This window comes from Micromonospora sp. WMMD975, from assembly GCF_029581215.1.
In the GTDB taxonomy this organism is placed as follows: Bacteria; Actinomycetota; Actinomycetes; order Mycobacteriales; family Micromonosporaceae; genus Micromonospora.
On the sequence record NZ_CP120739.1, the window covers coordinates 4,991,894 to 5,048,590 of the forward strand.

Sequence of the window (56,697 nt, forward strand, 5' to 3'; positions counted from 1 at the left end):
GCGGTGACGTACGGGATGACCGGCCTCACCGGCGCCCGCCCTCGTCGGCGGCCACGGTGGCCGGTGCGGGCCGGGCCGGGCCTTCCCCGGCCGGGCCACGCGCGCCGGGCGGGCCGGCCGGGCCGGGTCCTGCGGCTGACGGCGCGGCGGCGTCGGCGGGCGGGGTCGGGCGGCCGATGTCCGGTCGGGAGAGCACGATCGCGCCGACAAGCGCGGCGAGCAGCAGCACCGACAACACCTCGAACGGCAGCACCCAGGAGCGGAACACCTGCTCGCCGAGGCGCTCGGCGGTGCCCGCCGCCGGCAGGTCCACCCGCGACCAGCGGAACGCGTCGACGAGCAACACCGCCAGGCCGAGCCCGCTGCCGGCGCCGACGAGCGCGGCCGGCCAGCCGGGCCGGTCGAGATCGTCCGAGGGGCCGATCGGGGCACGGGTCAGCATCACCGCGAACAGCAGCAGCACCACCACCGCGCCCACGTAGATCAGCACCTGCACCCAGGCCACCAGCTCGGCGGTGAGCACCAGATAGTCGCCGGCCAGCGCGCCCAGGCACACCACGAGCCACAGGCCCGCCCGGACCAGGTGGCGGGTGGCCACCACGAGCGCGCCCGCGCCCACCGCCACCGCGCCCAGCGCGAGCAGCAGCACGTCCGCACCGGACATCAGGCCGCGCCTCCGTCCGGCCCGGGCGCGGCGTCGGGGCGTACCCGGGTCGGGGTGGGCCGGGCGGCGGGCGTGGCCGGCGCGGCGGCCTTGCGGGCGGCGGTGGTCTCCTCCTTCGACGGGTCGCCGAGCGGGTCGTGCGCCGGCGGCGGCGGTACGGTGCCCATCCACTCGCCCAGGTGGTCCTTGTCGTGCAGCAGGTTCTTGATGTCGTACTCGGCGTACTCGAACTCGGGCGACCAGTAGAGCGCGTCGAACGGGCAGACCTCGATGCAGATGCCGCAGTACATGCAGAGCGAGAAGTCGATGTCGAACTTGTCGAGCACGTTGCGCTGGCGGGGGCGGGCGGCGCCGGGCACCGCCACCTCCTCCTTGTGCGAGTCGATGTAGATGCACCAGTCCGGGCACTCGCGGGCGCACAGCATGCAGACCGTGCAGTTCTCCTCCAGCAGCGCGATCACGCCACGGGAGCGCGGCGGCAGCTCGGGGGCCACGTCCGGGTACTGCTGGGTGGTCGAGCGGCGGGTCATCGTCTTCAACGTGACCGCCAGGCCCTTCACCAGCCCGCCGCCGGGCACTCCACCGTGCTCGCTCATGCCGCCCATCCTGCCCTGTGCCCCCGGCGCGCGCGACCACCACCCGACTTATGGCGGCGGTATCGTGAGCGCGGGGAGAACGACACACCGGGAAGGACCTGTCGATGACCGCCGCACCGGAGAGTTTCCGCTCGCCCGAGGGCGGGTGGACGACCGACGACCTCGACGGGTTGCCCGACGAAGGCCGTCGCCGCTTCGAACTCCTGGACGGAAACCTGATCATGTCGCCCTCCCCCACGCGACTGCACCAGTCCATCGCCCTCATGCTTGGCGCTGCGCTGAACGAGACCTGTCCCCCCGACCTCGACGTAACCCAAGGCGTCGAAGTGCGCATGTCCCGTCGACGGTCCTTCATTCCAGACCTGCTGGTCACCGAACTCGACGCGTCCCTCCGCAACCCGGCCAAGTATCAGCCGAACGAGGTGCTGCTGGTGGTGGAGATCGTCTCCGAGGGGTCGCGAAGCATCGATCGTGTGCTCAAGCCCACCGTGTATGCCGAGGCAGACATTCCTTACTTCTGGCGGATCGAGACCGAAGCCGGCATCGAGGTCCACGCCTACAAGCTGGATCCGGTCAAGCAGGTCTACGTCGAGCAGGCCCGGATGACCGACGGCATCCTGCTGCCCGAGCCGTGGGAGATCGACATTCCGCTGGCTCGGATCACGCCCCGGGGCCGGTGAGTGGGGGCAGCATCTCCACGCCGAGCTGCTGGAGCACCTGGAACAGCTCGTTGACGCTCCACACGTCGACGATCCGCCCCGCGTCGTCGAAGCGCAGGAACGACGCCCCGGAATAGCTGACCACCCGGCCGGTCGGTGGCACCGGGCCGAACTGCCCGGCCTGGGTGCCGGCCGCCCGCCAGTGCACCGCGACCCGCCCACCGCCGGCCACCACCTCGACGATCTTGTAGCGCAGGTCGGGGAACGACGCCCGCCGGTCCCGGTGCCACGCAAGCGTCGCCTCCGGCCCGGTGCCGCCCAGCCCCGGGCAGTCCGGGGCCACCAGCTCGTACGCGCTCTCCTCGCGGCCGGCGTTCCACACGTCGGCGATGAAGCGTCGGGCCGCCGCCTCCACATCGGTCACGGCCGGCAGCCTATGCCCCCGGGTGAGCCGCTCGACCTGCCGGGACCGGCCGGAGCGACCATGATGGGAACGGAACTCAACTCGGAGGTGGGCGTGGGCGGCAGCGACGACGAGGTCCTCGACCGGACCGGCGGCAAGTACGTGGAACCGGGCGGCGAGTTCACCCGGGACCAGCGATACATCGCCACCCGGATCACCGCGGACGGGCGGGACGGCTGGCCGGTGGAGCCGGGCCGCTACCGGCTGGCGGTCAGCCGCGCCTGCCCGTGGGCGAACCGGCTGATCATCGTACGCCGGCTGCTCGGGCTGGAGGACGCCATCTCGCAGGCCGTGGCCGGACCCACCCACGACAGGCGGAGCTGGACGTTCGACCTGGACCCGGGCGGCAAGGACCCGGTGCTCGGCATCGAACGGCTCGCCGACGCCTACTTCGCCCGGTTCCCCGGCTACGAGCGGGGCATCACCGTGCCGGCGCTTGTCGACGTGCCCACCGGGCAGGTGGTGACGAACGACTACGCGCAGATGAGCCTGGACCTGTCCACCGAGTGGACCGCATACCACCGGCCGGGCGCGCCGGAGCTGTACCCGGAGCGGCTGCGCGCCGAGATCGACGAGGTCAACGCCGTCGTCTTCGCGGACGTCAACAACGGCGTCTACAGGTGCGGCTTCGCCGGCAGCCAGGAGGCGTACGACAAGGCGTACCACCGGCTCTTCGACCGGCTGGACTGGTTGGGCGAACGGCTGGCCGGGCAGCGCTACCTGGTCGGCGACACGATCACCGAGGCGGACGTGCGGCTGTTCACCACGCTTGTGCGCTTCGACCCGGTCTATCACGGGCACTTCAAGTGCAACAGGCAGAAGCTGAGCGAGATGCCGGTGCTGTGGGCGTACGCGCGGGACCTGTTCCAGACGCCCGGCTTCGGCGACACGATCGACTTCGACCACATCAAGCGGCACTACTACGAGGTCCACCGGGACATCAACCCGACCGGCATCGTGCCGCTCGGCCCCGACCTGGCGAACTGGCTCACCCCGCACGGCCGCGAGGAGTTGGGCGGTCGCCCGTTCGGCGACGGCACCCCGCCCCCGCCGCCACCCGCCGAGGAGCGCGTCGAGCCCACCCACACCCCGCTGCGCTGACGTGTTAAGCGGGGCCCCTTCCTCTACCGGAAACGTTAAAAGGGGGCCCCGCCTTACATCGCCAGGCGGATGCCTACGGTGAGCACCAACTGGGCGAGGGCGAGCGGCACCAGGACCAGCCAGCAGAGGCGCTGGAGCTGGTCCTCGCGCAGGCGGGGGTAGCTCACCCGGAGCCAGATGATCACGAACGCCACGGCGAACACCTTGAGCAGCGTCCACAGCCAGCCGAGCTGCGCGTCGGCGAACGGGCCCTGCCAGCCGCCCAGGAACAACACCGTGGTCAGCGCCGCGATCACCACGATGCCGACGTACTCGGCGAGCAGGAAGAACGCGAAGCGCAGCCCGGTGTACTCGGTCATGTAGCCGAAGACCAGCTCGGAGTCGGCCACCGGCATGTCGAACGGCGGGCGGCGGATCTCGGCCAGCCCGGCCACGAAGAAGATCACCATGGCGGGCGCCTGCCAGAGGAGCCACCACGGGCGCCACGCCTCGACGATGCCGCTCAGGCTGAGCGTGCCCGCCGCCATCGCCACCGACGCGGCGGCCAGCACCAGCGGCAGCTCGTACCCGAGTAGCTGGGCCGCGCCGCGCAGCCCGCCGAGCAGGCTGTACTTGTTGGCCGACGCCCAGGCCGACATGAGCACCGCCAGCACCCCGATGCCCACCACCGCCAGCACGAAGAACAGGCCGATGTCGAGCGGCTGGGCCACCAGGTCACCCGGGCCGAGCGGGATGACCAGCAGCACCAGCAGGTAGGGCACCAGCGCCACCGCCGGCGCCAGCCGGAACACCTGCCGGTCCGCCTCGCGCGGGGTGACGTCCTCCTTCTGCACGAACTTGATCCCGTCGGCGACGAGTTGCGCCCAGCCGTGGAAGCCGCCCGCGTACATCGGCCCGAGCCGGCCCTGCATGTGGGCCATCACCTTGTGTTCGGCCTGCCCGACGATCAGCGGCAGGGTGAGGAACGCGACGAGCACGCCGACGACGCGCAGGACCAACTCCAACCAGTCCGGCATCAGCTCTCCCCCGCCTCGGGCTCCGGGCGCGAGCCCGCCTCCGGCTCCGGGCGCGAGCCCGCCTCCGGCTCCGGGCGCGAGCCCGCCTCCGGCTCCGGCCCCGGGCGCGCCGGACGCCCGGACGGGGCCGGGCGGGCCGGGCGTTCGCGGGCCGGGCGGGCCGGCGTACCGCCGCGTGGGCCCTCGCCCGCCCCGGCCGCGCCGGCCGGCGTGGGCGTCGTCCCCCACTCCCCCGGCGCGGGCACGCCCGGCGGCCGGATCGGCCGCCGCCCGCCGCCGGCCTCGGACTCGCCCGGCTCCTTCGCGCCGGGCCACGGCTTGGCCACCCGCGAGGCGAGGACGAACTCCTTGCGCAGCGGGTGCCCCTCGAACTCCGGCGGCAGCAGCAGCGGGCGCAGCTCGCCGTGCCCGGCGAAGTCGATCCCGAACATCTCGTGGGTCTCCCGCTCGTGCCAGGCGGCGCCCGGAAAGACGTCGACCACGGACACGACGACCGGTGTGTCGCGGGGCACCCGGGTCCGCAGCAGCAGCCCGTGCCGGTGCCGGACCGACCAGAGGTGCGCGACCACGTCGAAGCCGTCGGCCAGCTCGTCCACCGCCGACAGCCAGTCCAGGAAGTCACACCCCAGCTCGGCGTCGTCGCGCGCCGCGCGCACCGCGTCCGCCCAGCTCGCCGGGGGTACGTCGACGGTGGCGCGGGCGTACCCCTGACCGCCGGAGACCGACGCGGTGGCCTCGACGGGCGCGAGCAGCGCGACCAACCGACGGCCCACCTCTTCCGGAGTCATGCGCTGATCCTATGGCCGACGGCTCCGGCCCGGGTCGGGCCGTCCGGGCCCGGATCCCCGCGTTGCCGAGCGGGTGGGCGGCCGGCGGGGAAAGATGAGGCTCGTGCGCGCTGTGACTGTGACCCCTGGTGTCCCTGACTCGCTACGCCTCACCGAGGACTGGCCCGAGCCGGCCCCCGAGGAGGGCGCGATCCTGGTCGAAGCGATGGCGGTGGGCGTCTGCGGCACCGACCAGGAGATCATCTCCGGGGAGTACGGGGAGGCGCCGCCGGGTCAGGAGCGGCTGGTGCTCGGGCACGAGTCGCTGGGTCGGGTGCTGGAGGACCCGACCGGCACGTTGCATCCCGGCGACCTGGTGGCCGGCGTGGTCCGTCGCCCCGACCCGGTCCCCTGCGCCAACTGCGCGGTGGACGAGTGGGACATGTGCCGCAACGGGCAGTACACCGAGCACGGCATCAAGGGGCTGCCCGGTTTCGCCCGGGACCGCTGGCGGCTGCAACCCAAGTTCGCCGTCGGGCTGAACCCGGCGCTGGAGTCGGTGGGCATGCTGCTGGAGCCGACGAGCGTGGTGGCGAAGGCGTGGGACCACATCGAGCGGATCGGCCGCCGGGCCGAGTGGAAGCCGAAGACCGCGCTGATCACCGGCGCCGGGCCGATCGGCCTGCTGGCCGCGTTGCTGGCCAGCCAGCGTGAGTTGTCCGTGCACGTGCTGGACCGCGCCACGACCGGCCCGAAGCCGGACCTGGTCCGTGCGCTCGGCGCGACCTACCACACCTCGACGGTCGCCGAGCTTGACCTGCAACCGGACGTGGTGGTCGAGTGCACCGGCGCGCCGCCCGTGGTGCTGGACGCGATGTGCAAGGCCGCCCCGAACGGCATCGTCTGCCTGACCGGTGTCTCCAGCGGCGGCCGGACGATCAACTTCGACGCGGGCGCGCTCAACCGGGAGCTGGTGCTGGAGAACAACGTGGTGTTCGGCTCGGTGAACGCCGGCCGCCGGCACTGGGAGCTGGCCGCCGAGGCGCTCGCCCGGGCCGACCAGTCGTGGCTGACGTCGCTCGTCACCCGCCGGGTGCCGGTCTCGGCGTACCGCGAGGCGTACGCCTCGACCGGCGACGACATCAAGGTGGTGCTGGACTTCACGCACTGAGCCGGGCGCTCAGATCCCTGGTAGCCGGCCGTTGCGGAACAGGTCCACGAAGAGCTGGTGGTCCTCGCGCGCCCGGACGCCGTAGCGGTGCGCGAAGTCGACCAGGTAGCCGACGAAACCGTCGGCGTCGGCATCCACCGCCGCCACGATCGACTCCTCGGTGGAGTAGTCGACCAGGTCGTGGCTGGACTCGTCGTCGGCCACCGAGTGCATCCGGGCCACCGCCCGGCCCAGGTCGGTGAGCACCCCGGCCAGGTCCTCGGGCTCGTTGACGTCGGCCCAGTCGAGGTCCGCCGCGTACGGGGAGACCTCGGCGACGAGCTGGCCGACGCCGTCCAGCTCGGTGAAGCCCAGCCACGGGTCGGCGTGCGCCTGCAACGCCCGCTGCGACTCGGCGGTGCGGTGCCCCTGGTGCCGGAAGTACGACCGGACCCGCTCGTCGTCGATGTGCCGGGCCACCGCCGGCACCTGGGCCTGCTTCATGTAGATGACGACGTCGTTCTCCAGCGCCTCGGTGTGCCCCTCCAGCAGGAGGTTGTACGACGGCAGCCCGGCCGAGCCGATGCCGACGCCCTTGCGCAGCACCACGTCCTTGATGCCGGCCGCCACCGGGCGGTGCCGGGTGGTCGACTCGGGCAGCGTGTCGAGGTAGTCGGCGAACGCGGCGCAGACCTGCTCGCGGGTCGCCGGGTCGATCTCGTGCACGCCGTCGCCGAGGGAGAAGCGGCGCTCGTAGTTGTCGACAGTGGTCTGCGCGGCGAGCAGGTCCACCCGGGTGCTCAGCCGGGCCTGCTGGAGCACCCGGCGTAGCACCCCGTCGGCGTTCTCCAGCGTGATCGAGCCGATCGCGTCGTCCCCGCCGGCCGCGATGGCCCGCAACTCGGCCAGGTACGACCGGGCGAAGCCGGTTACCAACTCGCCGATCACCCGGTCGGAGAGCGCCTTGGCGTAGCCGAGCAGGGCGACGCTGGCGGCGAAGCGCTTCAAGTCCCAGGTGAACGGCCCGACGTACGCCTCGTCGAAGTCGTTGACGTTGAACACGAGCCGGCCGGAGGCGTTCATGTAGGTGCCGAAGTTCTCCGCGTGCAGGTCGCCGTGCATCCACACCCGGCTGGTCCGGCCGTCGAGGAACCGGTCGCTGGCGAAGTCACCCCGCTGGTCGGCGTAGAACAGCGACGCGCTGCCCCGGTAGAACGCGAACGGCGAGGCGGCCATCTTGCGGAACTTCCGGCGGAACGCCAACGGGTCGATCGCCATCGACGCGCCGAACTCCTCGGTCAGCACGTCGACGATGAAGGCGGAACGCTTCTCCGGGGAGTCGGTCATGGTCCGCAGGCTAGCGTCGCCCCGCCACCGGGTCAGTCGGCCGGCGGGCGCACCGGGGGCGCGGTGAGCGCCTCGACCGGCCGGGGGGCCACGTCCGCCGGGGAGGCGAGCCGGTCCGGGCGGGGCACGCCGCCGACACCCGACTCCTCGGCGGCGATCTTCTCCTGGAGGCGGAGGATGCCGTGCAGCAGCGCCTCCGGGCGCGGTGGGCAGCCGGGCACGTAGACGTCGACCGGGATGAGCTGGTCGACGCCCTTGGTGACCGAGTAGGAGTCCCAGTAGGGACCGCCGCAGTTGGAGCAGGCGCCGAACGAGATCACGTATTTCGGTTCGGGCATCTGGTCGTAGAGCCGCTTGATCGCCGGGGCCATCTTGTCGGTGACCGTGCCGCTCACCACCATGAGGTCGGCCTGCCGGGGGCCGTGGGCGAACGGGATCACGCCGAGCCGCATGAAGTCGTGCCGGCCCATGCTCGTCGCGATGAACTCGATGGCGCAGCAGGCCAGGCCGAAGTTGAACACCCAGAGCGAGTAGCGGCGGCCCCAGTTGAGCACGAACCGGATCGGCTCGCCGAGCACGGCCGGCAACTGCACCTCGGGCCTCCCCCTGCTGTTGTCCCCGAACCGACAGTCAACCACAGCACCCCCGCGTCAACCCGCGCAACCGACGTGGGCGTCCGTACGTGTGACAGGTGTGACCGCGCCGGCGGGCACGTTTCACGGGGAGGACCAGATGACGGTGACGAGGGAGCCACGGCTCGACGATCCGCCACCGGAGGGAACGACAGGCGCACCAGACGGGTACCCGGCGGTCGACTTCGACGGCCTCTACCACGCCCACTTCCGGTCCCTGACCATCCAGCTCACCGCCTACTGCGGCGACCTGTCGCAGGCGCAGGACCTGGTGCAGGAGGCGTTCTGCCGGGCGTTCGCCCGTTGGTCCCGGGTGTCGCGCTACGACGACCCGGTGGCCTGGGTACGCCGGGTCGCCTGGAATCTGGCCACCAGCCGCTGGCGGCGGTTGCGGACGGCGCAGACCTGGCTGCACCGGCAGCGCGAGGAGCACGTGCCGGGGCCGGAGCCGGACCGCGTCGCGTTGACCGCCGCGCTGGGCCGGCTGCCCGCGAACCAGCGCCGCGCCGTGGTGCTGCACCACCTGGCCGACCTGAGCGTCTCGCAGATCGCGGCGCAGGAAGGCGTGCCGGAGGGCACCGTCAAGTCCTGGCTGCACCGGGGCCGGGCCGCGTTGGCCGCCCAGCTCTCTCCCACGAACGAGGTGAACCCGTCATGACTGACCCCGACGACGTGCTTGTGGGTGGCGAGTTCGCCGCCTTCCGTGCGGCGTACGCCCCGGTGGTCCAGCCGGCCGGGACGGCGGCGGTCCGGCGGACCGTCCGCCGGCGGCGTCGGCGTGCCGTGGTGCTCACCGCCGGGGCGGTGGTGCTCGCGGTGGCGATCCCGGTGGGCGCGAGCGGGGCCCTGCACCGGCGCGGCGGGCCGCCGCCGGAGCCCGCGCTGACCGCCGAGCCGACCCCGTCGGCGAGCGACCCCTCGCCGTCCCCGCCGGCCGTCTCCGCCAGCCCGAGCGCGACGAGCCCCACCCCGGCCGCGCCGGACGGCCGGATCAGCCGGGCCCAACTGCTGGCGGGCGACGTCGACCTGGTGGCCTGGGTCGGCGCGTGGATGCCGAAGACCTGCACCAGCCGGGACGTGCGTCTCGACCCGGGCCCGAATCCCATCACGAAGTCCGTGCCGGTGCTGCTCGGCGACCCGGCGTACGGCGACGTCGACGGCGACGGCGCCACCGAGACGGTCGCCCTGGTCGGCTGCCGCTACGGGGAGGCGTCGGCGAAACAGTTGCTCGCCTTCGACCGGGACCGGGCCGGGCAGGTGGTCACACTGGGTCGGGTGGTCGGCACGCACGAGGGCATGGACGACATCACCGACTTCTCGGTGCGGGCCGACGGCACGGTCCGGGCGTACGTGGCCGACATCCAGCCCTGCTGCGACACCCCGATGTGGAAGCCACGACACCAGTGGCGGACGTTCACCTGGGCCGGCGCGAAGTTCACCCAGACGGCCGGGCCGACGGCGTTCGGCCCGGACACCCGGTCGACGGACCTCACGTTGCGCCTCGGCGAGGTGGTCCTCACGACGCCGGACGCCAGCGGCGACCGGATCGCCACGGTGACCGCCACGGTGACGAACCGGGGCCCGGTGGACGTACCCCGGCTCGGCTTCTCCGGGTTCCGGCTCTACGACGTCGGCGGACCGGCCGGCGGCGTGCTGGAACGGTGCCGCGAGGTGCCCTCGGACAGCTCGGGCGCATGCGTCCTGGACGGCCTCGCGGCCGGCGCCCGGCGGACCTACACGTTCTCGTTCCACTACACGCCGGCTCCCGACGGCGACGCCGCCCTGCGGGTCATCCACTACGACGCGCAGGACCACTGGTGGGACGACCTGAAACCGAAGGACAACTCGGCCAGACTGCGCCCGGCGCAGTGACGGCGGTCGGGGACGGGCCGCCACCCGTCCCCACCGGTCACCAGGCCGGGCGCTGGAGCAGCCCGACGAACTCCGCCAGCAGCCGTTCCCGCAGCGCCGCCGGGGCGGCGTCGAGCAGCGTGTTGACCACCGCCATCCGCTCCGGCACACCGGTGCCGTCGCCCAGGCCGAGCCCGTCGGCCAGGCCGGCCACCAGGTCCGGGGTGAGCGCCTCCGGGGTGAGGCCGCCGGCCAGCGCCAGCAGGTCCGGCGGCAGCGCCACCGGGCCGGTGGCCCGGGCCGCGGCGACCGCGTCGGCGAGCACCGGCCCGAACTCGGGCACCCGGGGCGCCACCGCGGCGGTCACCGTGAGATGCACGCTTGCCGGCAGGTCGGCGTACCGGAGTTGGGGCTGGGTGTGCCAGCCGCGCGCGGTCAGCTCGTCGACGAGCACGAACAGGTCCAGCTTCGGATCGTCCGCGGTGAAACAGACCACTGTGGACTCCGGCTCGGCCATCAGCCGCAGGCCCTCGGTCGCCCGCACCGCGCCGGCCAGCCCGGCGACCGCGTCGCGGGTCGACGCGGCCAACCGCAGGTAGCCGTCCGCGCCGAGGTGGCGCAGGGTGGCGTAGGCCGCGGCGATCGGGCCGCCGGACCGGGTGGAGGCGATCACCGGGTTGACCATCGTGTAGCCGGGCCAGTCGGCGTACGCGAAGAACTGCGGGGCGCGCAGCGAGGGGTCCCGGTGCAGCAGCACCGACACCCCCTTCGGCGCGTACGCGTACTTGTGCAGGTCGACCGAGATCGAGGTGACCCCGGGCACGGCGAAGTCGAACGGCGGCACCGGCGCGCCGAGCCGGCGCAGCCAGGGCAGCGCCCAGCCGCCGAAGCAGGCGTCCACGTGACACCGCGTCCCGGCCGCCGCCGCACCGGCGGCGATCTCCGCCACCGGGTCGACGACCCCGTGCGCGTACGACGGGGCGGACGCGACCACGAGCACCGTCTCCGGACGGATCGCGGCGGTCATCGCGGCCACCTCCGGGCGCAGCGTCACCGGGTCGACGGGCACCGCGTCCAGTTTCACCCGCAGGTAGTGGGCCGCCTTGGCGAACGCGGCGTGCGCGCTGGCCGGCGCCACGATCCGTGGCTCGGCCAGGTCGGGGCGGGCGTCCCGGGCCGCCTTGACCGCCAGCAGCAGCGACTCGGTGCCGCCGCCGGTGACGCTGCCGACCACGTCCGGCGCGCCGGTGCCGGGGCCGCCGCCGAGCAGCCGGGCGGCGGCGGCGACGAGCGTGTTCTCCATCGCCAGCAGCGACGGGAAGGCGGTCGGGTCGAGGCCGTTGACGTGCGCGCTCTCCGCGTACGCGGCCTGGGCCAGCTCGTCCAGCCCGGCCACGCCGGGGTCGTAGACGTAGGCGAACAGCCGGCCGCCGTGCGTCGGGCGGTCGGTCGCCCGCAGTGCCCGGATCTCGTCCAGCACCTGCGCGGCGGGCAGCCCTTCGGCGGGCAGCGCGCCCGTCCCGGCCGTGTCGGTCATCTGGTGTTCCTCTCGGGACGGATCACGCCCGCGCCGACTGCGCGGCGGTGGCGGTCAGGTGGGCCGGGGTGAGCGTGTAGCCGCGCAGCAGCGCCACCGGGGCGGCCACCAGCAGGGCCGGCAGGACGGTGAAGCCGAGCAGCACACCGAGCCGGGCGGCGGCCGGTTGGGCGGCGGCGGACCCGGTCGACGAGGAGACGTAGCCGGAGAGCTGGAGCACCAGGCCGTAGATGCCCGGGCCCAGGGCCAGGCCGAACGTCTCCCCGGCGGTCCACAGCCCGGTGAACACGCCGGCCTGGCGGCGGCCGGTGCGCGCGGTGTCGTACGCGATGCAGTCCGGCAGCATGGCCAGCGCGAACACCTGCTGGCCGGCGTACCCGACGCCGATCAGCGCGACCACCGCGTACACCGCGGCGGCCGGCAGCGCGGGCGCGGCGACCAGGGCGAGCGCGCCGGCCGCGAAGAGCAGCGACGCGGCGACGAGCGACGTGCGCTTGCCGAGTCGGGCGCCGGCCCGGCTCCAGAGCGGCATGACCAGCAGGGCCGGCGCGACGAAGCAGGCGAACAGCAGCGTCGGGCCGCTGTCCGGCGCGCGCAGTACCTGGTCGGCGAAGTACTTCACGCCGGCCAGCACGGTGGCCACCCCGGCGGACTGGATCACGAAGCAGACCAGCAGCACCCGGAACGGCCGGTTGCGGCCGGCGACGGTGAGCTGGGCGCGCAGGCTCGGCTCGCTCTCCCCCGCCGTCCCGGCCGGCGCGGACCGGGTGCCCAGGAACGCGCCGACCGCGCCCACCACGATCAGCGCCGCGACGAACAGGCCCATCCACCGGTGGCCGGAGACGCCGTCGCCGCCGGCGGCCACCACCGCCGGGGCCACCGCGCCGGAGACCAGGATGGCGAGCGCCAGCACCGCGACCCGCCAGGTCATCAGCCGGGTACGCTCCGCCGGGTCGGCGGTCAGCTCGGCCGGCATGGCCACGTACGGCACCTGGAAGAACGCGAACGCGGTGGCGGTGGCCAGGAACGCGAGCGCCACGTACGCGGCGGCGGCCGGACCGGTCGCGAACGGCGCGGCGAAGATCGCGGCGAACAGCGCCGCCAGGGCCAGTCCGCCGCCGAGCAGGTAGGGCCGGCGGGCGCCCCAGCGGGAGCGGGTCCGGTCGGAGATCCGCCCGGCGACCGGGTTGACGAGCACGTCCCACGCCTTCGGCAGCAGCACCAGCAGCGCGGCCACGCCGGCCGCCACGCCCAACGTGTCGGTCAGGTAGGGCAGCAGGAGCAGCCCGGGCACGGTCCCGAACGCGCCGGTGACAAGGGAGCCCGACGCGTACCCGAGGTGCACCCGGCGGGGCAGGCCCGAAGCGGTCATGGAGCCGAATGCTACTCACGTTATGGCCGGGATCACATCCCGTCCGCCGGCTCGTCGGGCTCCCCGGGCCAGCCGGGCCCGCTGGGCTTCCCGGGCCCGCTGGGCTTCCCGGGCCCGCTGGGCTTCCCGGGTGACCAGGCAGCCGCCGCCAGGTCGACCCGCTCCCCCCGCAGCGGGCACCCCTCGGCGCGTAACCGGGCCCGGGCCTCCCGCTCGTGCCCCGGCGGGAGCCGACCGGCCGCGTTCACCACCCGGTGCCACGGCACCCCGCCACCGTGCCGGGCCATGATCGAACCGACGAGCCGTGCCGACGCCCGCCCCGACCGCTCGGCAAGCGCGTCGGCCACCGCCCCGTACGACATCACGCGCCCCGGCGGGATCCGCTCGACCAGCTCCAGCACCGCTTCGACGTACTCGTCAGGTGTCACGAGCTGCCACGATATGGGAACGGACCACGGGCCCGCGGACCGCGACGCGCAGAATGGTCGGGTGCGCGAAGCAGTCACCTCGGCCCGCCGGATCGTGGTCAAGATCGGTTCGTCCTCGCTGACCACCACCGCGGGCGGCCTGGACGACGTCCGGGTCGACGCGCTCGTCGACACGCTCGGCGCGCTCGTCGCCGCCGGGCGCGAGGTGGTGCTGGTCTCCTCCGGCGCGATCGCCGCCGGCCTCGCCCCGCTCCGGCTGCCCCGACGCCCGCGCGACCTGGCCACCCAGCAGGCCGCCGCCAGCGTCGGTCAGGGCCTGCTCATCGGGCGGTACGCGACCGCGTTCGCCAGGCACGGACGCACCGTCGGGCAGGTGCTGCTCACCGTCGACGACGTGACCCGACGGGCGCACTATCGCAACGCCTACCGGACCCTACGCAAGCTGCTCGACCTGCGGGCGGTGCCGATCGTCAACGAGAACGACACGGTGGCCACCGAGGAGATCCGGTTCGGCGACAACGACCGACTCGCCGCGCTCGTCGCCGCGCTCGTCGACGCGGACCTGCTGGTGCTCCTCTCCGACGTGGACGCGCTCTGGACGGGTGACCCGGCCCGCCCGGGCAGCACCCGGATCACCGAGGTGCACGGCGAGGGCGACCTGGCCGGCGTGAACGTCGGCGGGGTCGGCCGGGCCGGGGTGGGCACCGGCGGCATGGTCACCAAGGTCGAGGCGGCGCGGATCGCCACCGGCTTCGGCATCCCGGTGGTGCTCACCGCCGCCCCGCTGGCCGGGCCGGCGCTTGCCGGCGATCCGGTCGGCACGTTCTTCCACGCCAGCAGCCGGCGTCCCGCCGCCCGGCTGTTCTGGCTGGCGCACGCCACCGCGCCACGCGGCCGGCTGCACCTCGACCCGGGCGCGGTGCAGGCCGTGGTGGGCCGGCGCAAGTCGCTGCTGCCCGCCGGCATCACCGCCGTCGACGGCGCGTTCACCGCCGGGGACCCGGTGGACCTGGTCGACACCGCCGGCGCGCCGGTGGCCCGCGGCCTGGTCAACTACGACGCGGTGGAGCTGCCCGGCCTGCTCGGCCGCTCGACGTCGGAGCTGGCCGCGGCGCTGGGCCCGGCCTACGAACGCGAGGTAGTCCACCGCGACGACCTCGTCCTGCTGTAAGGCGGGGGCCCTTCTTAACGCATTCTGCATAAGAAGGGCCCCCGCCTAACACCTCTGCGAAGGAGAGCGCATCATGAGCGTCGTCGAGCAGGCCCGACGGGCCCGGGACGCGGCCGAGGCACTGGCGGCGGCCACCCGTACCACCAAGGACACCGCGCTGCACGCGATGGCCGACGCGCTCGTCGCGCGTACCCCGGAGATCCTGGCCGCGAACGCGACGGACCTGGCGGCCGGGCGCGACGCCGGGCTGAGCGCGGCCGTGCTGGACCGGCTCGCCCTCGACGAGGGCCGGGTGGCCGCCATCGCCGACGCGCTGCGCGAGATGGCCGCGCTGCCCGACCCGGTCGGCGAGGTGGTACGCGGCTCCACCCTGCCGAACGGGCTGGAGCTGCGCCAGGTCCGGGTGCCGTTCGGGGTGGTCGGCATCGTCTACGAGGGCCGGCCGAACGTCACAGTCGACGCCGCCGGCATCTGCCTGAAATCCGCCAACGCGGCACTGCTGCGCGGTTCGTCCTCGGCGGCGCACTCCAACGCGGCCCTGGTCACGGTGCTGCGCGACGCGGTCGCCGCGGCCGGCCTGCCGGCGGACGCGGTGCAGCTCGTCGACGCCGGCTCGCGCGAGTCGGTCAAGGAGCTGATGCGGGCCCGGGGCCTGGTCGACGTGCTGATCCCGCGCGGCGGCGCGTCGCTGATCCGCGCCGTGGTCGAGGAGTCGACCGTGCCGGTGATCGAGACCGGGGTGGGCAACTGCCACGTGTACGTGGACGCCGCCGCCGACCTCGACAAGGCGCTGGCGATCACGCTGAACGCCAAGACCCAACGCCTGTCCACCTGCAACACCGCCGAGTCGCTGCTGGTCCACCGGGCCGTCGCGGACGCCTTCCTGCCGCCGGTGCTGGCCGCGTTCGCCGACGCCGGGGTGACCGTGCACGGCACCGCCGAGGTGGCCGCCCACTCCGCCGCGGTGGTCCCGGCGACCGAGGAGGACTTCGGCACCGAATACCTGAGCGCCGACATCTCGGTCGCCGTGGTCGACTCGCTCGACGCGGCGGTCGCGCACATCCGGCGGTACGGCACCGGCCACACCGAGGCGATCGTCACCGACTCGCAACGGGCGGCGCGCGAGTTCGTGGCCCGGGTGGACGCCGCCGCCGTGATGGTCAACGCGTCGACCCGGTTCACCGACGGCGGCGAGTTCGGGTTCGGCGCGGAGATCGGCATCTCCACCCAGAAGCTGCACGCCCGCGGCCCGATGGGCCTGCCGGAGCTGACGAGCACCAAATACGTCGTCACCGGCGACGGCCACCTGCGCTGAACCGTCCCGCACGCCCCCGGGTTGTCCTCGGACGGCCGTGGCGGGGCGCCGGACGCCAGCTCGGTGAAGTGGCGGTGTCCGGCCGGCGGGAATGCCACCACCTCGCCGAGCTGGTGTCGATCATCGACCGAAACTCCCCACCCCACCCCACCCCACCCCATCCCACCCCGCCCTCCGCCGACCCTGCCCTCCGCCGATCATGAAGTTGGCAGCGCTCCAGGAGATCAACTTCGCCGCCAACTTCATGATCGCCGCCTTGCCCTCGGGAGAGAGGGGCTCGGGCTAGGCCGTTCGGTCGATCATGGACTTGTGGTGCCAGTGAATGCCGGAGTTGTCGGATATCGGAGCTGCCACAACTCCTAGATCGACGCGACCAGCGGAGATCTTGGAGGGAAGCGGCCCTTGGAGGGGCGCTTCGCTTCCAAGATCTCCGTCATGCGGGATCGAGGACTCCGGGATCGCTTGCTACGCCACTCGGAGGGGGCCTCCGGGGGGTGCCTCGGGCGGGTCGATCGAGGGCGGGTCGATCGAGGGCGGGTCGATCGAGGGCGGGTCGATCGAGGGCGGGTCGATCGAGGGCGGGTCGATCGAGGGCGGGTCGATCGAGGGCGGGTCGATCGAGGGCGGGTCGGTCCAGGCGGTGCCTGTCGCCCGCGGGATCGGAGGCGAGGCCGGGCCGGAAACGGAACCCGAGAACAGGTCAGGAACGGAACCCGAGAACAGGTCAGGAACGGAATCCGAGAACAGGTCGGAAACGTGACCGGAGAAGGGCTCGGGGCCGGAACCCGAGGGTTGGCCGAGGCCGGGGGCGGGGCTCGGGGGACGAGGCGTCGGCGTGTCGGGGGCGGGGCTCGGGGGACGAGGCGTCGGCGTGTCGGGGGCGGGGCTCGGGGGACGAGGCGTCGGCGTGTCGGGGGCGGGGCTCGGGGGGCGAGGCGTCGGCGCGTCGGGAGCGGAGCGCGGGGCCGGCAGGGCGGGCGGCGCGATGGTGCTCGGCAGCACGAACGGCGCGCCGGAGACCGGGGCCTCGAACGTGTTCGGGCGGCAGGCCCGGATCGCCCGCAGCGTGGTGTGCACGTCGAACTGGTGACCGTCGTCGCTGTCCCAGCCACCGTCGCTGCGCTGGGTCTCGGCCAGCCGCCGCCGCGCGGACACCAGCAGCCACTGCTCCTCGCCCACCTCCACCCGGCGCAGGGTGGCGGCGAGCCAGGCCACGTCGGCCGGGGACATCTCCGGGATCCGGTCGGCGAGCACCGCCTGGATCCGCGCCGACTCGTAGAACATCTGCTGACGGTGCAGCACGGCCGCGGCCAGCCACCCGGCCGGCAGGAACGACGGCCAGGTGCCGTCCGGCCCGAGCTGCGCGGCGAGCATGTGGGCCGCCGCCTGCACCACCCCGGCGTACGCCCCGCCGACCCGGTGGTCGAGCGGGCCGGCGGCGCGGGCGTCCAACCCGGCCACGGTGAGCCAGAAGCCGGCGCCGGCGGTCAGGTAGAACCGGGCTTCGGGATCGCCGGGCGTGGCCCACTCCGGCGCGAACCCGGCAAGCGACAGGTGCTCGTCCCAGCCGCCGTCGGCGAGTTGGCCGGCGGCCAGCCAGTCCAGCGCGTGCCGGGCGGCGGGGCGGCCGAGCGCGCCGAGGTCGTCCAGCTCGGACAGGCGGAAGCAGGTCGCGTCGACGGAGGCGACGTCGCCGTCGAGCACGGCGGGCCAGCCGCCGCCGGGGAGTTGGCCGGACTCCGCCGCGTCGAGCAGGTCCGGCGACACCGGCGTGCCGGTGCGCAACCGGGACAGGCGGGCGCGCTCCACCGTGTCACCGTGTGCCACGACGAACCCGATCGCCGCTTCCAGATCGACCACGGCGGTGACGCTACCTGCGCGGACGCGGTTACGCCTCGGTAGCTCGGCCAGGGTTTGGGCCGAACCGCCGGGCGGTCAGGGGCACAAGGCGCGAAAGCCCCATCACTCACGGACGTGAATGTTCGGTGAGTGATGGGGCCCCCGGGCGACTCAGTACGCGGGCAGCGACGGGTCGATCTGCTTGATCCAGGAGAGCACGCCGCCCTGCACGTGCACCGAGTCCTTGAACCCGGCCGCCTTCAGCGCGGCGAGCGCCTCGGCCGACCGGACGCCGGACTTGCAGTGCAGCACGATCTGCCGGTCCTGCGGGAGCTTCGCCAGCGCCTCGCCCGAGATGATCTCCCCCTTGGGGATCAGCGTCGAGCCGGGGATCCGGACGATCTCGTACTCGGCCGGCTCGCGCACGTCGACCAGGAAGATGTCCTTGCCGGCGTCCTGCCACTCCTTGAGCTCAAGCGCGGTGATGGTGGAGTCGACCACCGCCTCCTGCGCCTCCTCGGAGACCGCGCCGCAGAAGTCCTCGTAGTCCTCCAGCAGGTCGGTGACCGTGGGGTTCTCGCCGCAGAGCGCGCAGTTCGGGTCCTTCCGCACCTTGATCTTGCGGTAGCTCATCTCCAGGGCGTCGTACACCATCAGCCGGCCGACGAGCGGCTCGCCGATGCCGGCGAGCAGCTTGATCGCCTCGTTGACCTGGATCGAGCCGATGGAGGCGCAGAGCACGCCGAGCACGCCGCCCTCGGCGCAGGACGGGACCATGCCGGGCGGCGGCGGCTCCGGGTAGAGGCAGCGGTAGCAGGGGCCGTGCTCGGCCCAGAAGACCGACGCCTGGCCGTCGAAGCGGTAGATCGAACCCCAGACGTACGGCTTGCCGAGCAGCACGGCCGCGTCGTTGACCATGTAGCGGGTGGCGAAGTTGTCGGTGCCGTCGACGATCAGGTCGTACCCGGAGAAGATGTCCTTGACGTTCTCCCGGTCCAGCGCCGTGTTGTGGATCTCCACCTGGACCAGCGGGTTGATCTCGCGGATCGAGGCGGCGGCGGACTCGGCCTTGGACCGGCCGATGTCGGAGACGCCGTGGATGATCTGGCGCTGGAGGTTGGACTCGTCGACGGTGTCGAAGTCGATGATGCCGAGCGTGCCGACACCGGCGGCGGCGAGGTACATCAGGGCGGGCGAGCCGAGACCGCCGGCGCCGACACAGAGCACCCGGGCGTTCTTCAGCCGCTTCTGCCCCTCCACCCCGACGTCGGGGATGATCAGGTGGCGCGAGTAGCGGCGGATCTCGTCTACGGTCAGCTCGGCGGCGGGTTCGACGAGCGGGGGCAACGACACGGTGAACTCCCCGGGATCGGCGGTGGGACCGCGCCATTGTCGCTCGCGAAGGCGGGGATCGGCCATGACGAGGGACACCCGGCCCGAACTGCGGGACCGGGAATAACGTCAGACGCCGTCGGTCGGCTCGCCGGAGTAGCGGACCCCATCGACGTACGGCCAGGCGTTCGGCACGCAGCCGTCCAGCCCGTACGTCTGCTGCTGCATCACCGGGGCGGGGAGGCCGGGTGCGGGGCACGCCTGGTGCAGCTCGCCGAACTCGTGCCCGACCTCGTGGTTGATCACGTACGTCCGGTAGACGTCGAGCGGGGCGCCGTAGTCGGGCACCGCGGTCATCCAGCGCGCCAGGTTGAGCACGACCCGCCCGGGCAGGCGGCACGAGGTGTACCGCTCGGTGTGCAGGCCGCCCTCGGCGCACATCCGCTCGGAGGTGACCGGGGTGGCCAGATAGATGGTGAAGTCGGCGGCGGCGGCCTCGGGCACCCGTTGCACCCGCAGTTGCCCGGAGGCGATCCAGCTGCGCGGGTCGCCGAGCACCGAGTCGACGGTGGCGGCGAACCCGTCCGCGTCCTGCCCCGTACCCCGCTCGACCTCGACCCGGTAGCGGCGCAGCGGGCCGTCGTCGCCGCGTACCGCCGATCGTCCCTGGGCCACCGCGAAGGTGCCGGGGCCGGCGGTGGGATAGCCGGTCGGCGTCGGCCGGTGGTCGGTGTCGGCGTCCGGCATCAGGGTGGGCTCGGCGGCGAGCGGGACCCGCGCGGACCGCGCCGGCTCGCTCAGCCGGGTGATTCCCGCCGCGCCGCCGCCGGCCGCGAGCAGCATCGCCAGCAGCAGCACCGACCGTCGGCGGCGGCGGCGCATCCGGCGCAGCCCGGGGCGTTCCGGCGGAACGTACGTCATGACCTCAGCGTGCCACGCAATTCGGGCATTTAGCTGCTTTTGCCGCCCAAGCCGCGAATAACCTTCACAACGACGGTCCGGTGTACCGCTTCCCGTGCAGGTACGGCCACGGGTTCGGCCGGCATCCGTCGAGGAACAGGGTCTGCTGCTGCATCACCGGCGCGGCCCGACCCGCACCCGGGCACGCCTCGTGGTGGTGCCCGAGCTGATGCCCCACCTCGTGGTTGATCACGTAGAGCCGGTAGGCGTCGAGCGGCATTCCGGCCGCGACCAGGTGCGGCGCGGAGGTCCGCCACCGGTCCAGGTTGATCACCACCTTGCCGGGCAGCCGGCACGACGTGTATGGCACGCCGCCCTTGCGGATGTCGATCCCGCCCGCCCCGCACAGCCGGCCGGCGGTGTCCCGGGTGGCCAGATAGATCGTGAAGTCGTACCGGCCGCCCGGCGCGACCCGCCGCAACCGCAGCCGGCCGCCGTCCACCCAGCTCCCCGGACCGGCCAGAGCCCGTTGCACCGCGTCGCCGAAGGCAACCGCTTGCTCACCGGAACCGTTCTCCACCGCCACCCGGAAGCGGCGGACCGCCCCGGCCCGACCGAGCACGTCGCCGGCCCGGGCGTCGTACCCGAAACTGCCCCTGCCGTGGGAGGGCACCGGACCGGGCAGCGCCAGCACCGGCCCGGCCGGCGGGCTCGGCGACGGCGGGACGCTCGCCGACGGCTGCGCCGGGCCCGACGGCTGCGCCGGGCCCGGGGCCTGCGCCGCGAACCCGTCGGTGACCAGCTCGTCCGCGCCGGCCGGCGGAAGTCGCAACGCCACGCCGACGCCGACCGCCGCGGTAGCGAGAAACGCGCAGACCACGGCGACGGCACGCCATCGGTGGACGCGGGGCGTGAACCGCGCGGCGCGCGGACGGCGGAAGTTGGACATCCGGCTCAGCCTGCCACGTCGCGCCCGCATTCGCTCTCCGCCGTCCCGGCGACCAGGCCTTGGCCTGCGGTTACCGCCCGTTCGACCCCGGCGTGGCGACCTCCGGCACCTCCGGCACCTCGGCTGCCTCGACTGCCTCGGCCGCCAGGCCGGCGGCCCCCGGCGGGGACCCGGCCGGGGCCGCCTCGGCGAGCAACGCCAGCACCGCCCGCGCCACGGTCCGGGGCACCTCCAACTGCGCCACGTGCCCGACACCGTCGAGCATCAGCAGCCGGCTGTCCGGGATCACCCGGGCCGCCTGCGGTGCGACCCGCACGTCGACCAGGCGATCCTGCCGGCCACCCACCACGAGCGTGGGCACCCGCACCGCCGCGGCCTGCCGCCAGAGCGCGCCCGCGCCCGGCAGGTACGACCGCAGGAAGCTGCCGACAAGGCCCCGGAACGTGCGGACGTAGGCCGCCGCGTAGTGCGCCGCCTCGTACCGGATCCGGATCTCCTCGATCGCCTCCTGCCGGCGCTGCTCGCTGATCCGGGTCAGGTCCGCGACGCACGACTCCATCACCTGCTGCGCCATCGCCTCCGGAGCGAGCTGCGCGAGCCGCCAGGCAGCCAGTCGCTCCCCCCGGGGGATCACCAGCACCGGCAGCATCCGCCCCTGCAACGAACGCCGGAAGTCCAGGAACGGCAGGGCCGGCGAGATCAGCGTGAGCGTGCGGACCAGATCCGGGCGCGACGCCGCCACCCGCACCGCGACCGCGCCGCCCAGCGAGTTGCCGAACAGGTGCACCGGCCCCCGGTCGCTGTGCTCGATCCAGCGGACCACCCGGTCGGCGAAGGCCGGGATCGTGTAACGCCGCCCGGGCTCGCTGCGCCCGAAGCCGGGCAGGTCGATCGCCTGGCCGTCGAGCCGGCCCGCGAGCAGGCCGGCCAGGTCGGTCCAGTTCTGCGCGGAGCCGCCGAGGCCGTGCACGTACAGCGCCGGCTCGGCGTCGGGCGCGGCGGCCGGGGTGTCCCGGACGTGAACGAGCGTGCCGTCGAGCGGCACGTGCCGGCCGGGCCAGGGCGGCGGGACATGATGTGCGGGGAGGGCATGGTCCGGCCAGAGTGCGGCACGCTTCATGCCTCCAGTCTTCCCCGCACCGGCGCCCGCCGCACACTCCTCAGGCGAGCAGCGCCTCCAGGCGCCGGTTCACCGCCGCAAGCGTGGCCCGGACCACGGCCTGCCGCGGGTCGCCGGCCACGAGCGCCGAACCGGCCAACTGCTCCACCCAGCCGTCGCAGACCAGCAGCACCACCACGGTCGCCACCTCACAGTTGCCGAACGGCACCACGGCGGCGTGCTCCACGAAACACCGGCCCCGCTCGCCGGCCGGCGCCTCGCCGCCACCGAGCAGTTCGTCCACCGCGACGGCCGCGGCCACCGCGCAGAGCCGGAGCACGTACCCGTCGACGGCCGGCCCGGTCGCGTGCCCCTCGGCCGCCCGGTCCCCGGCCATCAGGCGGACCTCAGTGGTGGCGTCCAGCCCGAACGTGCTCACCAGCACGTGGTCGATCACCACCCGGGGCCCCGGCGCGCCGCCGGGGTCGAGCGGTCGCGACGGCGCGGTCTCCGTCGTGGTCATCTGCCCACCGGAGTACGAGGTGCCGAGCGTGACCGGGCTGCCTGTGGACATGCCGGTCGGCGCGGCGGCGAGCGAGGTGTCGTCCACCGTGGCCCGACCCCGGTGGGTGGCCTGCCGGCGGCGGCGCGGCGGCTCGCCGCCCGGCTCGGTCTCCTCGACCGGTACGTCGGCCGGTCGACCGGTACGCGACTCCCCCACGCCGAACCGGCCCTCGCCGGAGCCGTTCTCGGCCGGGCGGTTCGGCGTCGGCCGCTCCGCACCAACCCGCGCCGGCGCGTCGTCCTCGCCCCGACCGACCGCCCCCGCGACCCGCGCACCTGGCTGGTCGTCGGCGCGCGGCTGCGGCGTACCGGATCGGCTCTCGGCCAACTCGGCGAGCCGGTCGGCGCGCGGCGTCGCGGACCGGCGGCGGACCGGCGGCGGCGGTACGGGCGGCGCGCCGGGCAGGTTCTGCGGCGCGGCGGCCAGGCCCATCCGTTCCTGGAGCAGGCGGGCCACCAGCCGGCTCACGTCGGCCGGATCCGCGCCGTCGGCCAGGTCCAGCCGGAGGCTGTGCGCGCCGGCCGGGGTGCGGCGGAGCGCGGCGTCCCGGACGCCGGCGACCTCGCGGACGGCGTCCAGGATGGCATTGACGTCGAAGCCCTCGGGCCGCTCGCGCAACGGCGCGGGCTCGTCGTCGCGGCGTAGGTGGGTGGCGATGCGGGCGAGTTCGGGGGTCTCCGCGGACGGTTCCACGGCCGGCGGCTCCGGCACGATCGGCACATCCGGCTCGGCGGGGACGCGCTGCGGCAGCACCGCCGGGGCCGGTTCGGCCGACCGGTCCTCGGCGACCGTGCCGACGGCCGGCGGCTCGGGGGCGGACCGGCGGGCCGCGTAGGGCGGAGCGCTTGTCGGACGGGGTGCGACGGGCGGGTCGAAACGCCCCGTCCCACCCGTCGCGGGCACGGCGGAGAGGGGCGGGACACCGCCCGGCTCGGCGGTCGAGCGGTCCGGCACGCGGCGCGGCCCGTCGGCCGGCTCACCGGCGGCCCGGGCGGTCGGCGCGGGCGCGTACGCCGAATCGTCGGCGGTCGGGGCGTGCGCCGGCTCGTCGGCGGGCGGCCCGGGGGCGTACGCCGGCTCGTCGACGGCCGGGGCGTAGGCGGCGGGCGGCGGACCGGCGGGCGCCTCACGGGAGACCGGCGCGCCGGCCGGCTCGGGACGGGTGGCCCCGCCGAACGGGGTCACCGGCACCGGCGGCCCGGCCCAGGAGGGCCGCTCGGCGGGCGGCTCGTAACCCGGCCGCGGATCCTCGCGGGGCAGCCGGAACGGCCGGGTCGGCTCGGGGTGCGACGGCTCGTGACCGGCGGCCGACTCCGCGCGCAACGGCTCGTACGGCCGGACCGGCTCGGGCCGGGGCGGCTCGTAGCCGGCGGGCGGCTCGACGCGGGCCGGCTCGTACGGCCGCACCGGCTCGGGCGCCCACTCGGCGGCGCGGGCGGCGCGGCGACCGCTCGGTTCGTCGTCCCGGGGTCGCCGGTCGGCGGGATCGTCGTCGCGGGTCGCCCGGTGGCTGGCCGGCTCGTCGGTGCGGGCCCACGGCGGAGCCCAACCGTCACCCCAGCTCGCACGGTTCCAGGACGGGCCGGGCCGGGCCGGCTCGCCCCCCGTGGTCGGGTCGTCGGACCCGGCTCCCCGGGGGCCGGCGGCGGCCCGGGGATCGGCGCCTCGACTGTCGGTGGTGGCCGGCGGCCCCTCGGGCGGGCGCGGGTCGGCCGGGCGGTGCGCCGCCGGATCCGCCGGGACCTGGTCGGCATGGCCCGCGCCGGCGGCCGGCGGGTCGGCCGGGCCCCGGTCGGCCCAGCCGCGGCGGGACGACAGCGCGGGGTCGACGGTGGGCGCGTGGAAGCCCGGCGGCATCTCGAAGCCGGAGGCGGCGGCGCCGACCGGCGGCACCTGGAGCGCCGGGGGCGCGGAGGTCGGACCGCTCTCCGCCCACCGGGGGACCCGGCCGGCGGACGTGTCGTCCGAGGCGTGCCGGGAGCCGGCGGGGTCGGTCGGGTCGGGTTGCTGCTCGATCGCGGGCGCGGGGCGCGGGGCCGGCACGGCCAGCCGGTCGCCGTCGGTCTCCCGGGGCGGCTCCGCCACCGGCGGGGCACTGACCGGCGCCTGGCGGGTCACGGGCGACTCCTCCCCGGCGTGGCGCACGCCGTTGACGTGCCGGCCGTTGGCGTGGACCGGCGGCTCCCCGGCCACGTGACCGGGCAACGGGGCCGGCAGGTCGCCGTGTCGGGGCGAGGAGGCGGCCCAACCGCCACCCAGGTCGCTGTAGGGCCAACCGCCGGGCGCCGGAGCCCCGCGGGACCAGCCGTTCGCCGGGGGCGCCCAACCACCGCCGGTGCGGGCCGGGTCGTCCTGCTGGCCCGTCCCGTCGCCGTGCTCTCCCGGGGTGGGGGCTCCGGGTTGCCCTGTTTCACTCACCGCGCGCTCCTTGGTCGCCCCCGCTGAGGCTACCGTGTGGTGACAGTGGCGATAAGTTACAGCGGCGGGCCAATTCCGCGACGGGTTCACGAACCCGGTCCGGTTCGGGCGATACGTGCCGGCTCGACGCAGATACTCGGAGGTTCCCATGACCGCAGTGGGGAACGGTGCCCAGACCGCCGGCCGGCCCACCCGCCTGCCCCGCTCGGCGCGCCGTAAGCAACTGCTCGCCGCTGCTCAGGAGGTGTTCGTCGCGCACGGCTACCACGCTGCCGCGATGGACGACATCGCCGAGCGGGCCGGCGTCTCCAAGCCCGTTCTCTACCAGCACTTCCCCGGCAAGATGGAGCTCTACCTGGCGCTGCTGGACACGCACTGTGACGCCATCGTCGCCAAGGTGCACGACGCGATGCGCGGCACGCAGGACAACAAGGAGCGGGTCAGCGCCGCCGTGCGGGCATACTTCGACTTCGTCGACCACGAGAGCGAGGCGTTCCGCCTGGTCTTCGAGTCCGACCTGCGCAACGACCCGGCCGTGCGGCAGCGGGTCGAGCGGGTCGAGCAGGGCTGCATCGCGGCGATCACCGACACCATCATCTCGGACACCGGGGTGAGCCGGGCGCACGCCGAGCTGCTCGCCTCCGGCCTGGTCGGCGCGGCGGAGACGGCCGCCCAGTTCTGGCTGGCGGGCGGCCGGCAGGTGGCCAAGCCGGAGGCGGAGGCGCTTGTCGCGGCGCTGTCGTGGCGCGGCATCGCGAGCTTCCCGCTGCAGGGTGAGTCAGCCTGACCATCGCCCCGTCCGATCGGATAGCCTTCCCACGGTGGCTTTTTCGCCCCAGTTGAGGAGGCACAGTGGAGGTCAAGATCGGCGTGCAGTACGCGCCGCGGGAGCTGGTCCTGGAGAGCGCGCAGTCGCCGGCCGAGATCGAGCAGATCGTGACCGACGCCTTCGCCAGGAGTGAGGGCACGCTCTCCCTGACCGACGAGAAGGGCCGGCGGGTCATCGTGCCGGTCGGCAAGGTCGCGTACGTCGAGATCGCGGAGGCCTCGCCCCGCGCGGTCGGGTTCACCGTCCGCTGACCCACGTCGCACCGGTCGCCGTGGCGGGGGTCACCCGCCGCGGCCACCATCCCCCTCCATGTGACACAGGTCACATGAAGCGCCCCCCAGTGGCCCGCCGGCACCCGGAATCGGGACGCCCCGCGGGCTGTTCGGGGTAGGATGAAACAGTTGCCGTGGGCATCGACCTGGTCAGCCTCGCTGATCAGCACCGGTCCCCGGCGCGCGTGCGGCCCGGTCCGGCTCGGCGAAACCGCCCCCGACCGCGTGGCCCGCGCCAAACCGTCCGCGCCCTGAGGACATGAGGGGCGCACCACGAGAGGGCACCCCCACATCCACATGAGTGAGCAGATCTCGGGCCAGCCACTGGCCCCCACAGCTCCGGTCCCCCCGGAGGCACCCACGTTCGCCGACCTCGGCGCCCGCCAGGAGACCGTCGAGGCCCTGGCCGCCGCGGGCATCACCCGCGCCTTCGCGATCCAGGAGTACGCGCTGCCGATCGGCCTGCGCGGCGTCGACCTGATCGGGCAGGCCCCGACCGGCACCGGCAAGACGCTCGGCTTCGGCATCCCGCTGCTGGAGCGGGTCTTCGCCCCGTCCGAGGGGAGCGACGGCGTGCCGCAGGCACTCGTCGTCGTACCCACCCGCGAGCTGGGCATCCAGGTCGCCAAGGACCTCGACGCCGCCGGTCGCACCCGGGGCATCCGGGTGCTGCCGATCTACGGCGGCGTGGCGTACGAGCCGCAGATCGAGGCGCTGCGTAAGGGCGTCGAGATCCTGGTCGGCACGCCCGGCCGCCTGCTCGACCTGCAGAAGCAGAAGCACCTGCGGCTCGACCGGGTCCGCGCGCTCGTCCTCGACGAGGCCGACCGGATGCTCGACCTGGGCTTCCTGGACGACGTCGAGAAGATCCTCGCGATGCTGCCGGAAGACCGGCAGACGATGCTCTTCTCGGCCACCATGCCCGACCCGATCGTCGCGCTGTCCCGACGCTTCCTGCGCCGGCCGGTGACCATCCACGCCGGGCACACCGCCGAGACGGGCCCGTCGCCGCAGACCCAGCAGCTCGCCTACCGCACTCACTCGATGAACAAGGTCGAGATCGTGGCGCGGATCCTCCAGGCCGAGGGGCGCGGGCTGACCATGATCTTCTGCCGCACCAAGCGGGCCGCCGACCGGGTCGCCGAGGACCTCGACTTCCGCGGCTTCGCCGTGGCGGCCGTGCACGGCGACCTGGGCCAGGGCGCCCGGGAGCGGGCGCTGCGGGCGTTCCGCGCCGGCAAGATCGACACGCTTGTCGCCACCGACGTGGCGGCCCGGGGCATCGACGTCACAGGCGTCACCCACGTGATCAATTACGACTGCCCCGAGGACCAGGACACCTACACCCACCGGATCGGCCGCACCGGCCGGGCCGGTGCGAGCGGTGTCGCGGTGACGTTCGTCGACTGGGACGACATGCCCCGCTGGCGGATCATCGACAAGACCCTCGGGCTGGACATGCCCGAGCCGCCGGAGACCTACCACACCTCCCCGCACCTCTACACCGACCTGGACATCTCCCGGGACGTCAGCGACACCCTGCCGACCGCCGAGCGCACCCGCGCCGGCCTCTCGGCCGAGGTCGAGGAAGACCTGGGCGGCGGTCGGTCGCGGCGGGACGGCCGACGCGGTGACAGCCGCGGCCGTGGCGGCGAGCGCGGTCGCGGTGACGGCCGCGGTCGCGGTGGCGAGGGCCGACGCGGTCGCGGCGGCGACACCGGCGGCGCACCCACCGACAGCGAGGCGACCACCGCCGGTGCGGACGAGGGCACCCGCACTCCGCGTCGGCGGCGCCGCCGACGGGCCGGCGAGACGGTGGCCGGCGAGCAGCCGACCGCAGTGATCACCGCCGAGGCCGAGCCCGCCGAGGCGGCCGCCACCGGCGAGGGCGAGACCGCCGCCAAGCCGCGCCGTCGCCGGCGCCGCCGTGGCGGCGGCTCCACCACCACGGCCGAGGCCGGCGCCACCCCCACCGACTGACTGACGCACACACCCGGCCCCCGGATCCACCAGATCCGGGGGCCACTCCCTGCCCGACCGGCCCGAGCCCCGGGCCGGTCGATCATGAAGTTGGCCGCACGACACGCCGTGCCGGGCCGACGCCAACCTCATGATCGACGCAGGGGGACGGCGAGGAGACGGAAGGAAAGGGACACGGCATGGCGGAACCGTTGGACGCGGCGCTGCGGGAGGTACGGGCGTTGCTGCTCGACCCGGCCCTGACCCGGGCCGTGGCTGCCGGCCGGCGGCGTGGGCAGCGTCCCTCGGTGGTACGCGCGGAGCTGCGCCCGGTCACCCTCAAGGCCGGGAGCCGACTACAGATCGCCACCTCCGACGGCGCCCGGCCACACACCCGCAACGTCGCCCTCGGCGCGGAGGCCGGCACGGCCGTCGACGAACTGCTCGCCGAGCCGTTCGGCAACTGGCACGTGGAAACCGCCGGCACCACCCTCCAGCTGCGCGTGACCAAGTCCGGCGAGGCGCAGGTGCACCGCGCCGCCGCCAGCCGGCCGGTCGCCGAGCCCGGCGGACACGACCGCGCGAAGGACTGGCTCCTCGACCCGGGTGATCCGCTGTTCGCCGCGATCGGCGGATCCGCGGCCAAGCGCCGACAGGTCGACGCGTTCCTCCGGGCGCTTGCCGCGACCCTCCCCGACGACCTCACCGGCCCGCTGCGCGTGGTGGACCTGGGCTGTGGAAACGCATACCTGACCTTCGCCGCCCACCGTTACCTGACCGGGCGCGGCCTCGACGTGACGCTCGTCGGCGTGGACGTACGGGAGGACCAGCGCCGCCGCAACACCGAGCTGGCCGAGCGGCTCGGCTGGTCCGACCGGGTCAGTTTCGTCGCCGGCACCATCGCCGACGCGTCCGTCGAGCCGGCCCCCGACCTGGTGTTGGCCCTGCACGCCTGCGACACGGCGACTGACGAGGCGCTGGCCCGGGCGGTGCGCTGGAACGCCCGCTGGGTGCTCGCCGCCCCGTGCTGCCACCACGACCTGGCCGCCCAGCTCCGGGCCCGCCCCGCCCCCGGGCCGGACGCGCTGCTCACCCGGCAGGGCATCCTGCGGGAGCGGTTCGCCGACGTGCTCACCGACGCGCTACGGGCCGGGCTGCTCCGGCTGCACGGCTACCGCGCCGAGGTGGTGGAGTTCGTCGACTCGCAGCACACCCCGCGTAACCTGCTCATCCGCGCTCGCCGAACAGCGGGCGCGCCGACCGACGAGCACCACGCCGAATACCGCGAGCTGGTGGACCGGTGGGGCGTCACGCCCCGGTTGCAGACACTGCTCGCCGACTAACGCCGGCGCTCGCTCCGGTTGCGGTCGCTACGGTCCAGCGCCGACACCCGCTCGCCCGGGCCCCGGTTGGTGGCCCGCTCGGTGTCCTGCGGCGACGTCGGGAACGGCACCACCTTCGCCGTCTGGTCGGAGTTGCCGGCGGCGGCGAAGGCGTTCCAGGAGATGTCGACGAGCAGACGCTTCAGCTCGGCGTGCCGGGCAGCGGCGTTGCGCTGGAGCGCCAGCCGCGCGCCCAGCACCACGCCGGTGAGCGTGGTGCAGATCGCACCGGTCGCGGCGATCAGGTGCACACCCTCCGCCGGGTCCCCCTGCGCCGCGAGCACCAGCAGCCAGATCCAGAAGCCGAGTGCGAACACGCCGGCCTTGGCCACGAAGAAGAGGCTCACCGCGCCAGGGCGGTGCGGAACGGGACGGTCCGGCTCGGCCATGCTGCTCCTCTGAATTCGCTGCCGGGGAGGGGTTCGACCAGCTTAGTTGACAGTTCGCAACCGTTCATGCTTCACCGGTCCCGCCGGCGGGACCTTGCGACCGATCAGTCAGTTACTTCTTCGCGCGGGCGTACTAGGCTCGTGGCGCAGAGCCGGGCGCACCGGCGGAAGGGGACAGTTCCAGCAGGGATGGGCTCCGCAGACGTTTCGCCGCAGATGGCCTTCGCGCGTTTCGTGCGACGGGCCATCGACGACGCCCGCGAAGAGCGCGGCTGGACGGTGACCGACCTCGCCACCCACACCGGTGTCGGCCGCTCCACCGTGTTCCGCTGGCTGGCCGGCGACTGGCAGGACTATCCCGAGCTCGCCAAGGTGCGCGGCTTCTGCGCCGCCCTCGATCTGCCGGTGGCCGCCGCGTTCCGGGCGCTTGGGCTGCCCGACGCCGGCACGGCACCCCGGCGCCGGGGCACCGAGGACGGTCCGGTCGAGGCCGACGTGCGGGTGATCCTGGAACGGCTCGCCGACCCGAACGTCCCCGCCGAGGAAAAACACCACATCCGCGACCTGCTCCGCTACCTGGCCCGCCGCCCGGTCCGCCGGGCCGGCTGACGCGGGCGTTCCGGCTGGCGCAGGCGGGCCGGCTGCACCGTGTACCGCCGGGCCGGCTGACGCGCGGGCCGGTCGGTCACGCGACGGTCAGGGTGAACTCCGCGGTCCGCACCACGCCCGCGACCTGGAAGTCCAGGAACATCCGGTAGCGACCCGGCCCGGGCGCGGTCAGCCAGAACGTCACGGCATCGCCGTCGCGCGTCGGCTCCGGATGCACATGCAGATAGCCCAGGTCACCCTCGCGCAGCGCGACCAGGTGCCCGTACGCGCCGAGGTAAGGCTCCAGCGGCGCGGCCCCGCCGCCGGCGCCGGTGACCCGGAACCGCAGCGGCGCGGCCCGCCCGACCTCGGGCGTGCCGGTGTACGCGGCGGTGAACCCGTCGACCGTGGCCGACGTGGCCGGGGCGGGCAGCGGTTGGGGCGCGTACCCGCCCGGCACGGCGAGGTCGGCGCCGAGCACGGCGGCGACCTGGCGGCCGTCGTCGGCGACCACGGTGAAGTCCGCGTACATCCGCCAGGCGCCCGGCTCGGGCGGCGTCAACGGCACCGACCAGGTGCCGTCGGCGGCCATCGTCGGATGCAGGTGCCGGTAGCCGGTGAGGTCGCGGCGCACCACGATCACGTGCATCGGCTTGTCGTGCACGACGGCGAACCGGGTGACCGCCCGACGCCTGTCGTCGCGGACCTGGAAGCGCAGCTCACCGGTGCGGCCGGCGGTCAGCTCGCGGGCCGACGGGACGAGCGTGTAGCCGGCCGAGCTGACCGACAGGCCGGTCGCGCCGTCCCCACCGCCCTGGGTCACCGTCGCCCCGTCGTGCGAGTGGGCGCCGGTGCCGGGCGCGTGGGAGTGGTCGCCCCCGGTCGTCGCAGCGTCACCGGTCGGGACGGCGGCGGCGGGGTTCGCCGGCGGATTCAGCCGGCCCAGCCCGAAGCCGAGCAGCACGGCCAGCACCAGGCCGCCCACCACCAGGGCCAACCGCAACGTCTCCCGGTCCACCGCGACCGGTCCCGCCGCCGCGCCCCCGGAGCCGGTCGCCGCACCTTCCCCGACGCCACCGACATCCGCAACGGTGCCGTCGACGCCGGGCGGACTCGCGAGTGGCGACGACTCAGGCAACGCCGCCGGCCAGCTCGTAACCCGCCTCGTCGACGGCGGCGCGGACGGACTCCACCGGCAGCGGGGCCGCGCTGGTGACCGTGGCCGTCCCCCGGGCCAGGTCGACCCGGACCTCGTCGACGCCCGGCAGGGCGGACAGCTCCCCGGTCACCGCCCGCACGCAGTGTTCGCAGGTCATCCCGGTCACGGTGTACGTCTGGACGACGGGTCGCTGCTCGGTCATGGCCCCACGGTACCGCCGTCCGGGCCGCCCGCCGCCGACGGCCGCGCGCACGGTGGCACGGCTCGCAGGAGCACAGGTGTTAAGCGGGGGCCCCGCCTATGCAGAATGCGTTAACCGGGGCCCCCGCCTTACATGCTGGCGAGGGCGAGGGGCAGCACGTCCGGCGCGCCGGCACGGCGTAGCAGCCGCGCCACCACGCCCATCGTCCAACCGGAGTCGACCAGGTCGTCGACGAGCAGCACCGGCCCGCCCAGCGCGGGCAGCGCGTCGGCCACCTCGTCCGGCAGGTGGAAGGCGTCGTGCAGGGCGCGTACCCGCTGGGCGCTGTTGCCGCGCGGTCCGCCGGCCCCGGCCGGGCCGGTCGGAGTGACCAGGCCGAGCAGCGGCAGCCGGCCGACCGTGGCGATCCGCTCGGCAAGCGAACCGACGAGCAGCGGCCGGGTCCGGGAGCCGACCGCGACCACGCCGGCCGGGCGGCGGGGCCACGGGTCGTCGCCGTGCGCCCACGCCTTCAGCACCTCGACCACGGCCGCCACCACGTCGTCGGGCACCGGCCCGTCCGGCGCGTCCGGCCCGACCAGGCCCCGCAACCGCCCGCCCCACCCGAGGTCGGACAGGCGGCCCACGGCCCGCCCGGGCAGCGCCTGCTCCGCCGGGGCGATCCGGCCCTTCAGGGGTACGCCGACCGCCTCCAACCCGGTCGGCCAGAGCTTCTTCGGCGCGACCTGAATGCCGGGGCGGCCGAGGAAGGTCTGCGCGGTGGTGAGCGCCTCGGCGGACACGTCGGCGTCGAACAGCGGCCCGGCGCAGTTGTCGCACCTGCCACAGTCCTCCGCCCCGGTGTCGTCGAGCCCTTCCCGCAGGTAGCGCATCCGGCAGCCGGAGGTGGCCGCGTACTCCCGCATGGCCCGCTGCTCGGCGGCGCGCGCCTCGGCGACGCGCCGCAGGCGGGCCTCGTCGTAGGTCCAGGGTTCTCCGGTGGCGAGCCAGCCGCCGCGTACCCGGCGGACCGCGCCGTCGACGTCGAGCACCTTGAGCATCAGTTCCAGGCGGGCCCGGCGCAGGTCGACGACCGGTTCCAGGGCCTGGGTGGAGATCGGCCGGTCGGTGTCGAGCGCGGCGAGCACGGTGCGGACCTGTTCCTCGGGCGGGAAGGCGAGCGAGGCGAAGTAACGCCAGATGGCCGCGTCCTCGACGCCGGGCAGGAGCAGCACCTCGGCCTGGTCGACGGCCCGGCCGGCGCGGCCGACCTGCTGGTAGTAGGCGATCGGCGACGGCGGCGCGCCGAGGTGCACCACGAAGCCGAGGTCGGGCTTGTCGAAGCCCATGCCGAGCGCGCTCGTGGCGACCAGCGCCTTGATCTTGTTGTCGAGCAGGTCCTGCTCGGCGGCGCGGCGGTCGGCGTCCTCGGCCTGCCCGGTGTAGGACGCCACCGACCAGCCCCGGCCGCGCAGGAAGTCGGCCGTCTCGGTGGCCGCGGCCACGGTGAGCGTGTAGACGATGCCCGAGCCGGGAAGCCGGTCCAGGTGGTCGGCGAGCCAGGCCAGGCGGTGGGCCGGGCTCGGCAGTTCGAGTACGCCGAGGCGCAGCGACTCCCGGTCGAGGGTGCCGCGCAGCACGAGCGCGTCCCCGAGTTGTTCCGCCACGTCGCGGGTGACCCGGGCGTTGGCGGTGGCCGTGGTGGCGAGCACCGGCGTGTGCTCGGGCAGGTTGGCCAGGAAGGTCCGCAACCGGCGGTAGTCGGGGCGGAAGTCGTGCCCCCAGTCGGAGACGCAGTGCGCCTCGTCCACCACCAGCAGCCCGGTGGTGGCGGCGAGTTTCGGCAGCACCCCGTCGCGGAAGTCCGGATTGTTCAGGCGTTCCGGGCTGATCAGCAGCACGTCGACGGACCCGGCGGTGATCTCGGCGGTGATCTCGTCCCACTCGTCGAGGTTTGCCGAGTTGATGGTGCGGGCTCGGATGCCGGCCCGGGCGGCGGCGTCGACCTGGTTGCGCATCAACGCCAGCAGCGGCGACACGATCACGGTGGGCCCGTGCTCGCCGTGCTCCCGCAGCAGCGCGGTGGCCACGAAGTAGACGGCCGACTTGCCCCACCCGGTGCGTTGGACGCAGAGCACCCGTCGCCGGTCGACGACAAGCGCCTCGATGGCAAGCCACTGGTCCTCACGCAGCCGGGCGTGGTCCCCCGCCAGCCGCCGCAGCACCGCCTCGGCCCGTTCCCGCACAACCTCCCGATCCTGCCTCATCCGGCATTTCTACCAGGGGCCGCGCACCCGCCGCTCCCGGCGATCATGAAGTTGGCGTCACCGCGCCCGGCGTGTCGCGCCGTTAACTTCATGATCGCCGGACCAGGAGCGGGCCGGGCAGCGCAGGGGGGTCAGCGGCGGGAGGGGAGGGAGGCCAGGAGCGGGGACAGGCGGGAGCGGAGGCTGGCCAGGCCGCCGGGGAAGAAGTACACCGCCAGGATGAAGACCGTGCCCAGGACGAACAGGGGTTGGCTCAGGGGGTGGCTCAGGACGGCGGGGAGGCTGTTCACGGCGTCGCTGGTGCCGAACGCGGTCAAGCGGTGGTCCAGGTACATGTAGAGGATGCCGCCCAGCACCGGGCCCCACCGCGTGCCCGGGCCGCCGAGCACCACCATCACCAGCAGCGACAGGGTCAGCTCGGACGACGTGATGTGCGGGCTGGCGCCGCCCACGATCAGCACGTAGACCACCCCGCCGGCGCTCGCCAGGCCACCGGCCAGGGTGAACGCGACAAGCTTGAACCGGTACGGGTCGAGCCCGAGCACCCCGATCCGGCGCTCGTCGTCGCGCAGCCCGGCCAGCACCCGCCCGGTCGGCGAGCCGCTGACCCGGTGCACCACCAGCACCACGAGCGCCAGGTACGCGAGCGCCAGCCAGTAGAGGTTCACCGTGTTGGTGACGCCGACGAGCGCCGCCGGCAGCCCGGACACGTCGAGCGGCAGCCCTTCCTCGCCGCCGGTCAACCCGCCGAAGTCGCGGGCCACCAGGATCGCCCCGACCTGCGCGAAGGCCAGCGTCACCATGGCGAACGCGATGCCCACGGTGCGCAGCGCCACCGCGCCGAGGAGCGCGGCGAGCGTGGTGCCGCCGACCACGGTCAGCACGCCGGCCTGCCACAGCGGCAGCCCGGCCTTGGTGACGAGCACGTCGGTGCCGTACACGCCGGCGGCGAAGTAGAGCGCGTGCCCGAAGGAGAGCATGCCGGTGCGCCCGAACAGCAGGTCGTAGCCGGCCGCGAGACCGCCGAAGACCAGGCAGATGGCGAGCAGTTGCAGCGTGCCGGGCGAGTTCAGCGGCCCCTCGAAGATGCCGGGCAGGCTCAGCGTGGAGTAGGGCAGGACCGCCGCCACCACCAGGGCCACGAGCGGCAGGTACGGACGCACCCGGTGCCACCGGGCGGGCCGGGGCGCGAGTTCGTCGGGCACCCGCGCCGGGGGCGCGTCGACCACCGAGTTGGTCATGCGTGAGCCACCTTTCCGGCCAGGCCCTGCGGACGCAGCAGCAGCACCACGGCGAGCAGGCCGACCACGCACAGGTCACCCAGGCCGGACGTGCCGTAGTAGTTGACGAACTGTTGCAGCAGCCCCACCGCGACCGCCGCGTACGCGGACCCGACCACCGAGCCCATCCCGCCGATCACCACCACGATGAAGGCGAAGATCAGCAGCGAGCCGCCCTGGCCGGGCGAGACGGTGCCGAAGTAGACGCCGCCGAGCGCGCCGGCAAGCGCGGCGGCGGCCCCGCCGATCGCGAAGACCAGGGTGAACGCCTTGCGCACGTCGATGCCGAGCGCGGTCACCATCTCCCGGTTCTCCACCCCGGCCCGGATGATCAGGCCGTAGCGGGTCCAGCGCAGGAACGCCAGCAGCGCGCCGAGCACCACCACGGCGGCGACGATCAGCAGCAGCCCGGCGTTGGGCACCTGCGCGCCGAGCACCGAGGTCACCTGCCGGCTCCAGTCGGGGCGCGGGAACGTACGCGGGTCCGCGCCCCAGGTGGCCTGGAGCAGCGCCACGCCGGCAAGCGACAGGCCGACTGTGACAAGCACCTGTTCGATGGTGCGGGAGTAGAGCGGCCGGATCAGCACCAGCTCGACGAGCACCGCGACGAGCGACCCGGCAAGCACCCCGAAGAGCACCGCCACCACGAAGCCGAACCCGTCCGGCCCGGCGCCCGGCAGGTTGCCCGCCGCCCACCAGGTCGCGTACGCGCCGACGCCGAGGAACAGCCCGTGCGCGAAGTTGAGCACGTCGGCGAGGCCGAAGACCAGGGACAGGCCGGAGGCGACGAGGAAGTAGAGCGCCGCCAGGCCGAGCCCGGTCAGCGTCAACAGGACCACCGTGTTCATGCGTGTACCTCCCCGGAACCGGCGCCCACACCCAGCAGCGACTTGGTGAGCGCGGTCTCCAGCAGCAGTTCCCGCGCGTCGCCGGTCCAGGCGACCTTCCCGGTGGAGAGCACCACCGCGTCGGACGCCAGCCGCCGCACCACCGCAAGGTTCTGCTCGACCAGCAGCACCGGCACGGACTCCGCGACCCGTTCCAGCACCTCGGCCACCTCGGTCACCACCTTCGGCGCCAACCCCTTGGTCGGCTCGTCGACGAGCAGCAGCCGGTTGTCGTTGAGCAGCACCCGGCCGATCGCGAGCATCTGCTGCTGCCCGCCGGAGAGCGAACCGGCCCGTTGCCGTCCGCGCCGGTCCAGCTCCGGGAAGAGCGCGAAAACCTTGTCGTACGCCGGGGTGGTGCCCCGCCGTTCGGCGAGTCGCAGGTTCTCCGCCACGGTGAGCCCGGCAAAGACGCACCTGTCCTCCGGCACGTAGCCGAGGCCGTCGCGGACCAGCCGGTGGGTGGGGCGGGTCAGCAGGCTCCGCGCGCCCATCCGCACGGTGCCGCGTACCTCGCCGCCCCGGGGGGTCAGCCCGACGATCGCGCGCAGCGTGGTGGTCTTGCCGACGCCGTTGCGCCCGAGCAGCACGGTGACGCCGGTCGGTGCCACCTCGAACGACACGCCCTGGAGGATGTGCAGCCCGGCGATCCGCACGGACAGGTCCTCGACGCTGAGAACGGGTTCGCTCACAGTGCCGCCCGTCGTTCGCGACTGCGGGGCTCGCAAACCCGGCTCACTCCTCGCGCTCACAGTGACTCCCCCAGGTACGCCTCCTGCACGGTGGCGTTCGCCATCACCGTGTCCGGGGTATCGCAGGCCAGCAGCGCGCCGTGGTGCATCACGGCGATCCGGTCGGCAAGTTCCAGGATCACGTCCATGTGGTGTTCCACCATGAGCACCGCCCGCCCGCTGTCCCCGGTCAGCGACTTGATCACGCGGACCAGCTCCGGCACGTCCTCGGCGCTCACCCCGGCCATCGGCTCGTCCAGCAGCATCACCCGGGGTTCCCCGGCGAGCAGCAGGGCGATCTCCAGCTTGCGTTTCTCGCCGTGGGCGAGCGTGCCGGCCAACGCCGTACCCCGGTGGTGCAGGCCGACCCGGTCGAGCGCCGCGTCGGCGGCGGCGGCCACCTCCCGGTCGGCCGCCGCCCGCCGCCACAGCTTCAGCGAGCCACCCCGGTGCGCCTGTACGGCGAGCCGGACGTTCTCCCGGACCGTCAGCGAGCCGAAGACCGAGGACGCCTGGAAGGTACGCCCCAGGCCGAGCCGGGCCCGCCGGTGCACCGGGAGCGTGGTGACGTCCGCCCCGTCCAGCACGACCTTGCCCTCGGTAGGCCGGCGCAGGCCGGTGATCAGGTTGAACAGGGAGGTCTTGCCGGCGCCGTTGGGCCCGATCACGCCGAGGAACTCCCCCGGTGCCAGGTCGAGGTAGACGGAGTCGACGATGGCGACCTCACCGATCCGCCAGGTCAGACCGCGGGTGGCGAGCACTTTCTCAGCCCTTCATCTGCGCGACCGGCGGCGCGCTCTCGTCGCCGGTCAGGGTCTTCTGCGCGGTGGCCGTGAACTCGGTGCCGCTGCCGGTGAGCTTGGCCTGGTACATCGGCTGGAGCAGCGCGTGGTCCTCGGCGCGGATCTTCATCGTGCCCTTGACGCCCTCGAACTCCCAGCCCTCGAGCGCGGTGACCATCTTCTCCACGTCGTCGCCGCCCTCCTGCACCGCGCGGACGATCATCTGCGCGGCGGCGAACCCGTCCGGGTGGAACAGGTCGAGCGTGCCGCCGGGGATCTTCGCCTTGGCGGCCTTGGCGGCCTCGGTGTCGCTCGCGCCGTCGAAGTAGTGCGACAGGAACGAGATCTTGTTGCCGGCCGCGCCGAACGTCGGCCAGGAGGCGCGGATGTCCAGGCCGGTGACGACCGTGGTGGAGGCGAGCACGCCCTGCTGGTCGAGCGTCTGCCACATCGCGCCGGCGGTGGTGCCGGCCCAGGCGACGAAGAGCAGGTCCGGCTTGGCGGCCTTGATCTGGCTGGCGAACGGCGTGAACTCGGTGGCGCTTGCCGGCGCGCGCACGCCGCTGACGGTCGCGCCGGCGCCGCCGATGACGGCCTTGACGGCGGCCTCGTTCGCGTCGCCGAACGCGCCGTCCTGGGCGAAGACGACGACCTTCTTGCCCGTCGCGTCGCCGATGAACGACCGGGCGGTCACCACGTCCTGCCAGGACTGCCGCCCGGACCGGAACGTGTACTTGTTCGCGCCGGTCACCGCGTCGGTGGCGGCCGGGCCGGAGATGAACAGCACCTTGTTCTGCGCGGCGATCGGGGCCACCTGGAGCGCCACCCCGGAGGCGGTGGACCCGGCGATGATCTTCGTGCCCTTGCCGATCAGGTCCTTGGCGGCGGACACGGCCTTGGCCGGGTCGCCCGCGTCGTCGGACTCGGTCACCTCGATCGTGCGGTCACCGACCTTGCCGGTGCCCTTGGTGGCGAAGTCGAGGCCGGCCTTGAACCCCTCGATGTACTGCTTGCCGTAGCTGGCCAGCGGCCCGGACTGGGAGTAGACCAGCCCGACCTTGACCGGCGCGGCGTCGCCGCCGCCGGAGGCGGTGTCCTGCGGGCTGCCACACGCCGTGGCAGCAAGCGTGGCCGCCATCATCGTGGCGGCGGAAAGGAACACCCGTCGCGTGTGCCGGATCGTCATTGCGACTCCAGGTGAGGACAGGAGGATTGTCAGTTGTCGGCTCACGCTAGAAGTGACGTCACCCACGAGCTATGTGGCCGGCGCACACAAGTCTCCGGGGCCGGATGGCCGCGCGTTACAACCCCGGACACCACCTCGTAACCGCGCCGACCCGGGATGGCCCGGCCCACCACGCGGGGCACGGCCGGAATGTCTGGCCCGCCCATTCACCGCCGGCCACACTCCCCGTCGTGGTCGGCAGCAGGCGGGCAGCGCCGGCCGCCGTCGAGCACCCGGTCACACCAGACCCAGTGGCGTACGGACTGCTCGTCCTCCCGCGACACGGTCGTCCCGGCGCGCTCGACGTCGGCCAGGAAGCCGAGCGCCCGGCAGATGGCCCGCGCGAAGCCCCGGGCGCCGTCGAGGTCGGCCGCGAGCACCGGCAGGTGTACGACGAACCGCTCCCGGCTCACCGGTACGCCCCCGACGCGAGCCAGCGCTTGAGCGCCCGCTTGCGAAACCGCCGCTCGCGGATCTGCCCGACGCTGAGCGGCCGGCACGACTCCGAGTGATGCCAGCCCTCGTCCGGAAGCCGACGCCCGCGCCTTCGCCGCGCGGGTGGGAACAGGTTGCGCACGGGTTCTCCTCCCAGCCGTTGGAGGCGACCCGCCCACGGATGGGGGACGCGGGCGGGTCGCCGGCACCGAGACCGCAGCCCGTTCGGCGGTACGGCCCCGGAGCCCAATCCGGGCCCGACTCCCGAGGTTTGCCGAACCAACCGGAGCCGGACGCGCTTCAACCTACACCAGTATCTGGTGTTGCACGAGCCTCCATTGTCGAGGTGTCAGCAATTTGTTGCAGTTACTTGTGTAGGTAGGGCAGGATCGGAGGTGCCGAACCAACCGGAGTCCTCACCATGCCCACAGCCGAAGCTCCATACCGCCTGATCGCCAACGAACTCGCCGCGAAGATCAGAAGTGGCGAGTTGAAGCCCGGCGACAAGCTGCCCTCGACCCGCGAGCTGGCCGAGCGCTACGGCGTCCACATGAACACGGCCTACCGCGCGATGTCCCTGCTGCACGATCGCGAGCTGATCACCGGCCAGCCCGGTCGCGGCACCTACGTCGCCCAGCCACCGGGACAGTAGCCTCGCGCCTCCTAGCAACTTGATGGCGTAGACGACTCACGCCCGGACCCGCCAAGGTCATGCCGGGCCCCACAGGTCCGTGGCCAGCGATGGCAGCGAACGCCATCCTCCCGGCCGGTGTGCTCGCGCAGCTCCGGCACCCAGTATGCCGTCGCGCGCTCGGCCGCCGAGTTCGACGGCGCGATCCAGGTCGCCCGCACGCGCGGCGACAGCCCCGAGGGTGATCATGATCTCTGCGCCCGCTCTGAGGCATCCATAGCGTTCCACCCATCAGCCGCGTGGCGCGTGGGTGGAACGCTATGGACGTCTGCGTCCCTCTGAGACGTCCATGACGTTCCACCCGTCGGCCGGGTGGGCCGTGGGTGGAACGTCATGGGTGTCTACACGCCGATGGCCTACGCCCAGGCCGATCCATTCTCGTCATCAAGTTGCTAGGCGCCGCACGGGCACTCCCCCTTCGCCCGCCTTCAGAGCTGACAGCAGCAACGACTCGTGCTCCCGATCCTCGTGGCCTGACGCGGCCAGCGGCCAGCGGGACGGGTGAGTCGTTTCTGATATCAGCTCCAAAGGCAGCAAGCGAGGAGCCTCTCCCCGGATGAAACGAGCGGCCGTCCCGAACGCCGGCAGCCGACGTGGGCCGACCGGAGGACGCCAGAGCGGCCCACACCACGAGCCGGACGCGCGTCGGGGCGCCCGCATCGTGCGGGCACCCCGACGAGCCGACGCCGAGCGCCGAGGGCGGCGGTGGACAGGTCGGCGTAGGTCCGGCGGTCACCGGCGGCGGTGAAGTCGTAGGGCGCGCCGGTGGCGTCCATGAGCTGGACCAGCCGCACGTCGGTCAGCTTGTCGAGCTTGCGCGGAGCACCGCGATCAGCGGCTCCTCCAGCGGGCGCCCGATCGAGGCGCGATGACCTCCTGCAAGGTGGGGATCTCCAGCTTGCCGTCGAACGCGGTGTTGGTCACCCGCACCTGCGGCAGCCGCTCCTTGGCGCGCAGCGTCTTCAGCTCGGCAAGCGTGAAGTCCTCGGTGAACCAGCCGGTGACCGCCACCCCGTCGATGGTCTTCGCCGCCCTGCGGGCGGCGAACTCGGCGTGTGCCGCCACGTCCGTCGTACCGGAGATCTCGTTCTCGTGCCGGGCGACCAGCACGCCGTCCTTCGTCGAGACCAGGTCCGCCGCCGCGAGCAGCGCGCCGGCCACGCCGAGGGCGGAAAGGGTACGTCGCAACGCTGTCTCCTGTCGTCGATGGGTACGCACAGCAGACCCGGCATGGTTGGCGTGCAGTTGGTCGGTTCCTGACCTGCCGGTGAATCTCCGGACGGAAGATGACGTGGTGCGCCGTCTGCTCCGGAAGCCGGTACGGCTGGTGCCGCTCGGGTTCCTGGCGGTGATCCTGATCGGCACCGGCGTGCTCATGCTGCCCTGGGCCGACCACGCGCACCGGTGGACCCCGTTCTCGACCGCGCTGTTCACCGCCACGTCGGCGGTCTCGGTCACCGGCATGACGATGGTCGACACGCCGACCTACTGGAACAACTTCGGGCTCGTGACGATCATGGTGCTGACCCAACTCGGCGGCCTCGGCATCCTGACCGGCGCGTCGCTGGTGATCCTGGCGGTCTCCCGACAGCTCGGCCTGCGTAACCGGCTGCTCGTGCAGGCCGAGAGCGCCGAGTTCGGTCTCGGTGACGTGCGCCGGCTGCTGCTCCGGATCGCGGCCACCGTCTTCGTCACCGAAGCCGTGATGACCGCCGTGCTCAGCGCACGCTTCTGGTTCGCCTACGACTATCCGCCGGGGCACGCGCTGTGGTTCGCCGTGTTCCACTCGGTCCAGGCGTTCAACAACAACGGCTTCACCCTCTACTCCGACGGGCTGGTCGCCTTCTCCCGGGACCCGTGGGTGACGCTGTCACTCAGCTTCGGCTCGATCATCGGCGGGCTCGGCTTCCCGGCGTTGTTCGAGGCGACGCGGGAGTGGCGGCGGCCGGCACGCTGGGCGGTGGCTACCAAGCTCACCGTCTGGGGCAGCGTGGTGCTCACCGCGTTCGGTTTCGGCTACCTGCTGCTGGCCGAGTGGACCAACCCGGGCACGATCGGCACCTACGACGCGCCGGGCAAGGTGCTGGCCGCGTTCGGTCAGATCGCGTTGAGCCGGACCGCCGGCTTCGACGTGATCAACGTCGACCGGCTCGCCGAGGAGAGCTACCCGATGTTGATCGGCCTGATGTTCATCGGCGGCGGCAGCGCCAGCACCGCCGGCGGCATCAAGGTCTCCACGTTCTTCCTGCTCGGCTTCGCGATCTGGGCGGAGTTGCGCGGCGAGCCGGACACCACGGTCGGGCGCCGCCGGGTGTCGCCGGCCAGCCAGCGGCAGGCGCTGACGGTCGCCCTGCTCAGCGTGGCGCTCGTGGCCGCCGGCACGGTCGGGTTGATCGTGTTCACCTCGCACGTGCGCTTCTACGCCGCGCTGTTCGAGGTCACCTCCGCGTTCAGCACCACCGGGCTCACCGTCGGACTCAGCCGGGAGCTGCCACCGCACGGCCAGTACGTGCTGACCGCGCTCATGTACATCGGTCGGGTCGGCCCGCTCACCCTCGGATCGGCGCTCGCGTTGAACACCAGGCGACGTTTGTACCGCTATCCAGAGGAGCAACCCATTGTCGGCTAGACACTCGGACGACACCGGCGTCATCGTGATCGGCCTGGGTCGGTTCGGCTACCACCTCGCCCGGGCGCTGACCCGCCTCGGCCACGACGTACTCGCCGTCGACCGCGACGCGCCCCGGGTCCAACGGTGGGCCGCCGAGCTGGACCGGGTGGTGCAGGCCGACGCCACCGAGGAGACGGCGCTGCGCCAGCTCGGCGTGGCGGACTTCCCGCGGGTGGTGGTGGCCATCGGCGCCTCGGTCGAGGCGAGCGTGCTCACCGTGCTGGCCCTGACCGAGCTGGGCATCCCGCAGATCTGGGCGCGTGCCACCTCGGAGAAGCACGCCAAGATCCTGCACTCGGTCGGCGCGCACCACGTCGTCTTCCCGGAGGCGGAGACCGGCGAACGGGTCGCGCACCTGATCATCAGCCGGATGCTCGACTTCATCGAGTTCGGCGACGACTTCGCGATCGCCAAGGTGCGGGTGCCCCCGCCGCTGGTGGGGCGCAGGCTACGTGAGGTCGCCCCGCGGGACCGGTACGGGGTGATGGTGGTCGGCGCGAAGCTGCCCGGCGAGCCGTTCCGCTACACCGATCCGGACACCGTCCTGACGCCGGACAGCGTGCTCATCGTGGAGGGCAGCATCAACCAGGTGCAGCGCTTCGCGGAGCTGACCTGACCGTCAGCCCTTCGGCCCCTTGGGCCCCTTCGGTCCCTTGCCCTTGCCGGGCCCACCCCCCTCCGGCTGTTCGCCTAGCCTTTTCCCTTGCCGCTCTCCTTGCCCTTGGCCTTGGGTGGCTTCGGCGGCTTGGCCTTCGGCGCCGGCTTCGGTTTCGCCTTCGCCGGCCCGCTCTTGGCCACGGTCTTCGTGGTCTTCGTGGCCGGCTTGGCCGGGGCCTTCGTCTTCGGCGCGGTGGTGACCGGAACCGAACCGGCGATGCCCGACACCTGCACCCCGCACGGGTGGCCGCCGAGCGTGAACGCCACCGGCAGCGTGTTGCTCCCGGTGTAGCGCCCGGCCAGCGTCAGCTTCGTCGACGCGCCCGGTGCCAGTGCCGGCGCGGACGCCGGCGCCGCGACCGACACCGTGCGCCCCACCTGGCGTACCGCGGGTTGGGCGGTGGTCACCGCCTGCTTGCCGGGGAAGCTGAAGCTCATGGTCCAGTCGCGCAACTCCCGGGCGCCGGTGTTGGTGAGTGTCAGCTCGGCGGAGAAGTCCTTGCCGGTGTCGCGGCGCAACGAGTAGTCGACCGCGCAGGGCACCGGCTCGGGCAGGCCCATCCGCGCCTCGGTCGGTTCCACCCCGCCGCTGGCCGGGCTCTTCGACGTCAGACCCCACATCGTGGCGGTGACCGCGATCAACCCGGCGGCGGCCACCCCGGCCTCCACCCTGCGCCGCCGGGCCGCCGAACGTCGGGTCCGGGTGCGGATCGACGAGTACGGCAGCGCGTCGGTCGCCGCCGACCAGGGCAGGATCGTGGTGTTCGCGTTCTCGGCCAGCACCGGGTCGACGGGGCCGAACGCCGGGGACACCGGCACGATCGACGCGATCCCGACCGCCTCGGCGAGCGTACGGGCCACCTCGGCGGTGACCGGCCGGTCCTCGGGGCGTTTGGCCAGGCAACGGTGGACCAGGTCGGCGACCGGCGCCGGAAGCCCCGGCACCGGGGGCATCGGGTCGGGGTCGCGGTACATGTGGGCGCGCAGCATCTCGGTGGTGGTGCTGGCCTGCCACGGCAGCCGCCCGGTGAGCATCCGGTAGAGCAGCAGGCCGACCGCGTAGACGTCGGTGGCCGGCGAGACGTGGCCGTTGTCCAGCCGCTCCGGCGCGAGGTAGGCGGGCGTGCCGAGCAACGCGCCGTCCGGCCCCTTGTCGCTCTCCCCGACGAGCGCCGAGATGCCGAAGTCGACGACCTTCACCCCGTTGGGGGTGAGCATGACGTTGCCGGGGGTGACGTCGCGGTGCACCACGCCCCGGGCGTGCGCGGTGGCGAGCGCCGAGGCGACCTCCGCACCGATGGTCAGCGCCTCCCGCCAGGGAAGCTGCCCGTCCCGGCCGAGCCGGCCGCTGAGCGGGCCGCCGTCGACAAGCTCCATGACCACGTACGGCACGGTCAGCCCGACCTGGACGGACTCGCCGTAGTCGTACACGTTGGTGATGTTGGGGTGGCAGAGCCGCGCGGCGGCCTGCGCCTCGACGCGGATCCGGTGCCGGAACGCCTTGTCGCTGGCGAGCCGCGAGGCGAGCACCTTGACCGCCACCTGCCGGCCGAGCACCTCGTCGTAGCCGCGCCAGACCACCGACATGCCACCGGCGCCCAACTGCTCGACCAGCCGGTACCGCTCACCGAGCAGTTGCACGCCGTTCCTGACCGCTCCGCCCATGGTCGGTGCAGTTGCCCGAAGCCGACCCCGCTACACCTGTGCGGTCGGAATCGGTCAGGAATGTCACCCGTTCAGGCGGTCGCGAGGAGCTGGTCCACCGGCGCGTAGTCGTCCGTGAGCACCCGCGCGTCCCCCACCCAGTCGGCCGTGCGCGCCTCGTCGAGCAGCTCGGCCGGCTCGGGGAGCCGCTTCAGGCCGGGCGGGATCCCCGCCAGCGGCAGCGGCACGTCCGAGGCGACGATCACGAAGTTCGCGCCGTGCTGCCCGGCGATCGCGCCCGGCGGGGCGATCAGCGCGACGTGCGCGAACACGGCCGAGACGGTGGCCAGTTCGGCCCGGATGAACCGGTCCGGCGGATAGTCGATGACGTTCTGCACGTAGATCCCGTCCGGGCGGAGCACCCGGCGGATGTCGGCGGCCATCTCCCGGGTGGCCAGATGCCAGGGCACCACCAGGTGACCGAACGCGTCGCCGACGACGAAGTCGCGGCTGTCGGTCGGCTCGCCGCCGAGCAGCACCCGCGCGTCGCCCACCCGGGCGCGCAGCTTCGGCCCGGTGCGCAGGCCCATTTCCCGCCGGTCCAGCTCGACCAGGCCGCCGTCGACCTCGAAGACCAGGTTGTCGCTGCCGGGCCGGGTCGCGGCCAGGTAGTTGGGCACGGTGAATCCGCCGCCGCCCAGGTGCAGCGCGTCCATCGGCTGCCCGGCGGGCCGCGCCAGGTCCGCGACCAGGCCGACCCACTGGGCGTACGAGTATTTCAGGTGGGTCGGGTCGGCCAGGTCGACGTACGAGTGCTCGGCCGAGTTGAGGTAGAGCGTGCGCCCCTCCGGCAACGCCGGGTCCGCCTCGACCCGGGCGCAGTGGTAGGCGGTCTCCACGTCGCACGGGTTCGGCGCGGCGGCGGTGAGCCCGGCGGCGGCGAGGCCGAGCAGCGCCAGCGCCGCCTTGGCCCGGCCCGGCGTCGACAGCCCGCTCGCCGAGCGCCGCCGCAGCCAGAACCCCAGCGCCAGCCCGGTCACGCCGAGCACCCCGGCGAGCGCCAGCACGATCACCGAGCTGGGCAGCGCGGCAACCAGGATGAAGCCGGTGCCCAGCGTGGCGGTGATGCCGCCGAGCGTGCCGATGCTGGACAGCTTGCCGACCACCTGGCCGGTGCGGCGCAGGTCGGCGAGTTGGAGCTTCACCACGAGCGGGGTGATCCCGGCCAGCAGCGCCGCCGGCAGCAGCACGGTGAGCGCGGTCAGCAGCAGCACCGCGCTGGCCGCGCCGCCGCGCAACGCCTCACCGGCGTACCTGACGATGGGCAGGGTGACCGCGGTGGCGATGCCGGCCAGCACCAGGGCCGGGGCGAGCAGGGTACGCGGGTCCCGCCGGTCGGCGAGCCACCCGCCCATCCACGCCCCGTACGCGATGGCGGCGAGCGCCATGCCGATGACCGAGCTGGTCACCTGGAGGGTCACCCCGACGTACGGGCCGACCAGGCGCAGCGAGACGGTCTCCAGCACCAGCACCGCCCCGCTGGAGAGGAAGACCAGGAAGGCGGCCAGCCCGTTCGGCAGGGCGTGCGGCGCGGCCGGCGCCGTGGTTGCCGGTTTCGTGACGATGTCGGACGATGTGCTGCTCACCGTCGCGAGGGTACGCGGCGTTCCTGACCGTTCGGGTCAGTACATCGAGATGTGAACATGGTTTGTGTGGTCGGCGGCCGGGCTGCCGCCCCCGCTGTACGCCCGCCAGCCGGTGTTCGGCATCCAGATCTGCCGGTACCAGATCACGTACATGATGCCCAGCTTGCTGGCGTTGTTCTTCGCCCAGTTGGCGAGGCTGTCCCCGTACGACTTGTCGCCGCCGGTGGCCGAGCGGTCCTCGAAGCCGCCGGTGGCGGCGGCGAAGTCGCAGGCCCGGCCCTTGGGGTGCTCACCGCCTCCGCCGCTGCGGTGACAGGAGGCGTAGCGCTTGTAACCCGCCGCCTTGGCCTGCTGGAGCATGTGCAGCGTGCGCGGGGTGATGCAGCCGCTGGCCGGCGTCGGGTCGTCCACCGAGCAGGACTCCGACGGCCACGAGCCGTCCGAGTTACGTGGCGCGGGCTTGGCCGAGGAGGAGCCGCCGCTGAAGCCGGAGCCGGCCCCGGAGCTGACCTTGGCCAGCGCCACCTCGGCGTCCTTCTTCTTCCGGGCCAGCACGGCGAGCTGCTTCTGCTGCTCCCGCACCTCGACGTCGATGGCCAGCTTCGACTCGACCGCCTGCGCCTTCGCCTCGGCCAGGTCACCGAGCCGCTTGCTGTCCCGCTGGGCCATCATGTCCAGCTCGGCCGCGCGGTGGAGGAAGTCGTCCGGGCCGGAGCTGGCGAGCAGCATCGACACCGGGGTCAGCCGGCCCTGCCGGTAGGACTGCACGGCCACCTCGCCGGCCTGGGCGGTCAGCCCGACCAGGCGTACCTCGATGTCCCTGAGCTGGGTCGCCAGCGCGGCCTGGCGGCGCTTGGAGTTGTCCAGCTTGTTCTTCGCCTCGATGTGGCCCTTCGCCGCGGCCTCCAGCGCCGCCCGGAGCTGCTTGCTGCCGCCCTCGTCGCCGGCGTTCGGGCTGGGCGCGGCGGCGGCCGGGCCGCCGACGGCGAGGCCGGCGCCGAGCAGCACGGCCGTCGCGGTGAGCAGCGTCAGCAGCGACCGGCGGACGCGCCGGCCGGTGAGCCAGGTCCTGGGCACGTGATGGTCCTTCCGTCAACCGCCGGTCACGATACCGGACCACGTGCGTCGCGCCAGATTCGTGACCTCCGATGGCGGATAGTGTCGACGCAGCGTGTCGCCACCGTGGCGCAGCGCCGCTCAGTGCGCCAGCAGCGCCCCGTACACCTCGTCCCAGATCTCCGCGCTGGCCGCGACCAGCAGGCCCCGCCCCTCGTCGGCCGGGTGGTAGTCGGTGCCGTCGAACCGGCGGGCCACCCCGCCGGCCTCCCGGACCAGCAGCGTGCCGGGGGTGTGGTCCCACGGCAGCGTGCGCCAGAACAGCACGAACTGCTGCGCGCCGGTGAGCATGTCCAGGTATTCCCGGCCGGCGCAGTGCTGGCCGGGCAGCAGCTCACCGATCCGGCGGCCACCGGCCTCGACGTCGCGGCGGAACTCCTGGGGCAGGAACGTCGTCATCGCGGTGCCGCGCATCGCACCCGCCGCCGGCGCCGGCCCGTCGGTCCGCACCGGCGTGTCGCCGAGCCGGGTTCCCGCGCCGAGCCGCCCGGCCGCCAGCGTGCCGTCCAGCGGGTCGTAGACCCAGGAGGCCACCGGCACGCCGTCGGTGAGCAGCGCGGCCATCAAGGCGAAGGGCCGCCGGCCGGCGGCGAAGTTGGACGTGCCGTCGACCGGGTCGACCAACCACACGTCACCGCTGCGGTGCAGGTGCCGGAGCAGGTCCGGATCCTCGGCGACGGCCTCCTCGCCGACCACCACCGAGCCGGGGCGCAACCGCCGCAGCCCTTCGGAGATCACCTTTTCGGCCTCGCGGTCGGCGACGGTCACCACCTCGCCGGGCGCCTTCTCGGAGATGTCGGACGGGTCGAGCCGGCGGAACATCGGCACGACCACCTCGGCCGCCGCCTCCCGGAGCAGCGCGGCGACGTCGTCCAGCAGCGCGTCAGCCACGCGGCGGCAGCTTGACCACGCTGACGAAGAACTCGTCGATCTGGCGGACCACCGAGATGAAGCGCTCGAAGTCCACCGGCTTGGTCACGTAGGCGTTGGCGTGGAGCTGGTAGCTGCGCAGGATGTCCTCGTCGGCCTGCGAGGTGGTGAGCACCACGACCGGGATCCGGCGCAGCAGCTCGTCCTTCTTGATCTCCTCCAGCACCTCCCGGCCGTCCCGGCGCGGCAGGTTCAGGTCGAGCAGAATCAGGTCGGGCGCCACCGCGTCCGCGTACGGGCCCTCGCGGCGCAGGTAGGCAAGCGCCTCGGCGCCGTCGGAGACGACGGTCAGGCGGTTGCGGAGCTTGTGCTCCTCGAACGCCTCCTGGGTCATCAGCACGTCGCCCGGATCGTCCTCGACGAGCAGGACCTCGATCGGGCTCTTGCCGTCCGCGGGCGCGGTCATCCCACCGTCTCCTTCATGTCACCGTTTGTATCCTGTCGGTCCGCCCCCGCGGGCGGCTCTGCGCCGGCCGCCCCGTCCGGCTGACCTGCGGCGTCCGCCGCCTCCCCGGTCTCCGTGTCGTCGGCGGCCTCCGCCGCGGCCTTCGCCGCCTCGATGTCGGCCGCCAGCGCGGGCACCGTGAACCGGATGGTGGTGCCCTCCCCCGCGTCGGTGTCCACCCAGACCCGGCCGCCGTGGTATTCCACGATCTTCTTGACGATCGCCAGCCCGATGCCGGTGCCCGGGTACGCGTCCTTGGAGTGCAGCCGCTGGAAGATCACGAAGATCTTGTCGGCGAACTCCGGCTCGATCCCGATGCCGTTGTCCCGGCAACTGATCTCCCACTCGCCGTCGACCAGCCGGGCCGACACGTGCACCTTCGCCGGCACGTCGGCGCGGCGGAACTTCACCGAGTTGCTGACCAGGTTCGCCAGCAGGTTGGTCAGCAGCGGCTCCTCACCGCTGATCGTCGGCATCCGGTCCCAGGTCAGCTCCGCGTCGGCGTACTGCCGGGCCGCCTCGGTCTGCCCGGCCACGTCACCCATCACCTTGTTCAGGTCGACCTCGGTGAAGCCGGTGGTGAGCCGACCGATCCGGGAGAACGCCAACAGGTCGTTGATGAGCCGCTGCATCCGCTGCGCGCCGTCCACCGCGAACGCGATGTACTGGTCCGCCCGCTCGTCGAGCTGCCCGGCGTAACGCCGCTGGAGGAGCTGGCAGAAGCTGGCCACCTTGCGCAGCGGCTCCTGGAGGTCGTGCGAGGCCACGTACGCGAACTGCTCCAGGTCACGGTTCGAGCGGGTCAACTCCTCGGCCTGCTTCTGAAGCTGGTCGTTGACCCACTCGATCCGCTCCCGGGCCTGCCGTACCTCGTCCAGATCCTGGGCGATCTTCTGCCGCATCTGGTCGATGTCGTCTGCGAGCTGGCGGAACTCCGGTGGACCGGAGCCGGCGATCCGATGCTGGTAGTCGCCGTCGGCGACCTCCCGCACCTGGCCGACCAGGGCGGCCAGCGGACGGACCAGGATCCGGTCCAGCGACAGCAGCATCACCGCGCCGGCCACCGCCACCACCAGGGCCGCGACGACCAGCAGCACGACGAGCGCGTTGCTCGTGGCGTTGACCCGGTCGGCGGTCTGTTTCCGGACGATGAGGATCTCGTCCTGGAGCGTGGTCACCGACGCCCGGATGCCGTCGAACTGCCGCCGGGTCTGGTCGGTGATCAACGCCTGGCCGGCCGCCGGGCCGCTGCGCTCGGTGGTCGCTATCACCGGCTCGGCCACCTGGGACCGCCACTGGGCGGTCTGCCCCTCGATGACGGCCAGCTCGCGGCGCACGCCCGGGTAGTCGGCGGCGAGCCCGCGGATCGAGGCGACCAGACTCTGCTCGCGCCTCAGTCCCTCCTGGTAGGGCGCCAGGTCGCTGCGGTCACCGTTCACCGCGTACCCACGCACCGCGGTCTCCTGGTCCAGCAGCGCGCTCATCAGCTCCTGCGCCTGGACCCGCAGCGGGCCGGTCTTGAGCAGCACCGCGTCGATGTTCTGCCGGTTCTTCGCCGCGACCGTCGCCTCCGCGGCGGCCAGCCCGAGCAGCAGCACCAGGACCACGCCGAGCAGCGCGACCACCCGCCGCCGCAGGGTCCACCCCTGCTGGTACGCCTTCATTAGCGACCCCCGCCCCGGGTCACCAGCAACATCGCCACGTCGTCGGCGAGCGGGCCACCGTTGATCTGCTCGGCGCGGCCGACCAGCCACGCGGGCAGCTCGGACAGCGGCACCGCCCGGTTGGCCGGGTCGGCGAGCAGGCCGGTGAGCCCCGGCACGTCGAGTCGTTCGTCGCCGCCGCCGACCCGACCCTCGATGAGGCCGTCGGTGTACATCAGCAGGGACCAGTCATCGGTGTCGAACTCCAGATCGAAGGCAACGGGGCGACGGGGGCGGACGCCGAGCAGCAGCCCGCCCTTGGCCGGCACCGGGGCGACCTTACCGCCGCTGATCAGCAGCGGCGGCGGGTGACCGGCGAGCCGTACGGTGGCCCGGGCGGACGCCAGGTCGAGCCGGGCGGTGGCCACCGTCGCGAAGATCTCCTGGAGCCGGCGCTCGCTCATCAGCACCTGCTCCAGCGCCGGCAGCACCTCGTCGTCGGGCACCCCGGCCAGCACCAGCGCCCGCCAGGCCACGCGCAGCTCGACCCCGAGCGCCGCCTCGTCCACGCCGTGGCCGCACACGTCGCCGACGATCAGGTCGATCCGGTCCGGTCGGGTCTGCACCACGTCGTAGAAGTCGCCGCCGATCAGCGCGGCGTGCCGGCCGGGCCGGTAGAACGTGTGCACCGACACCTCGTCGGTGGTCATCAGCGGCTGCGGCAGCAGGCCCCGCTCCAGGCGGGCGGACTCGGCCTGGCGCAGCTCCACCTCGCGCAGCCGGCGGGCGTTCTCGTCGGCCCGCTTGCGCTCCACCGCGTAGCGCAGCGCCCGGGTCAGCAGGACGCCGTCGACCTGCCCCTTGACCAGGTAGTCCTGCGCCCCTTCGGCGACCGCCACGATGCCCAGGTGCTCGTCGGAGCGGCCGGTCAGCACGCAGACCGCGGCGCCGCTTGCCATCTCCAGCGCCCGGCGCAGCCCGTCCAGGCCCTGCGCGTCGGGCAGGCCCAGGTCGAGCAGGACGCAGTCGACACCCATCACCCGCTGCCGGGCCTCGCTGAGGCTTGTCGCCACCAGCAGGTCGATCATCGAGTTGGTCTCGGCGAGCAACTCGCCGACCAGGAAGGCGTCGCCCTCGTCGTCCTCGACCAGGAGCACCCGCAGCCGTTCACCAGGCGGAAGGCCACCGTGCAGCCCCGCGCCACCTCGGGGCGCGACGGCAGAAGCCGACACGCCGGCACCCCGGTGCGGCCGGGCCACCGCCGCGAGTCGCGGGAGTTCGCTGGTGATGTCGGGCTCCTTTCGAGTGCCCTTGCTGATCCTGGCGGAGACAACGGTCGCACACCACAGCACCGCCGCCGGTGTGGCGGGTGGGTGCCCCGTCCGTCCGGACAGCGGCGGGACCGACCCACGATGTTACGCGGGAGCGCTGCCAACCCGGCAGCGCACCGACCGGGAGTGCCGCCGCACCCGGCTGGGGTGCAGGATGATGCCCACCCCCGTAGATCCACCCCCCGAGGAGTCCCCGTGGGCGTACCTCCCATCCGCCCCGCCGACCGCGCGTTCGTCAAGCCGCGCCGCCGGCTGCCCGCCGCCGTCGCCGCGCTGGTCGCGCTGCTCGCCGTCGGGGCGGGCGTCGTGGTCAGCCTCGCCACCCCGGCCCCGCGCCCGGCGAGCGCGCCGGCCGGCGACTTCAGCGCCGCCCGGGCGTACCGGACCGTCGAGGTGATCGCGGCCCGGCCGCACGTGGCGGGCAGTGCGGCCAACGACCGGGTACGCGAACACCTGGTCGGCGCGCTGCGCGGGCTGGGCCTGGAGACCGAGGTGCAGGACGCGGTGGCGCCCGAGGCCGGTCAGCTCAGCGGCGCGGCCGGCGGGGCGACGCTGGCGCGGGTCCGCAACGTGGTGGCCCGGCTCCCCGGCACCGACCCGACCGGCAAGGTCTTCCTGGTCGCGCACTACGACTCGGTGCAGACCGGGCCGGGCGGCAACGACGACGCGGCCGGCACCGCCACCATCCTGGAGGTGGCCCGGGCGCTGACCACCGGCCCGCGCCCCCGCAACGACGTGGTCTTCGTGCTCACCGACGCGGAGGAGGCGTGCCTGTGCGGCGCCGCCGGCTTCGCCGCCGACCACCCGCTCGCCGACGGCGGCGGGGTGGTGCTCAACCTGGAGGCGCGTGGCTCCACCGGTCCGGTGATCATGTTCGAGACGTCCCGGAACAACGCGAAGCTCGTGGACGTCTTCGGCCGGGCCGCCCCGCACCCGGTGGGCACCTCGTTCGCCGTGGAGATCTACCGGGCGCTGCCGAACGACACCGACTTCACCGCGTTCCTCGACCGCGACTTCGTCGGGCTCAACTCCGCCTACATCGACGGCGGCGCGATCTACCACACCCCGCTCGACGTGCCGGCCCGGATGGACCGGGGCAGCCTCCAGATGCACGGCGACAACGCGCTGGGCCTGGCCCGCGAGTTCGGCCGGACCGACCTGGGCGACCTGCGGTCCGGCCACGACGACACCTACTTCCCGGTGCTCGGCCTGCTGGTCCGCTATCCCGGCGGGTTGAACCTGCCGCTGGCCGTGGCCGCCCTGCTCGCGGTGGGCGCGCTCGGCTGGCTGCTGCGCCGCCGGGGCCGGGCCACCGCCGGCACGCTCGCCGCCGGCGCCGGCCTGGCCCTGGCGCCGGTCGTCGTGGCCCCGCTCGGCGCGTGGCTGCTCTGGGCCGCGATCACCACGATCCGTCCCGGGTACGCCGAGCTGCTCGACCCGTACCGTCCGGGCTGGTACCGCCTGGCCGTGGTGGCGCTCGCCGCCACGGTGCTCCTCTGTTGGTACGCCCTGCTCCGCCGCCGGTTCGGCCCGGCCGCGCTGGCGTTCGGCGGCCTGCTCTGGCTGGCCCTGTTCGGCGTGCTGCTCGCCGTGCTGGTGCCCGGCGCGGCGTACCTGACGACCCTGCCGGCCCTGGCCGGCGCGCTCGCCGGCCTCGCGGCGATCGCCACCCGCCAGGACGGCCCGTGGCCGGTGGTCGCGGTGACGCTCGCCGGCGCGGTCGCCGTGATCATCCTGCTGCCCACGGTGGTGCTGCTCTTCCCGGCGCTCGGCATGGGCATGGGCGCGGTGGCCGCGCTGTTCGCGACGCTGCTCGGCCTGGCCGCGCTACCAGGGGTGGACCTGCTGCACCCCCGGGCCGGCGGCCAGCGCGGCCTGCTCGCGCTGCGCGCCCGCCGCCTCGGCGCGCTGCCGGCCGGGGCCGCGTTCGTGGCGGCGGCGGTGTTCGCCGGGGTCGGCCTCGCCGTCGACCGTTTCGACGCCGACCATCCCGTGCCCACCCACCTGATGTACGCGCTCGACGCCGGCACGCGGAAGGCGGCCTGGCTCAGCCACGAGGAGATGCCGCAACCCTGGACCGACAGCTACGTCGACCGGACCATCTCGGTGGCCGACGACTTCCCCGGGATCGGCGACGGCGAGTTGCGCGCCGGCCCGGCTCCGGCGGCGTCCCTGCCCGCGCCGAAGCTGGAGGTGCTCGCCGACGACCGCACCGGCGACCAGCGGGTGCTGCGGGTGCGGGTGACCCCGCAGCGGTCCGTCCGCCTGCTCACGCTGCACGTGGACACGCGCACCGCCACCGTGCGGTCCGCCACGGTGGCCGGGCGGGACGTGCCGGTCAAGGCGCGCGAGGGCCGGTGGGGCTTCGGCGTCGTGTTCCACGCGCCGCCGCCGGAGGGGGTGGAGATCACGTTGACGCTGGTGCCGCGGGGCGACACCGTGACGGTGCGCGCGATGGACGCCAGCGACGGGTTGTCCTCCGTGCCCGGGTTCCGGGCGCGTCCGGCGAATGTGGGCGTGGTCGGCTCGCACAGCTCGGAGATGCTGGCGGTGGCGCAGACGTACACGCTTTGATCAACGCCATCTCGCCGAAGTGGCGGTATCCGGGCGCCGGGATACCGCCACTTCGGCGTACCGGCGGGCCTCAGGCCGTTCCGGGGGCGGGCGTCGCGCGCTCGGCCGCGCGGCTGACCCGCTCCCAGCCGGCCCAGGTGTCCATCCGCCGGCGGGAAAGGTCGAACGCCAGGTCGTACACCATGCTGCCGAGCAGCAGCCGCAGCGGCGGATCGTCGCTGTCGACGAGTCGCAGCAGAGCCTCGGCGGCCAGCCGGGGCTCGCTGTCGACGGAGCCTTCCGCCCACTGCCGCTCCAGCTCGGCGCGGAGCGGCGCGTACGCGTCCATCGGGGTGGTGGCGCTGACGCTCGTGTAGAGGTCGGTCCAGTAGCCGCCCGGCTGCACGATGCTGACCTTGACGTCGAAGGCCGCCGCCTCCGCCGCCAGGGCCTCGCTCATGCCCTCCAGCGCGAACTTGCTCGCGCTGTACAGCCCGGTGCTCGGGAAGCCACCGAGCGCGGCGATGCTGGAAACCTGCACGATGTGGCCGGACCGTTGCGCGCGCAGGTGCGGCAGCACGGCCTGGCTGACCCACAGCGCACCGAAGACGTTCACCTCGAACTGGGCCCGCGCCTCGGCCTCGGTGAACTCCTCGATCATGCCCATGGACAGGGTGCCGGCGTTGTTGACGACGACGTCGAGCCGCCCGAAGTGCTCGACGGCGCTGGCCACGGCGGCGAAGACGGCCGCCCGGTCGGTCACGTCCAGGGTCAGGGTCAGCAGCCGGTCGCCGTGCCTGGAGTCGAAGTGGTCCCGGGTGACGGTCCGGGCCGCGGCGGCCACCCGGTCGCCCCGGTTCAGCGCGGCCTCGGCGAACGCGCGGCCCAAGCCGCGGCTGGCGCCGGTGATGAACCAGGTGCGCATGTCGGTGTTTCCCTTCGGTCGATGAGACGAGACGGTCCGTCTCGACCCTGCCCCCTCCCTCCCCCTTCGTCAAGACGAGACGGTTCGTCTCGCTGTATGGTGCTCCCATGACGCCGCCGAACACGGCCCGCCGGCGGGAGACCTCCCGCCGCGCCATCCTCACCGCCGCCTTCGACCTGCTCCAGGAGATCGACTACGCGAAGGTCAGCATCGAGGGCATCGCCGCCCGCGCCGGCGTCGGCAAACAGACCATCTACCGCTGGTGGCCCTCGAAGGGGGCGGTCATCCTCGAAGCCTTCCTCCTGATCAGCGAGGGCGCCGAGGGCGAGCCGATCCGGCTGCCGGACACCGGCGACCTGGCCGCCGACCTGACCGAGGTGCTGCGGGCCACCGTCGCCGAGCTGACCGACCCCCGGTACGAGCCACCGATGCGCGCGCTGGCCACCGAGATCGCCCACGACCCCAAGCTGGCGGCGGCCTACCACGAACGGCTGGACGGGCCGCTGCGGGAGGCCAAACGGGAACGCCTGCGCAGCGCCCAGCAGGCCGGACAACTCGCCGAGGACATCGACCTCGACATCGCGGCGGACATGATCTGGGGTCCGCTGTTCCGGCGGTGGCTCCACCGCAGCGGACCGCTCACCACCGACTACGCCGACCGCCTCGTCGCCACCGCCCTCGACGGGCTGCGGCCTCGCGGCTCTCGGCAGTGATGTCGAGGGAGGCCGGCCCTGCTCCTCTGCCGGTGCCGCGCGCCTACGCGCTCCGGCCTGCTGGCTGGCGACGTCACTTCGCGCGTACGTGGCGGTAGACGACCTGCAACTCGGACAGGTTGTGGTCGACCACGCTGAGCTCCTGCCCGGAAACGGCCTCGCGGAGCCGGGCCGCCTCCTCGGGCTCGACGGCGG

General features: G+C 73.7%; 50 protein-coding genes and 4 pseudogenes (2 of these 54 only partly in view). 17 read left to right on the top strand and 37 right to left on the bottom strand.

What is annotated here, in order from left to right:
- The 3 genes in view from nuoK to O7613_RS22045 are tightly spaced (each overlapping or abutting the next) and all read right to left on the bottom strand, a layout consistent with a single transcriptional unit that may run on beyond the window.
- On the bottom strand, nucleotides 1–29 hold the 5' portion of the coding sequence (nuoK, locus tag O7613_RS22035; protein ID WP_281586563.1) for an NADH-quinone oxidoreductase subunit NuoK. Its footprint begins 310 nt before the window's first position; 29 of the gene's 339 nt are visible here — the first part of the coding sequence; its start codon is at nucleotides 27–29; its stop codon lies beyond the left edge, outside the window.
- Nucleotides 26–664: an NADH-quinone oxidoreductase subunit J gene (locus O7613_RS22040; RefSeq protein ID WP_282289785.1), complete on the bottom strand. Its 639-nt coding sequence runs from the start codon at nucleotides 662–664 to the stop codon at nucleotides 26–28. Before O7613_RS22040 ends, nuoK begins: the two co-directional genes overlap by 4 nt.
- Nucleotides 664–1,260, bottom strand: coding sequence for an NADH-quinone oxidoreductase subunit I (locus O7613_RS22045; RefSeq protein WP_281586561.1), 597 nt, complete (start codon nucleotides 1,258–1,260; stop codon nucleotides 664–666). The genes O7613_RS22040 and O7613_RS22045 overlap by 1 nt, the downstream gene beginning before the upstream one ends.
- A gap of 104 nt (nucleotides 1,261–1,364) precedes the next feature.
- On the opposite strand from O7613_RS22045, the gene O7613_RS22050 reads away from it, so the two are divergent.
- A complete protein-coding gene (locus O7613_RS22050; RefSeq protein WP_281586560.1) occupies nucleotides 1,365–1,940 on the top strand; it encodes a Uma2 family endonuclease in 576 nt (191 codons plus the stop codon).
- Here the strand turns inward: O7613_RS22050 and O7613_RS22055 are convergent.
- Nucleotides 1,921–2,343 carry an ester cyclase gene (locus O7613_RS22055; protein WP_282289786.1) on the bottom strand — a complete coding sequence of 141 codons (423 nt, stop codon included), beginning with the start codon at nucleotides 2,341–2,343 and terminating at the stop codon, nucleotides 1,921–1,923. The genes O7613_RS22050 and O7613_RS22055 overlap by 20 nt on opposite strands.
- Nucleotides 2,344–2,406: 63 nt before the next feature.
- Between O7613_RS22055 and O7613_RS22060 the strand changes: the two genes are divergently transcribed.
- The gene (locus tag O7613_RS22060) at nucleotides 2,407–3,483 is read left to right on the top strand and encodes a glutathione S-transferase C-terminal domain-containing protein (RefSeq protein ID WP_281590072.1); all 1,077 of its coding nucleotides are present in this window, start codon (nucleotides 2,407–2,409) and stop codon (nucleotides 3,481–3,483) included.
- A gap of 53 nt (nucleotides 3,484–3,536) precedes the next feature.
- Here the strand turns inward: O7613_RS22060 and nuoH are convergent, their stop codons facing one another.
- Nucleotides 3,537–4,499: an NADH-quinone oxidoreductase subunit NuoH gene (gene nuoH / locus O7613_RS22065; RefSeq protein ID WP_282289787.1), complete on the bottom strand. Its 963-nt coding sequence runs from the start codon at nucleotides 4,497–4,499 to the stop codon at nucleotides 3,537–3,539.
- Nucleotides 4,499–5,287 carry an NADH-quinone oxidoreductase subunit C gene (locus O7613_RS22070; RefSeq protein WP_282289788.1) on the bottom strand — a complete coding sequence of 263 codons (789 nt, stop codon included), beginning with the start codon at nucleotides 5,285–5,287 and terminating at the stop codon, nucleotides 4,499–4,501. Before O7613_RS22070 ends, nuoH begins: the two co-directional genes overlap by 1 nt.
- Before the next feature lie 103 nt (nucleotides 5,288–5,390).
- On the opposite strand from O7613_RS22070, the gene O7613_RS22075 reads away from it, so the two are divergent.
- On the top strand, nucleotides 5,391–6,437 hold the full coding sequence (locus O7613_RS22075) for a glucose 1-dehydrogenase (RefSeq protein WP_281586556.1): 1,047 nt from the start codon (nucleotides 5,391–5,393) through the stop codon (nucleotides 6,435–6,437).
- A gap of 9 nt (nucleotides 6,438–6,446) precedes the next feature.
- Here O7613_RS22075 and O7613_RS22080 read toward each other — a convergent pair whose 3' ends face one another.
- Both O7613_RS22080 and O7613_RS22085 read right to left on the bottom strand, forming a co-directional pair.
- Complete coding sequence (locus tag O7613_RS22080) at nucleotides 6,447–7,763, bottom strand: DUF2252 domain-containing protein (protein ID WP_282289789.1); 1,317 nt, start codon at nucleotides 7,761–7,763, stop codon at nucleotides 6,447–6,449.
- A 32-nt stretch (nucleotides 7,764–7,795) separates the two neighbouring features.
- A complete protein-coding gene (locus tag O7613_RS22085) occupies nucleotides 7,796–8,356 on the bottom strand; it encodes an NADH-quinone oxidoreductase subunit B (RefSeq protein WP_282289790.1) in 561 nt (186 codons plus the stop codon).
- A gap of 139 nt (nucleotides 8,357–8,495) precedes the next feature.
- Here O7613_RS22085 and O7613_RS22090 point away from each other — a divergent pair, with 139 nt between their 5' ends.
- Both O7613_RS22090 and O7613_RS22095 read left to right on the top strand, forming a co-directional pair.
- Nucleotides 8,496–9,053 (top strand): SigE family RNA polymerase sigma factor, encoded by a 558-nt coding sequence (locus O7613_RS22090; protein WP_281586553.1) that lies wholly within the window; start codon nucleotides 8,496–8,498, stop codon nucleotides 9,051–9,053.
- On the top strand, nucleotides 9,050–10,267 hold the full coding sequence (locus O7613_RS22095) for a hypothetical protein (RefSeq protein WP_282289791.1): 1,218 nt from the start codon (nucleotides 9,050–9,052) through the stop codon (nucleotides 10,265–10,267). Before O7613_RS22090 ends, O7613_RS22095 begins: the two co-directional genes overlap by 4 nt.
- Before the next feature lie 37 nt (nucleotides 10,268–10,304).
- On the opposite strand, the gene O7613_RS22100 is transcribed toward O7613_RS22095, so the two are convergent.
- The 3 genes and pseudogenes from O7613_RS22100 to O7613_RS22110 form a co-directional block, all read right to left on the bottom strand.
- Entirely contained in the window at nucleotides 10,305–11,783 is a 1,479-nt protein-coding gene (locus O7613_RS22100; RefSeq protein ID WP_282289792.1) for an aminotransferase class V-fold PLP-dependent enzyme, read from the bottom strand.
- A 22-nt stretch (nucleotides 11,784–11,805) separates the two neighbouring features.
- Nucleotides 11,806–13,297: pseudogene (locus tag O7613_RS22105) on the bottom strand (MFS transporter).
- Nucleotides 13,284–13,583 (bottom strand): annotated as a pseudogene (locus O7613_RS22110) (MGMT family protein); the annotation flags it as partial. The pseudogenes O7613_RS22105 and O7613_RS22110, both read right to left, overlap by 14 nt.
- 61 nt (nucleotides 13,584–13,644) lie before the next feature.
- On the opposite strand from O7613_RS22110, the gene proB reads away from it, so the two are divergent.
- On the top strand, nucleotides 13,645–14,754 hold the full coding sequence (proB, locus tag O7613_RS22115) for a glutamate 5-kinase (RefSeq protein ID WP_281586550.1): 1,110 nt from the start codon (nucleotides 13,645–13,647) through the stop codon (nucleotides 14,752–14,754).
- Nucleotides 14,755–14,827: 73 nt separating this feature from the next.
- Entirely contained in the window at nucleotides 14,828–16,069 is a 1,242-nt protein-coding gene (locus O7613_RS22120; protein WP_282289793.1) for a glutamate-5-semialdehyde dehydrogenase, read from the top strand.
- Between the two features lie 1,041 nt (nucleotides 16,070–17,110).
- On the opposite strand, the pseudogene O7613_RS30820 reads toward O7613_RS22120, so the two are convergent.
- From O7613_RS30820 to O7613_RS22150, 6 genes and pseudogenes are all read right to left on the bottom strand, one after another.
- Nucleotides 17,111–17,980, bottom strand: a pseudogene (locus O7613_RS30820) (hypothetical protein); the annotation flags it as partial.
- Between the two features lie 99 nt (nucleotides 17,981–18,079).
- A complete protein-coding gene (gene moeZ / locus O7613_RS22130; RefSeq protein WP_281586547.1) occupies nucleotides 18,080–19,327 on the bottom strand; it encodes an adenylyltransferase/sulfurtransferase MoeZ in 1,248 nt (415 codons plus the stop codon).
- A 42-nt stretch (nucleotides 19,328–19,369) separates the two neighbouring features.
- On the bottom strand, nucleotides 19,370–20,161 hold the full coding sequence (locus O7613_RS22135) for a DUF3152 domain-containing protein (protein ID WP_281586546.1): 792 nt from the start codon (nucleotides 20,159–20,161) through the stop codon (nucleotides 19,370–19,372).
- 64 nt (nucleotides 20,162–20,225) lie between these two features.
- A complete protein-coding gene (locus O7613_RS22140; RefSeq protein WP_282289795.1) occupies nucleotides 20,226–21,089 on the bottom strand; it encodes a DUF3152 domain-containing protein in 864 nt (287 codons plus the stop codon).
- Between the two features lie 70 nt (nucleotides 21,090–21,159).
- A complete protein-coding gene (locus O7613_RS22145; protein WP_282289796.1) occupies nucleotides 21,160–22,209 on the bottom strand; it encodes an alpha/beta hydrolase in 1,050 nt (349 codons plus the stop codon).
- A gap of 40 nt (nucleotides 22,210–22,249) precedes the next feature.
- Nucleotides 22,250–25,171, bottom strand: coding sequence for a hypothetical protein (locus tag O7613_RS22150; RefSeq protein ID WP_282289797.1), 2,922 nt, complete (start codon nucleotides 25,169–25,171; stop codon nucleotides 22,250–22,252).
- Between the two features lie 148 nt (nucleotides 25,172–25,319).
- On the opposite strand from O7613_RS22150, the gene O7613_RS22155 reads away from it, so the two are divergent.
- The 4 genes from O7613_RS22155 (at nucleotide 25,320) to O7613_RS22170 (ending at nucleotide 29,574) form a co-directional block, all read left to right on the top strand.
- Nucleotides 25,320–25,958: a TetR/AcrR family transcriptional regulator gene (locus O7613_RS22155; RefSeq protein ID WP_282289798.1), complete on the top strand. Its 639-nt coding sequence runs from the start codon at nucleotides 25,320–25,322 to the stop codon at nucleotides 25,956–25,958.
- A gap of 65 nt (nucleotides 25,959–26,023) precedes the next feature.
- On the top strand, nucleotides 26,024–26,251 hold the full coding sequence (locus O7613_RS22160; protein WP_030502928.1) for a DUF3107 domain-containing protein: 228 nt from the start codon (nucleotides 26,024–26,026) through the stop codon (nucleotides 26,249–26,251).
- Nucleotides 26,252–26,569: 318 nt separating this feature from the next.
- Nucleotides 26,570–28,252, top strand: a complete 1,683-nt coding sequence (locus tag O7613_RS22165) for a DEAD/DEAH box helicase (protein WP_281586542.1) — start codon at nucleotides 26,570–26,572, stop codon at nucleotides 28,250–28,252.
- A 179-nt stretch (nucleotides 28,253–28,431) separates the two neighbouring features.
- Nucleotides 28,432–29,574: an SAM-dependent methyltransferase gene (locus O7613_RS22170; protein ID WP_282289799.1), complete on the top strand. Its 1,143-nt coding sequence runs from the start codon at nucleotides 28,432–28,434 to the stop codon at nucleotides 29,572–29,574.
- Here the strand turns inward: O7613_RS22170 and O7613_RS22175 are convergent.
- Entirely contained in the window at nucleotides 29,571–30,002 is a 432-nt protein-coding gene (locus O7613_RS22175) for a hypothetical protein (protein ID WP_282289800.1), read from the bottom strand. The genes O7613_RS22170 and O7613_RS22175 overlap by 4 nt on opposite strands.
- A gap of 189 nt (nucleotides 30,003–30,191) precedes the next feature.
- On the opposite strand from O7613_RS22175, the gene O7613_RS22180 reads away from it, so the two are divergent.
- Nucleotides 30,192–30,611, top strand: coding sequence for a helix-turn-helix transcriptional regulator (locus O7613_RS22180; protein ID WP_281586539.1), 420 nt, complete (start codon nucleotides 30,192–30,194; stop codon nucleotides 30,609–30,611).
- A gap of 76 nt (nucleotides 30,612–30,687) precedes the next feature.
- Here O7613_RS22180 and O7613_RS22185 read toward each other — a convergent pair whose 3' ends face one another.
- The 9 genes from O7613_RS22185 to O7613_RS22225 form a co-directional block, all read right to left on the bottom strand.
- Nucleotides 30,688–31,608 (bottom strand): hypothetical protein, encoded by a 921-nt coding sequence (locus tag O7613_RS22185; protein ID WP_282289801.1) that lies wholly within the window; start codon nucleotides 31,606–31,608, stop codon nucleotides 30,688–30,690.
- A 112-nt stretch (nucleotides 31,609–31,720) separates the two neighbouring features.
- Nucleotides 31,721–31,951, bottom strand: coding sequence for a heavy metal-associated domain-containing protein (locus tag O7613_RS22190; RefSeq protein WP_281586537.1), 231 nt, complete (start codon nucleotides 31,949–31,951; stop codon nucleotides 31,721–31,723).
- A gap of 128 nt (nucleotides 31,952–32,079) precedes the next feature.
- Nucleotides 32,080–34,197: a DEAD/DEAH box helicase gene (locus O7613_RS22195; protein ID WP_282289802.1), complete on the bottom strand. Its 2,118-nt coding sequence runs from the start codon at nucleotides 34,195–34,197 to the stop codon at nucleotides 32,080–32,082.
- Between the two features lie 131 nt (nucleotides 34,198–34,328).
- Entirely contained in the window at nucleotides 34,329–35,438 is a 1,110-nt protein-coding gene (locus tag O7613_RS22200; protein ID WP_282289803.1) for a branched-chain amino acid ABC transporter permease, read from the bottom strand.
- Nucleotides 35,435–36,325, bottom strand: coding sequence for a branched-chain amino acid ABC transporter permease (locus O7613_RS22205; RefSeq protein ID WP_281586534.1), 891 nt, complete (start codon nucleotides 36,323–36,325; stop codon nucleotides 35,435–35,437). Before O7613_RS22205 ends, O7613_RS22200 begins: the two co-directional genes overlap by 4 nt.
- Nucleotides 36,322–37,056: an ABC transporter ATP-binding protein gene (locus tag O7613_RS22210; protein ID WP_281586533.1), complete on the bottom strand. Its 735-nt coding sequence runs from the start codon at nucleotides 37,054–37,056 to the stop codon at nucleotides 36,322–36,324. Before O7613_RS22210 ends, O7613_RS22205 begins: the two co-directional genes overlap by 4 nt.
- Before the next feature lie 56 nt (nucleotides 37,057–37,112).
- Nucleotides 37,113–37,856, bottom strand: a complete 744-nt coding sequence (locus O7613_RS22215; protein WP_282289804.1) for an ABC transporter ATP-binding protein — start codon at nucleotides 37,854–37,856, stop codon at nucleotides 37,113–37,115.
- Between the two features lie 4 nt (nucleotides 37,857–37,860).
- Nucleotides 37,861–39,063 (bottom strand): substrate-binding domain-containing protein, encoded by a 1,203-nt coding sequence (locus O7613_RS22220; protein ID WP_282289805.1) that lies wholly within the window; start codon nucleotides 39,061–39,063, stop codon nucleotides 37,861–37,863.
- A gap of 206 nt (nucleotides 39,064–39,269) precedes the next feature.
- Entirely contained in the window at nucleotides 39,270–39,515 is a 246-nt protein-coding gene (locus O7613_RS22225) for a hypothetical protein (protein WP_282289806.1), read from the bottom strand.
- Nucleotides 39,516–39,958: 443 nt separating this feature from the next.
- Here O7613_RS22225 and O7613_RS22230 point away from each other — a divergent pair, with 443 nt between their 5' ends.
- Nucleotides 39,959–40,189 carry a winged helix-turn-helix domain-containing protein gene (locus tag O7613_RS22230; protein ID WP_282289807.1) on the top strand — a complete coding sequence of 77 codons (231 nt, stop codon included), beginning with the start codon at nucleotides 39,959–39,961 and terminating at the stop codon, nucleotides 40,187–40,189.
- Nucleotides 40,190–40,926: 737 nt separating this feature from the next.
- Here the strand turns inward: O7613_RS22230 and O7613_RS22235 are convergent.
- Nucleotides 40,927–41,416: pseudogene (locus O7613_RS22235) on the bottom strand (glycerophosphodiester phosphodiesterase family protein); the annotation flags it as partial.
- Between the two features lie 106 nt (nucleotides 41,417–41,522).
- Here O7613_RS22235 and O7613_RS22240 point away from each other — a divergent pair.
- A complete protein-coding gene (locus O7613_RS22240; RefSeq protein WP_281586527.1) occupies nucleotides 41,523–42,857 on the top strand; it encodes a potassium transporter TrkG in 1,335 nt (444 codons plus the stop codon).
- On the top strand, nucleotides 42,847–43,515 hold the full coding sequence (locus O7613_RS22245; protein ID WP_281586526.1) for a TrkA family potassium uptake protein: 669 nt from the start codon (nucleotides 42,847–42,849) through the stop codon (nucleotides 43,513–43,515). The genes O7613_RS22240 and O7613_RS22245 overlap by 11 nt, the downstream gene beginning before the upstream one ends.
- 74 nt (nucleotides 43,516–43,589) lie before the next feature.
- On the opposite strand, the gene O7613_RS22250 is transcribed toward O7613_RS22245, so the two are convergent.
- The 7 genes from O7613_RS22250 to O7613_RS22280 form a co-directional block, all read right to left on the bottom strand.
- Nucleotides 43,590–45,221: a serine/threonine-protein kinase gene (locus O7613_RS22250; RefSeq protein WP_282289808.1), complete on the bottom strand. Its 1,632-nt coding sequence runs from the start codon at nucleotides 45,219–45,221 to the stop codon at nucleotides 43,590–43,592.
- 71 nt (nucleotides 45,222–45,292) lie between these two features.
- On the bottom strand, nucleotides 45,293–46,825 hold the full coding sequence (locus O7613_RS22255; RefSeq protein WP_282294588.1) for a fused MFS/spermidine synthase: 1,533 nt from the start codon (nucleotides 46,823–46,825) through the stop codon (nucleotides 45,293–45,295).
- A 57-nt stretch (nucleotides 46,826–46,882) separates the two neighbouring features.
- Nucleotides 46,883–47,923, bottom strand: coding sequence for a hypothetical protein (locus O7613_RS22260; protein ID WP_281586524.1), 1,041 nt, complete (start codon nucleotides 47,921–47,923; stop codon nucleotides 46,883–46,885).
- A 120-nt stretch (nucleotides 47,924–48,043) separates the two neighbouring features.
- Entirely contained in the window at nucleotides 48,044–48,853 is an 810-nt protein-coding gene (locus O7613_RS22265) for an inositol monophosphatase family protein (protein ID WP_282289809.1), read from the bottom strand.
- The gene (locus O7613_RS22270) at nucleotides 48,846–49,298 is read right to left on the bottom strand and encodes a response regulator (RefSeq protein ID WP_282289810.1); all 453 of its coding nucleotides are present in this window, start codon (nucleotides 49,296–49,298) and stop codon (nucleotides 48,846–48,848) included. Before O7613_RS22270 ends, O7613_RS22265 begins: the two co-directional genes overlap by 8 nt.
- Nucleotides 49,295–51,001: a sensor histidine kinase gene (locus tag O7613_RS22275; RefSeq protein ID WP_282289811.1), complete on the bottom strand. Its 1,707-nt coding sequence runs from the start codon at nucleotides 50,999–51,001 to the stop codon at nucleotides 49,295–49,297. The genes O7613_RS22270 and O7613_RS22275 overlap by 4 nt, the downstream gene beginning before the upstream one ends.
- Nucleotides 51,001–52,239, bottom strand: coding sequence for a fused response regulator/phosphatase (locus O7613_RS22280; protein WP_282289812.1), 1,239 nt, complete (start codon nucleotides 52,237–52,239; stop codon nucleotides 51,001–51,003). Before O7613_RS22280 ends, O7613_RS22275 begins: the two co-directional genes overlap by 1 nt.
- A 267-nt stretch (nucleotides 52,240–52,506) precedes the next feature.
- On the opposite strand from O7613_RS22280, the gene O7613_RS22285 reads away from it, so the two are divergent.
- On the top strand, nucleotides 52,507–54,885 hold the full coding sequence (locus O7613_RS22285; RefSeq protein ID WP_282289813.1) for a M28 family peptidase: 2,379 nt from the start codon (nucleotides 52,507–52,509) through the stop codon (nucleotides 54,883–54,885).
- 70 nt (nucleotides 54,886–54,955) lie between these two features.
- Here O7613_RS22285 and O7613_RS22290 read toward each other — a convergent pair whose 3' ends face one another.
- Nucleotides 54,956–55,789, bottom strand: a complete 834-nt coding sequence (locus tag O7613_RS22290; protein WP_282289814.1) for an SDR family NAD(P)-dependent oxidoreductase — start codon at nucleotides 55,787–55,789, stop codon at nucleotides 54,956–54,958.
- Nucleotides 55,790–55,896: 107 nt separating this feature from the next.
- Between O7613_RS22290 and O7613_RS22295 the strand changes: the two genes are divergently transcribed.
- Nucleotides 55,897–56,502, top strand: coding sequence for a TetR/AcrR family transcriptional regulator (locus O7613_RS22295; protein WP_282289815.1), 606 nt, complete (start codon nucleotides 55,897–55,899; stop codon nucleotides 56,500–56,502).
- Between the two features lie 73 nt (nucleotides 56,503–56,575).
- On the opposite strand, the gene O7613_RS22300 is transcribed toward O7613_RS22295, so the two are convergent.
- Nucleotides 56,576–56,697 carry the 3' portion of a hypothetical protein gene (locus tag O7613_RS22300; RefSeq protein ID WP_281586516.1) on the bottom strand. It continues 457 nt past the right edge of the window, so only the last 122 of its 579 coding nucleotides appear in the window; its start codon lies off the right edge, out of view — the gene reads right to left on this strand; it ends in the stop codon at nucleotides 56,576–56,578.

Bases quoted from the DNA above. Each gene is read 5' to 3' on its own strand.
- O7613_RS22040 (WP_282289785.1), bottom strand. From the start codon at position 664: ATGTCCGGTGCGGACGTGCTGCTGCTCGCGCTGGGCGCGGTGGCGGTG.
- O7613_RS22045 (WP_281586561.1), bottom strand. From the start codon at position 1,260: ATGAGCGAGCACGGTGGAGTGCCCGGCGGCGGGCTGGTGAAGGGCCTG.
- O7613_RS22050 (WP_281586560.1), top strand. From the start codon at position 1,365: ATGACCGCCGCACCGGAGAGTTTCCGCTCGCCCGAGGGCGGGTGGACG.
- O7613_RS22060 (WP_281590072.1), top strand. From the start codon at position 2,407: ATGGGAACGGAACTCAACTCGGAGGTGGGCGTGGGCGGCAGCGACGAC.
- nuoH (WP_282289787.1), bottom strand. From the start codon at position 4,499: ATGCCGGACTGGTTGGAGTTGGTCCTGCGCGTCGTCGGCGTGCTCGTC.
- O7613_RS22070 (WP_282289788.1), bottom strand. From the start codon at position 5,287: ATGACTCCGGAAGAGGTGGGCCGTCGGTTGGTCGCGCTGCTCGCGCCC.
- O7613_RS22080 (WP_282289789.1), bottom strand. From the start codon at position 7,763: ATGACCGACTCCCCGGAGAAGCGTTCCGCCTTCATCGTCGACGTGCTG.
- O7613_RS22090 (WP_281586553.1), top strand. From the start codon at position 8,496: ATGACGGTGACGAGGGAGCCACGGCTCGACGATCCGCCACCGGAGGGA.
- O7613_RS22095 (WP_282289791.1), top strand. From the start codon at position 9,050: ATGACTGACCCCGACGACGTGCTTGTGGGTGGCGAGTTCGCCGCCTTC.
- O7613_RS22100 (WP_282289792.1), bottom strand. From the start codon at position 11,783: ATGACCGACACGGCCGGGACGGGCGCGCTGCCCGCCGAAGGGCTGCCC.
- O7613_RS22120 (WP_282289793.1), top strand. From the start codon at position 14,828: ATGAGCGTCGTCGAGCAGGCCCGACGGGCCCGGGACGCGGCCGAGGCA.
- moeZ (WP_281586547.1), bottom strand. From the start codon at position 19,327: ATGGCCGATCCCCGCCTTCGCGAGCGACAATGGCGCGGTCCCACCGCC.
- O7613_RS22135 (WP_281586546.1), bottom strand. From the start codon at position 20,161: ATGACGTACGTTCCGCCGGAACGCCCCGGGCTGCGCCGGATGCGCCGC.
- O7613_RS22140 (WP_282289795.1), bottom strand. From the start codon at position 21,089: ATGTCCAACTTCCGCCGTCCGCGCGCCGCGCGGTTCACGCCCCGCGTC.
- O7613_RS22145 (WP_282289796.1), bottom strand. From the start codon at position 22,209: ATGAAGCGTGCCGCACTCTGGCCGGACCATGCCCTCCCCGCACATCAT.
- O7613_RS22155 (WP_282289798.1), top strand. From the start codon at position 25,320: ATGACCGCAGTGGGGAACGGTGCCCAGACCGCCGGCCGGCCCACCCGC.
- O7613_RS22165 (WP_281586542.1), top strand. From the start codon at position 26,570: ATGAGTGAGCAGATCTCGGGCCAGCCACTGGCCCCCACAGCTCCGGTC.
- O7613_RS22170 (WP_282289799.1), top strand. From the start codon at position 28,432: ATGGCGGAACCGTTGGACGCGGCGCTGCGGGAGGTACGGGCGTTGCTG.
- O7613_RS22175 (WP_282289800.1), bottom strand. From the start codon at position 30,002: ATGGCCGAGCCGGACCGTCCCGTTCCGCACCGCCCTGGCGCGGTGAGC.
- O7613_RS22180 (WP_281586539.1), top strand. From the start codon at position 30,192: ATGGGCTCCGCAGACGTTTCGCCGCAGATGGCCTTCGCGCGTTTCGTG.
- O7613_RS22190 (WP_281586537.1), bottom strand. From the start codon at position 31,951: ATGACCGAGCAGCGACCCGTCGTCCAGACGTACACCGTGACCGGGATG.
- O7613_RS22195 (WP_282289802.1), bottom strand. From the start codon at position 34,197: ATGAGGCAGGATCGGGAGGTTGTGCGGGAACGGGCCGAGGCGGTGCTG.
- O7613_RS22200 (WP_282289803.1), bottom strand. From the start codon at position 35,438: ATGACCAACTCGGTGGTCGACGCGCCCCCGGCGCGGGTGCCCGACGAA.
- O7613_RS22205 (WP_281586534.1), bottom strand. From the start codon at position 36,325: ATGAACACGGTGGTCCTGTTGACGCTGACCGGGCTCGGCCTGGCGGCG.
- O7613_RS22220 (WP_282289805.1), bottom strand. From the start codon at position 39,063: ATGACGATCCGGCACACGCGACGGGTGTTCCTTTCCGCCGCCACGATG.
- O7613_RS22230 (WP_282289807.1), top strand. From the start codon at position 39,959: ATGCCCACAGCCGAAGCTCCATACCGCCTGATCGCCAACGAACTCGCC.
- O7613_RS22250 (WP_282289808.1), bottom strand. From the start codon at position 45,221: ATGGGCGGAGCGGTCAGGAACGGCGTGCAACTGCTCGGTGAGCGGTAC.
- O7613_RS22270 (WP_282289810.1), bottom strand. From the start codon at position 49,298: ATGACCGCGCCCGCGGACGGCAAGAGCCCGATCGAGGTCCTGCTCGTC.
- O7613_RS22275 (WP_282289811.1), bottom strand. From the start codon at position 51,001: ATGAAGGCGTACCAGCAGGGGTGGACCCTGCGGCGGCGGGTGGTCGCG.
- O7613_RS22290 (WP_282289814.1), bottom strand. From the start codon at position 55,789: ATGCGCACCTGGTTCATCACCGGCGCCAGCCGCGGCTTGGGCCGCGCG.
- O7613_RS22295 (WP_282289815.1), top strand. From the start codon at position 55,897: ATGACGCCGCCGAACACGGCCCGCCGGCGGGAGACCTCCCGCCGCGCC.